43 protein-coding genes and 1 tRNA gene (1 of these 44 running past the window's edge) are annotated in these 57671 nt (G+C 69.5%); 25 read left to right on the top strand and 19 right to left on the bottom strand.

What is annotated here, in order from left to right:
- On the top strand, positions 1 to 344 hold the end of the coding sequence (locus tag ON31_RS25900; protein WP_039817361.1) for an ABC transporter permease. It extends 424 nt beyond the left edge of the window; 344 of the gene's 768 nt are visible here — the last part of the coding sequence; its start codon lies beyond the left edge, outside the window; it ends in the stop codon at positions 342 to 344.
- On the opposite strand, the gene ON31_RS25895 is transcribed toward ON31_RS25900, so the two are convergent.
- Positions 328 to 3489, bottom strand: coding sequence for an AfsR/SARP family transcriptional regulator (locus ON31_RS25895; RefSeq protein WP_039817360.1), 3162 nt, complete (start codon positions 3487 to 3489; stop codon positions 328 to 330). The genes ON31_RS25900 and ON31_RS25895 overlap by 17 nt on opposite strands.
- A gap of 224 nt (positions 3490 to 3713) precedes the next feature.
- Between ON31_RS25895 and ON31_RS25890 the strand changes: the two genes are divergently transcribed.
- A complete protein-coding gene (locus tag ON31_RS25890; RefSeq protein ID WP_039817359.1) occupies positions 3714 to 4355 on the top strand; it encodes a DUF4097 family beta strand repeat-containing protein in 642 nt (213 codons plus the stop codon).
- 88 nt (positions 4356 to 4443) lie between these two features.
- On the opposite strand, the gene ON31_RS25885 is transcribed toward ON31_RS25890, so the two are convergent.
- Positions 4444 to 5310: an Ig-like domain-containing protein gene (locus tag ON31_RS25885; RefSeq protein ID WP_051037755.1), complete on the bottom strand. Its 867-nt coding sequence runs from the start codon at positions 5308 to 5310 to the stop codon at positions 4444 to 4446.
- Positions 5311 to 5483: 173 nt separating this feature from the next.
- Between ON31_RS25885 and ON31_RS25880 the strand changes: the two genes are divergently transcribed.
- Complete coding sequence (locus tag ON31_RS25880; protein ID WP_039817358.1) at positions 5484 to 5933, top strand: hypothetical protein; 450 nt, start codon at positions 5484 to 5486, stop codon at positions 5931 to 5933.
- Between the two features lie 72 nt (positions 5934 to 6005).
- Here ON31_RS25880 and ON31_RS25875 read toward each other — a convergent pair whose 3' ends face one another.
- The 3 genes from ON31_RS25875 to ON31_RS25865 form a co-directional block, all read right to left on the bottom strand.
- Positions 6006 to 6431, bottom strand: a complete 426-nt coding sequence (locus ON31_RS25875; RefSeq protein ID WP_039817357.1) for a DUF4189 domain-containing protein — start codon at positions 6429 to 6431, stop codon at positions 6006 to 6008.
- A gap of 395 nt (positions 6432 to 6826) precedes the next feature.
- A complete protein-coding gene (locus tag ON31_RS25870; protein WP_039817356.1) occupies positions 6827 to 7699 on the bottom strand; it encodes an SDR family NAD(P)-dependent oxidoreductase in 873 nt (290 codons plus the stop codon).
- 176 nt (positions 7700 to 7875) lie between these two features.
- Positions 7876 to 8727: an alpha/beta fold hydrolase gene (locus ON31_RS25865; protein ID WP_039817355.1), complete on the bottom strand. Its 852-nt coding sequence runs from the start codon at positions 8725 to 8727 to the stop codon at positions 7876 to 7878.
- Between the two features lie 95 nt (positions 8728 to 8822).
- Here ON31_RS25865 and ON31_RS25860 point away from each other — a divergent pair, with 95 nt between their 5' ends.
- The 3 genes from ON31_RS25860 to ON31_RS25855 all read left to right on the top strand — a co-directional run bounded on the left by ON31_RS25860 (position 8823) and on the right by ON31_RS25855 (position 10439).
- The gene (locus tag ON31_RS25860) at positions 8823 to 9455 is read left to right on the top strand and encodes a TetR/AcrR family transcriptional regulator (protein WP_039817354.1); all 633 of its coding nucleotides are present in this window, start codon (positions 8823 to 8825) and stop codon (positions 9453 to 9455) included.
- A 292-nt stretch (positions 9456 to 9747) separates the two neighbouring features.
- Positions 9748 to 10002, top strand: a complete 255-nt coding sequence (locus ON31_RS35865; RefSeq protein ID WP_081592740.1) for a type II toxin-antitoxin system Phd/YefM family antitoxin — start codon at positions 9748 to 9750, stop codon at positions 10000 to 10002.
- Positions 9999 to 10439, top strand: coding sequence for a type II toxin-antitoxin system VapC family toxin (locus ON31_RS25855; protein WP_039817353.1), 441 nt, complete (start codon positions 9999 to 10001; stop codon positions 10437 to 10439). The genes ON31_RS35865 and ON31_RS25855 overlap by 4 nt, the downstream gene beginning before the upstream one ends.
- A 613-nt stretch (positions 10440 to 11052) precedes the next feature.
- Here the strand turns inward: ON31_RS25855 and ON31_RS25850 are convergent.
- From ON31_RS25850 to ON31_RS25840, 3 genes are read right to left on the bottom strand one after another with little or no spacing between them, the layout of a single operon-like run.
- The gene (locus ON31_RS25850; RefSeq protein WP_039817352.1) at positions 11053 to 11892 is read right to left on the bottom strand and encodes a helix-turn-helix domain-containing protein; all 840 of its coding nucleotides are present in this window, start codon (positions 11890 to 11892) and stop codon (positions 11053 to 11055) included.
- On the bottom strand, positions 11889 to 12404 hold the full coding sequence (locus ON31_RS25845) for a DUF6879 family protein (protein ID WP_039817351.1): 516 nt from the start codon (positions 12402 to 12404) through the stop codon (positions 11889 to 11891). Before ON31_RS25845 ends, ON31_RS25850 begins: the two co-directional genes overlap by 4 nt.
- The gene (locus ON31_RS25840; RefSeq protein ID WP_039817350.1) at positions 12382 to 12711 is read right to left on the bottom strand and encodes a hypothetical protein; all 330 of its coding nucleotides are present in this window, start codon (positions 12709 to 12711) and stop codon (positions 12382 to 12384) included. The genes ON31_RS25845 and ON31_RS25840 overlap by 23 nt, the downstream gene beginning before the upstream one ends.
- Positions 12712 to 12937: 226 nt before the next feature.
- On the opposite strand from ON31_RS25840, the gene ON31_RS25835 reads away from it, so the two are divergent.
- The 4 genes from ON31_RS25835 to ON31_RS36940 all read left to right on the top strand — a co-directional run bounded on the left by ON31_RS25835 (position 12938) and on the right by ON31_RS36940 (position 13967).
- Positions 12938 to 13126 carry a hypothetical protein gene (locus tag ON31_RS25835; RefSeq protein ID WP_039817349.1) on the top strand — a complete coding sequence of 63 codons (189 nt, stop codon included), beginning with the start codon at positions 12938 to 12940 and terminating at the stop codon, positions 13124 to 13126.
- A 183-nt stretch (positions 13127 to 13309) separates the two neighbouring features.
- Positions 13310 to 13480, top strand: coding sequence for a hypothetical protein (locus ON31_RS36945; protein WP_157533781.1), 171 nt, complete (start codon positions 13310 to 13312; stop codon positions 13478 to 13480).
- 23 nt (positions 13481 to 13503) lie between these two features.
- Positions 13504 to 13710 carry a hypothetical protein gene (locus ON31_RS25830; RefSeq protein ID WP_147287037.1) on the top strand — a complete coding sequence of 69 codons (207 nt, stop codon included), beginning with the start codon at positions 13504 to 13506 and terminating at the stop codon, positions 13708 to 13710.
- 110 nt (positions 13711 to 13820) lie between these two features.
- Positions 13821 to 13967: a hypothetical protein gene (locus ON31_RS36940; RefSeq protein WP_157533779.1), complete on the top strand. Its 147-nt coding sequence runs from the start codon at positions 13821 to 13823 to the stop codon at positions 13965 to 13967.
- Between the two features lie 74 nt (positions 13968 to 14041).
- On the opposite strand, the gene ON31_RS25825 is transcribed toward ON31_RS36940, so the two are convergent.
- The 4 genes from ON31_RS25825 to ON31_RS25810 all read right to left on the bottom strand — a co-directional run bounded on the left by ON31_RS25825 (position 14042) and on the right by ON31_RS25810 (position 17389).
- Positions 14042 to 14114 (bottom strand) — tRNA-Arg (locus tag ON31_RS25825).
- 114 nt (positions 14115 to 14228) lie between these two features.
- Positions 14229 to 15239 (bottom strand): HEAT repeat domain-containing protein, encoded by a 1011-nt coding sequence (locus tag ON31_RS25820; RefSeq protein WP_039817347.1) that lies wholly within the window; start codon positions 15237 to 15239, stop codon positions 14229 to 14231.
- A complete protein-coding gene (locus ON31_RS25815) occupies positions 15233 to 15892 on the bottom strand; it encodes a HEAT repeat domain-containing protein (protein WP_051037754.1) in 660 nt (219 codons plus the stop codon). The genes ON31_RS25820 and ON31_RS25815 overlap by 7 nt, the downstream gene beginning before the upstream one ends.
- A 33-nt stretch (positions 15893 to 15925) precedes the next feature.
- Complete coding sequence (locus tag ON31_RS25810; protein WP_039817395.1) at positions 15926 to 17389, bottom strand: flavin-containing monooxygenase; 1464 nt, start codon at positions 17387 to 17389, stop codon at positions 15926 to 15928.
- Positions 17390 to 17990: 601 nt separating this feature from the next.
- Here ON31_RS25810 and ON31_RS25805 point away from each other — a divergent pair.
- Both ON31_RS25805 and ON31_RS25800 read left to right on the top strand, forming a co-directional pair.
- On the top strand, positions 17991 to 19628 hold the full coding sequence (locus ON31_RS25805) for a long-chain fatty acid--CoA ligase (RefSeq protein WP_039817346.1): 1638 nt from the start codon (positions 17991 to 17993) through the stop codon (positions 19626 to 19628).
- A gap of 190 nt (positions 19629 to 19818) precedes the next feature.
- Positions 19819 to 21114 carry a PucR family transcriptional regulator gene (locus ON31_RS25800; RefSeq protein ID WP_081592739.1) on the top strand — a complete coding sequence of 432 codons (1296 nt, stop codon included), beginning with the start codon at positions 19819 to 19821 and terminating at the stop codon, positions 21112 to 21114.
- 317 nt (positions 21115 to 21431) lie between these two features.
- Here the strand turns inward: ON31_RS25800 and ON31_RS25795 are convergent, their stop codons facing one another.
- From ON31_RS25795 to ON31_RS25785, 3 genes are all read right to left on the bottom strand, one after another.
- Positions 21432 to 22802 (bottom strand): lipase family protein, encoded by a 1371-nt coding sequence (locus ON31_RS25795; protein WP_063821567.1) that lies wholly within the window; start codon positions 22800 to 22802, stop codon positions 21432 to 21434.
- Complete coding sequence (locus tag ON31_RS25790; RefSeq protein WP_039817345.1) at positions 22802 to 23956, bottom strand: esterase/lipase family protein; 1155 nt, start codon at positions 23954 to 23956, stop codon at positions 22802 to 22804. Before ON31_RS25790 ends, ON31_RS25795 begins: the two co-directional genes overlap by 1 nt.
- A 149-nt stretch (positions 23957 to 24105) precedes the next feature.
- Complete coding sequence (locus ON31_RS25785) at positions 24106 to 24753, bottom strand: TetR/AcrR family transcriptional regulator (RefSeq protein ID WP_039817343.1); 648 nt, start codon at positions 24751 to 24753, stop codon at positions 24106 to 24108.
- Positions 24754 to 24967: 214 nt separating this feature from the next.
- Between ON31_RS25785 and ON31_RS25780 the strand changes: the two genes are divergently transcribed.
- Entirely contained in the window at positions 24968 to 26614 is a 1647-nt protein-coding gene (locus tag ON31_RS25780; protein ID WP_051037758.1) for an acyl-CoA synthetase, read from the top strand.
- A 26-nt stretch (positions 26615 to 26640) separates the two neighbouring features.
- Here ON31_RS25780 and ON31_RS25775 read toward each other — a convergent pair whose 3' ends face one another.
- Positions 26641 to 27861: an acetyl-CoA C-acetyltransferase gene (locus ON31_RS25775; RefSeq protein ID WP_039817390.1), complete on the bottom strand. Its 1221-nt coding sequence runs from the start codon at positions 27859 to 27861 to the stop codon at positions 26641 to 26643.
- A gap of 178 nt (positions 27862 to 28039) precedes the next feature.
- Between ON31_RS25775 and ON31_RS25770 the strand changes: the two genes are divergently transcribed.
- A complete protein-coding gene (locus ON31_RS25770) occupies positions 28040 to 28939 on the top strand; it encodes a LysR family transcriptional regulator (protein WP_255222259.1) in 900 nt (299 codons plus the stop codon).
- 117 nt (positions 28940 to 29056) lie between these two features.
- Here the strand turns inward: ON31_RS25770 and ON31_RS25765 are convergent, their stop codons facing one another.
- Positions 29057 to 30343: a PucR family transcriptional regulator gene (locus ON31_RS25765; protein ID WP_051037752.1), complete on the bottom strand. Its 1287-nt coding sequence runs from the start codon at positions 30341 to 30343 to the stop codon at positions 29057 to 29059.
- A gap of 224 nt (positions 30344 to 30567) precedes the next feature.
- On the opposite strand from ON31_RS25765, the gene ON31_RS25760 reads away from it, so the two are divergent.
- The 7 genes from ON31_RS25760 (at position 30568) to ON31_RS25730 (ending at position 36992) form a co-directional block, all read left to right on the top strand.
- Positions 30568 to 31326 carry an ABC transporter ATP-binding protein gene (locus ON31_RS25760; RefSeq protein WP_039817341.1) on the top strand — a complete coding sequence of 253 codons (759 nt, stop codon included), beginning with the start codon at positions 30568 to 30570 and terminating at the stop codon, positions 31324 to 31326.
- Positions 31323 to 32048, top strand: a complete 726-nt coding sequence (locus ON31_RS25755; RefSeq protein WP_039817340.1) for an ABC transporter ATP-binding protein — start codon at positions 31323 to 31325, stop codon at positions 32046 to 32048. Before ON31_RS25760 ends, ON31_RS25755 begins: the two co-directional genes overlap by 4 nt.
- Entirely contained in the window at positions 32045 to 32932 is an 888-nt protein-coding gene (locus ON31_RS25750; protein WP_255222258.1) for a branched-chain amino acid ABC transporter permease, read from the top strand. Before ON31_RS25755 ends, ON31_RS25750 begins: the two co-directional genes overlap by 4 nt.
- An 83-nt stretch (positions 32933 to 33015) precedes the next feature.
- Positions 33016 to 33984: a branched-chain amino acid ABC transporter permease gene (locus tag ON31_RS25745; protein WP_255222257.1), complete on the top strand. Its 969-nt coding sequence runs from the start codon at positions 33016 to 33018 to the stop codon at positions 33982 to 33984.
- On the top strand, positions 33974 to 35224 hold the full coding sequence (locus ON31_RS25740) for an ABC transporter substrate-binding protein (RefSeq protein WP_039817339.1): 1251 nt from the start codon (positions 33974 to 33976) through the stop codon (positions 35222 to 35224). Before ON31_RS25745 ends, ON31_RS25740 begins: the two co-directional genes overlap by 11 nt.
- Positions 35225 to 35274: 50 nt before the next feature.
- A complete protein-coding gene (locus ON31_RS25735) occupies positions 35275 to 36036 on the top strand; it encodes a DUF8020 domain-containing protein (protein WP_039817338.1) in 762 nt (253 codons plus the stop codon).
- A 137-nt stretch (positions 36037 to 36173) separates the two neighbouring features.
- Positions 36174 to 36992 (top strand): helix-turn-helix domain-containing protein, encoded by an 819-nt coding sequence (locus tag ON31_RS25730; protein ID WP_039817337.1) that lies wholly within the window; start codon positions 36174 to 36176, stop codon positions 36990 to 36992.
- 179 nt (positions 36993 to 37171) lie between these two features.
- Here the strand turns inward: ON31_RS25730 and ON31_RS25725 are convergent, their stop codons facing one another.
- Together ON31_RS25725 and ON31_RS25720 are read right to left on the bottom strand one after the other, a co-directional pair.
- Entirely contained in the window at positions 37172 to 37564 is a 393-nt protein-coding gene (locus tag ON31_RS25725; RefSeq protein ID WP_039817336.1) for an SCO5389 family protein, read from the bottom strand.
- A gap of 61 nt (positions 37565 to 37625) precedes the next feature.
- Positions 37626 to 38663, bottom strand: coding sequence for an NAD(P)H-dependent flavin oxidoreductase (locus ON31_RS25720; protein ID WP_039817335.1), 1038 nt, complete (start codon positions 38661 to 38663; stop codon positions 37626 to 37628).
- Between the two features lie 325 nt (positions 38664 to 38988).
- On the opposite strand from ON31_RS25720, the gene ON31_RS25715 reads away from it, so the two are divergent.
- The 4 genes from ON31_RS25715 to ON31_RS25695 all read left to right on the top strand — a co-directional run.
- Positions 38989 to 39816 (top strand): M23 family metallopeptidase, encoded by an 828-nt coding sequence (locus tag ON31_RS25715; RefSeq protein WP_051037750.1) that lies wholly within the window; start codon positions 38989 to 38991, stop codon positions 39814 to 39816.
- 56 nt (positions 39817 to 39872) lie between these two features.
- The gene (locus ON31_RS25710) at positions 39873 to 40853 is read left to right on the top strand and encodes a helix-turn-helix domain-containing protein (protein ID WP_029931019.1); all 981 of its coding nucleotides are present in this window, start codon (positions 39873 to 39875) and stop codon (positions 40851 to 40853) included.
- Between the two features lie 234 nt (positions 40854 to 41087).
- Positions 41088 to 50492: a non-ribosomal peptide synthetase gene (locus ON31_RS34895; protein WP_051037749.1), complete on the top strand. Its 9405-nt coding sequence runs from the start codon at positions 41088 to 41090 to the stop codon at positions 50490 to 50492.
- Between the two features lie 294 nt (positions 50493 to 50786).
- On the top strand, positions 50787 to 57671 hold a 6885-nt coding region (locus ON31_RS25695; RefSeq protein WP_444543637.1), incomplete at its 3' end, for a non-ribosomal peptide synthetase.

The following is a 57671-nucleotide window of genomic DNA, read 5'->3' as shown; positions in this document are numbered from 1 at the left end:
GGCTCGGTGCGATCGGCGTCATGCTGGCGACCTCGTTCGCGGCGTCCTGGCTGACGGTCGCGCTGGGTATGGCCGCCAAAACCCCGGAGTCGGCGGGCATGAGCGTGGTGCCGCTGATCATGCTGCCCTTCCTGAGCACCGCCATCGTGCCCGCCGAGCAGATGGGTCAGGGGGTGCGGCAGTTCGCCGAGTACCAGCCCTTCACGCCGATCATCGAGGCGCTGCGCGGATTCCTCTCCGGCAACCCCTCCGGCGGTGACACCGCCGCGGCGCTGGCCTGGTGCGCCGGGTTCGCCATCGTCGGATTCCTGTGGTCGCGCGCCACTTTCACGAAGCGAGCGTAGCGGCGACCAGGTCCTGCCAGTCGGTCCGCTCACCCTCCCGCAGCGCCTCGGTGAACCTCGCGTCACCGAGGCGCTGCCGTGCGGTCGCCTCGATGCGGGCCGCGTCGGGCAGCGAGCGATCGGAGCGTCCGCGCACGGTCGTGCTCGCCGCGAGCAGCCGCACCGCCCGCTCGTCCGCACCCGACCGCAGAGCCAGATCCGCGATGCCGACGAGCACGCGAGCCAGCAGCGGGACGTGTCCGGACGCGGTGGCCGCCCGGTAGGCCGCGTCGTGGTGGGTGCGGGCCGTATCGAGATCCGTCGCCAGATAGCCGCGCAGCTCGTGGATGACCGCGCTGGTGTGCGGCTGTTCCGCTTCCACGCCCAGCATGGTCGTCGCGACGTCGATCTGCCGGTGCGCCCGCTCGGTGTCGCCGGTCCACCGCGCGAGTTCCGCTTCGGCCAAAGCCAATTCGGCGCGTGCGATGGGCCACGCGGCCTGTTCCGCCCGCCGCCGCGCCTCGGCCAGCGCGGCCCCGCTCGCGTCCGCATCGCCCAGCAGCCAGTACAGCTGCGCCTGCCGCGCCCGCATCCGTACCGTGTCCTCGTACGCGCCGACTTCGGCCACCACCGTGGCCGCCTGGTCGAAAAGCTCACCGGCGGCGGCGAATTCGCCGCCGGTGGCCAAATGGTCGGCCAGCTCGGTGAGCGCGAACGAGATACCCCACCGCTCTCCGATCTCCCGGAACTCGGTCAGCGCGGTCCGCAGATGGTCACCGGTCTCCGGACCGTCCTGACCGAGGACGACCCGCATCTTGCCCAGCTGTAGCCGAGCCAGCGCCCGCACCCACGGATCCTCGTCGGAGAGCAGCGATTCGAACGCGGGCAGATACTCCTGCGGTCCGTGCAGCAGCCGCTCCAGCACACCGGCGAACCGCAGCGTCGGATGGCCGTCGCGGCGGTCGTGAGCGTATTCGTGCGACTTGCGAATCCACTCCGCCAGCTGCTGTTCGCCACTGCGCCCCGAACTCAGGAAGTGGACGGCCAGCCCGTACACGGTGGCGCGGGTCTCGTCGTCCACCTCGCCGCGGGCGTCGGCGGCGGCTGTCACGAACTCGGTGCCCTCGGCCTTGTGCCCGCCGAGCCACCAGTACCAGCCCGCTGCGGCCGCGAGCCGCAGCGCCCCGGGGCCGTCGTCGACGGCCAGCGCGGCGCGCATGGCGGCGGCGATATTGTCGTGCTCGAGTGCGAGCACGGTGAGCCACTCCCGTTGTTCGGCACGGCGCAGATGTGGTTCCGCGGTCGCGGCCAGGTCGGTGCAGTACGCGAGGTGCGCCCGCCGCGCGGATTCGGCGTCGCCGGATTCGTCGAGCCGATCGCGGGCGTACCGCTTGATCGTGTCGAGCATCCGATAGCGCGGCCCGTTCGCGCGAGCGGCATCGTCGTCGGTGCTGCGCAGCAGCGACTTCTCGACCAGCGCGGTGAGCAGGTCCGGCACCTCCCACGCCTCGACCGCCGGGTTCGTCTCGTCGCTCGCGCACACCTGTTCGGCCGCTTCGGAACTCGCGCCGTCGGCGAAGACTGCGAGCCGATGCAGCACGACCCGTTCGCTGTCGGTGAGCAGCTCCCAACTCCAGTCCACCACCGCGCGCAGGGTCCGGTGCTGCGGAATGGCGGTGCGGCTGCCGCCGGTCAACAGTCGGAACCGGTCATCGAGGCGGTCGGCGAGCTGATCCAGGGACATGGTGCGCAGCCGGGCCGCCGCCAGCTCGATCGCCAGCGGGATGCCGTCCAGTGCGCGGCAGACGCGGGCCATGGTCGCCAGGGTCGGCGGATCCGCTGTCATGTCCTGGCGTACGGCGGCGGCGCGATCGCGCAGCAGCTTGACGGCGGGCGCGGATTCGATCTGTGCGGGGTCGGCGTCGGGGGCGGGGGAGAGCAGCGGTTCCACCCGCCGGATCGCCTCACCGGTGATGCCGAGCGGTTCCCGGCTGGTGGCAAGTATCCGCAGGCCCGGACATTCGCCGAGGATCCGGTGCGCGAATCGTGCCGCCGCCTCGATCACATGCTCACAGTTGTCCAGGATCAACAGTGTTTCCCGGTCGCGGAGGGCGGTGATCAGGCGTTCCATCGGTTCGGCGTGGGATGCGCCGCCGAGCAGCGTGTCCCGCAGCCCGAGTGCGGCCAACGCCGCCTGCGCCACATCGCCGGAGGGGCCGAGCGCCGCCAACTCCACCAGCCAGGCCCCGTCCGGCAGATCGTCGAGCATGGTGCGCGCGGTCTCCTGCGCGAGCCGGGTCTTGCCGGAGCCGCCGGGGCCGGTCAGGGTGGTGAGCCGATATCCCGCGAGAAGTTCACGGACCACGGCGATTTCGGTGTCCTTGCCGACGAAGCTGGTCAGTTCGACCCGCAGATTGGTCCGGCGTTCCTCGTCCTGCGCACCCACCTCGCCGCGCAACAGGGCGACGTGCAGCGCCGAGAGTTCCGGCGAGGGATCCGCGCCCAGCTCGTCGGCGAGCGCCTCGCGGGTCCGCTGGTACACGGTCAGCGCCTCCGCGCCGCGACCGGCGGCGGCCAGGGCCCGCATCAGCGCGGCGGCCAGCCGTTCCCGCAGCGGATGCCGGGCGACCACCTCGGTCAGCTCGGCGACCAGTTCCGCGCCGGTGCCCAGGCGGATCTCCGCCTCGTAGCGGTCCTCCAGGGCGGCGAGATGCAGTCCTTCGAAGCGGGTGACCACGGCGTCGGCCGCTCCGCTGTCGATGTCGACATCGCGCATGGGCGCACCGCGCCACAGCTCCAGCGCCTCGCGCAGCAGCGGGGCCCGCTGCGGATCCGTGCCGCCACGAGCCTGTTCGAGCAGCCGCTCGAACCGATGGGCGTCGACGGCGTGCGGCGGCACCGCCAGCCGGTACCCGCCAGCCTGCACGTCGAGCGCACCGTCCGGCAGCGCCCGGCGCAGCCGGGAGACCAGCGCCTGCAACGCGTTCGCCGCGTCCGCCGGCGGCTGCTCACCCCAGATCCAGTCGACCAGTTGTGCTTTCGGCACCGCGCGTCCGGGTTCCAGCGCGAGCGCGATCAACAACGCCCGCAACCGCGCCCCGGACACCTCGATCGCACCACCCTCATCCGTCCGGATCTCCAGCGGTCCCAGCACTCTGATCTGCACCCGGACATTCTGCCGCCATCGGTCGGTGTTTCGTCCGGCGACCTTTCGGCGGCCTCACGAACGCCGGTGACCAGGCATGACGCGGTGGCTTCGGCGGTATCAGCGGGCTGTCAGCTCCCTGTCAGCGGACCCGGCGACCGTAATCCCCGTGAACAGCACGGCGAGTGCGGCTCCGGCTCACGGAACGCCTCCCGGTGCACCGACCTACGCTCGAGGAGCCCGTCATGCCCACTTTCCAGACCCCGAACCCGATCACCGTCGCCGCCGAGGTGCTGTCTGCCTCGGTCACCGTGATCGCCTCCGACCGCACCGACACCGCGGTCGAGGTGCGCCCGGCCGACCCGGCCAAGAAGGGTGACGTGCGCGCCGCCGCGCACACCACCGTCGACCTCTCCGGCGACACCCTGACCGTGCGCGCCCCGAAGGACTGGCGCACCTACACCCCGTTCGGCGGCAACCCCACCATCGAGGTGACCATCGAGGTCCCCACCGGCTCCCGCCTGTCGGCCACCGCCGCCGTCGGCCACATCCTGACCACCGGCGAACTCGGCGACTGCGACCTCGACATCTCCGCCGGGGACATCGTCCTGGACCATATCCGCGGCTCCGTGACCGCCAAGGCCGCCCAGGGCGATATCCGCATCGGCGTGGCGAGCCACGGCGTGCTGCGGCTGGAAACCGCCATGGGCGAACTGGAGGTCGGCGTCCACCCGAGCAGCACCGTGCGCCTGGAAACCACCGCGCCGGTCGGCACGGTCCGCAACCTCATGGACCCGGTCGGCGACGCGCGAAGCGCTGAAGTCGTTCAGGTCTACGCGCGAAACACCTACGGCAACATCATCGTTCGCCACGCCACCGCCGCGTGAATTCGACGGCCTCCCGGTGACCGGATGGTGAGTGCGCGCATTGTCGCGCGCCGCGCTGATCGTTCGGTCCGCGCGGCCGGGATGCCGATCAGGATCCGAAGGAGCCCGTGCTCGGCTTGCCGGGACCCGGGTCGGGATCGGTCGGCTGGTCGGCCACGGTGACCACCTTGGTGGTCGACGATCCGGCGACGCCGCTGCGGCCGGAGAAGGTCGCGCCGATGGTGTAGTCGCCCGGCGCGCCCGGGGTCCACACGATCGAGGCTTTGCCGGTCGCGGCGACGGGGATGTCACCGAGAACCTGGTCGCCCGCCTTGAATTGGATGGTGCCGCCCGCGGCCGCGGGCGACACGCTCGCCTCCAGGGTCACGGCCTTGCCGACCTGCGCGCCGGTCACATCGGTGAGCACCGTGCTCGACACGGCATCGCCGGACACCGTGATGGCCGGACCCTTGCCCTGGTAGATGCCCTCGCCGAGGGAGCCGCCGTAGTGCATGGAGGTCGGCAGCGGGGTGTCGCGGGCGCAGTTGACGCCCACCGTGTACTGCACCTCGAAGGTCTGCGACTTCGGCTGGATATTCGGGTACACCGGGTATTTGGTGATCCCGAACTCGGCACGAACCCAATCCGAGGACGAGGTGTCGAGCTGGACCTGGTCACCGCCCATGCGTGCCGAGCCCGGCACCGGGGTCAGGCAGGCGGGGTGCAGATCCTTGATCGAGTAGATGTACTCCACCGGGATCCCGGTCCGCTCGAATTTCGTTGTGACGGTGACGATGTCACCGACGACCGGATTGGTGTCCGACACCGTCCGGGTGAACTTGCTGTTCCCGTCGGTCCAGGTGATCGTCCCCGGATCGGCCGCCGCCGTCCCCGGCATCGCCGCCACCGCGAAACCGGCCGCCACCGCGGCCGCGGCCACCGATCCGGCCACCCGCTGCATTCTGCTGTCCACCATCGTCACTCCCACGCCCCCGGGTGCCCCTCGACATCGTTATCGAGGCGCTGACGCACCCGAGTTGGCGAGCATTAGATCACGGGCGGGCCACTGGTGGAACAGGTTCTGAAATATGAGCAATTCAGATGTGGTGACAGTGCGGCGCAAGGCATTTCATGGAAAGGTAGGTTGATGTGATCAACAGACGACTCTCCCGTATCGGGTTCCTCGCCGCCACCGCGACCATGGCGCTGGCACCCGTCGCCGCCGCGCCCGCGCACGCCGACACCCCTTTCAATGCCCCCGAGGTGAGCTTCAACGGCGCGGGTGCCGGCGCGGTGTCGGCCACCCTGCGCAACCCCAACGATCGCGGCGCCTGCTGGGCGGAGGCGTCGATCGGCGATCAGCGCGTCTTCTTCGGCGACAGTGATCCCCTGGACGGATACGAGGAGCCCGCCCGCAACGACACCCTCGCCAAGGTCGGCCAGACGCTCACCGTGACGCTGTCGGGTCTCGAACCGGGATCCACGATCCAGGTGCGGGGCGGTTGTGTGAACAAGTGGGAGGAACAGTTCACCGACTTCGTCGCGATCACCGTCCCCACCACTGGAACACCGCCCGCCACCGGCAGTTTCGGCTTCTAGGACGGGTGACGGCCGACGGCAGGAGGTTCATGTCGTCGGCCGACGATCGGGCGAAGCGAATCGGTTGCCCGTTCAGCCCGAGTGGGCGGTGCATTCGGTGTGCAGCACCGTGGGGAACGGATCGCCGCCCGCACTCATCGAAACGAGGTCCGGAGGACCGAAGGCGGCCATGGCGGCACCCTCGGCGTCGCCCCTGGTGAAGCCCGCCCCGCCCAGCAGCACGCCATTGCGGATCGCGATGGACCCGCACCCATTGGCGAACCGCGCCCGCACGGTGCAGTTCTCCGAAACGCACTTCGACAGCACCTGGCCGTCGGAGTCCGCCCAACTCGGGTAGTTGAGTGCCCAGATGATGTGGACCTGGTCCCCGAGGATCTCCGAGGCCATCGATCCGTAGAAACGCCCGTCGGAACCGGGCTGTGCCGCCGCGATCCCCGGACAGGCCGTGGCGACGACGGCCAACGCGCACATACCGAATACCTTGTGCAACAGGCTCATCAGCGTCTTCTCCCGCGATGGGATCCGTCCCGCCACCGTGTGGTCCGTGCGATCCGGATCCGGGTCGACAGTGCCGATTCGTCGAACTCTCGCGATCGCCGCGCTCCTGAGTTGCCGCGACCGCCGCAACCAAGATCAGTTCACCGATCGCGAACTCTACGCCGTGCCCGATCCGCTGTCTCGAGATTCAGACCAAACGGTTTGGGTGAACCGCATGGGCGGGCCCGCGGACATGGGAAAGCCTGGCCGGCGCGTCCCATGTTTCGGTCGTGTACCGGCCGGAGCCGCGTCTCCCACGGTCGCCTCCTTCCTGCACCGTGAGTCGAACTCGCCGCGATAAGTCGGTATTCGACCGGTGCGACAGCCGTACTCCACTCGCTGGACCCTGCCGCCGGTTAAGCGGGCCAGGTGAATTCGGGGTCGGTGAGGTAATCCTGACGGCGGGCGTCGAGGGCCATGGTGACCATCTGATGGGCGGTGGGGCCGATGACCTTGCGCAGCGGCGGGTTTGGGTCGTCGACGAGTGCCAGCAGGGCGGTCGCGGCGACTTCGGGTGCGGCATCGGCCCATTCGTCCTCGGCGGCGGGTGTGGTGTCGGTCGCGGGCGGCTCGGCGGCGGGCGGTGCGGTGGTGGGGTCGGGGTAGTCGGGCATGCCGAGGATGGCTTCGCGGATCGCCGCATAGGCGGGAATGCCGGTGGCGAACTTCATGCTCGATGTGGCCCAGTCGGTGTCGAAGCCGCCCAGCTGGGCGAGCGTGACCTTGATGCCGAACGGGCGTAGCTCGTCGGCGAGCGAGGCACTGAACCCCTCGAGTGCCCATTTGCTGGCGTTGTACATGCTGAACAGCGGCAGCGAGCCGACCGCGCCGACGGTCGAGATCTGCACGATGTGGCCGGAGCCCTGGGCGCGCAGGTGCGGCAGCGCGGCCTGCGAGACCCAGAGTGCGCCGTAGAAGTTGGTGTCGATCTGGTCGCGGATCTGGGCTTCGGTGAGTTCCTCGAGCGCGCCGACGAGCCCATAGCCCGCGTTGTTGACGATGACGTCGACGCGGCCGGTGACGGAGAAGGCCTTGGCCACCGTGGTGCGGACGCGGTCGTGGTCGCGGACGTCGAGGGGCAGCACGGTGAGCCGCTCGGTGGCCAGGTCGGCCATGGCGTGCGGGTCGCGGGCGGTCGCGACGACGGTGTCACCGGCGGCGAGCGCGGCCACGGTGAACGCGCGGCCGAGACCGCGGTTGGCTCCGGTGATGAACCAGGTTCTGGACAACGCAAATCCCTTTCGTCTGGCACTCGCGCCTCGAAGGCGTAGTCGGCGGAGTTGGAACGAGACGTTGCGTCTCGCTGATGCGTGCAACTCTGCGCCATGTCGACCGACTTGTCAAGACGAGACGTATCGTCTTGTTTAGATCTCGGCGTAACGCCGGCGCTGCCCTCGGGGCTCGCTCAGTCGGAGAGCGCTCGAGCCCGACGCAGCACAGCGCGCAACGGTTCGACGAACTGTTGCGGCTGCTGGGCGAAGCCGGTGTGATCACCGGGGAACAGCGTCGGTTCCACACCAAGCGCCGCGGCCAGCGCGCGTGTGGTGCGGTCGCAGAGTTGCCCGGCCGAGTCCTCACCGATGCCGGCCACGATCGAGACGCCCGACCGGCGCAGCGCGTCGATATCGGGCCGGTATCGGGTGGTCGCCCGCAGTTCGTGGGCGAACCACCGGCGTTCGTCGGCGAGCGCGCGCGGATCGCGCTCACCGCCGAACATCATCTCCAGTACCCCGGCGGGGAGATGAATGTTGGCTTGCGCCATGAATTTCCCCCAGGCGCCGAGCACATCGCCGCGCAGGTAGGTGGCGATCATCTCCTCGGTGCCCGCGTGCAGATCCTCGGCATCCTCGAGAAGCTCCACCACCGGGGGCTCATGTGCGATCACCATGTGCACCTGATCGGGCCGCGACCGAGCGAGCTCGAGCGCGGTGACCGCACCGCCGCTGGACCCGAACACCGCGGCGGGTCCGGCATCGAGATGAGCCAGCAGTCCGGACAGGTCCGCGGCGCGCAGTTTCGGGGTGGTGTCCTGTTCGCGATCATCGAGCACACTGCGGTTGCTGCCGCGTGGATCGGCGGTGAGCACCGTGTAGTCCGCGGCGAGCAGATCCGCCAGCGGTGCGAAAGCGTCGGCGTCCATGGGTGCGCCGATGAGCGCTACCAGCGGACCCTGCCCGCGCACCTCGTAGTGGAGGGTCGCGTCGGCGACACGGAGGGTGCGAGCGGAAGCGGAGGAGGCTGTCGGATTCCGGGTCATCGGGGGTGCTCCTGACCATCGAACGATAAGTTAACTGAACGGTACAGTAAGGAAGAACTGTACTCAATAGTTAATTTGTGGTTTAGACTGGTCCCGTGGCCCGAGCGAGCAGCACCCCGGCACCGACCGGCAAACGCGCCGAACGCAGTCGGCAGGCGATCCTGGCCGCGGCCCGGGAACTGTTCATCCACTCCGGGTTCGACACCGGTATGGACACCATCGCCGCTGCGGCGGGCGTGTCGAAAGTGACTGTCTACAACCATTTCCCGAGCAAGGAAGAACTGTTCACCGAAGTCGTCGGCGAGGCCATGGCCCAGGCGCGGGCGAGCCTGGCGGAGGTACGCGCCGAACTCACCGTCACGATGGACCCGCGCGAGGCGCTCCTGCGCGCGGCCCGCAGCCTGATCGACTCCGCCACCGACCCCTCCCGATTGGCCCTGCGGAATCTGGTCACCGGCGAACTCCGCCGCTTCCCCGACCTCGGCCCGGCCTACCAGCAGCGCGGCCCCGCGCTGTCGGCCGCCGCGACCGCCGAACTGCTCGGCGACCTCCGCGACCGCGGGCTACTGGATATCCCCGATATGGAAATCGCGGTCACCCAGTTCTTCGCGCTCACCATCTACCCGCACCTGATCGTCGGGTCTCTCGGCTCCAGCATCCCGCCCGATGCGGCGGACAAGCTCCTGACCGAGGGCGTGGAAACCTTCCTCAGCCGCTTCCGAGGCTGAGGGACGCGCGGGATTCACGTCACCCGTGGCCAAACGGGCTACCGGAGCCCTCGGCACCAACCATGCCGATCGTGCTCGGCGCAGGCCGGTGGCTGGACGACAGGTGGCGCACACACACTGCGTGCCCACGCGGCGATGTCTGCCCGAACGAGGTCGCATACGCGCCACCGTGTTCGCCGATGCTCGATGCCCGTGCGCACAGCTGGACGCCAGTCCATTTGCCATTTGAGTGCCAGAGGGGGTGTACTTGTGGCTATAATTTGCCATCGATATGTGGCGATAGGAGTTGATCGTGGACGTCGGAATTCGAGAACTGCGCGACAGCCTCAGCCGTCACCTGGCCGAGGTTCGCTCCGGCCGTACCGTCACGATTACCGATCACGGGCGGCCGATTGCCCGCATCGTTCCCGTCGAGCAGCCGACCAGACTCGAACAGTTGCGCGCCGAAGGACGCATACGACCGGCACGCGAGAAGAAGCAGCCGGCTCCAACGCCTGTTCAGGGAAAGGGCGTCGTCAGCGACTTGATAGATGAGCAGCGCCGATGATCGGATACCTGGACACGTCGGCGTTCGTGCCGCTGTTGGTCGAGGAACCGAGCAGTCGAGCCTGTCGCCGATTCTGGGATGATGCCGACGCTGTTGTGTCGAGCAGGATGCTCTACGTCGAAACTGCAGCCGCACTCGCGCAAGCTCACCGCATGGCGCGTCTCGACGACGCCGGGTATGCGTCGTCTCGACGACTGCTCGATCAGCTCTGGCCGCAGATCGAGGTATCCGAGGTAGATGAGCCTTTGATCCTCCGCGCAGCGGAGCTGACAGACTCGCTGGCCTTGCGCGGCTACGACGCGGTCCATTGCGCATCAGCCGAACAGTTGGAGGACACGGATCTCGTCGCCGCGTCGGGCGACAAGCGACTCCTCGAAACGTGGAGAGCATTGGGAGTGGCGACCTTCGATACGAATGCGCCAGAATCCGCGGCCTGAGAGCAGCGTGGGTTTCCTTGGCCGCCGATCGAAGGTCAGCTGCTGAGGATACATCGTGATCCGTGGTCGGGACCGCACCCACTCGGTAGTACTACGTATCTGATGTATTACGTAGGAAGAGGAGGGGGACGAGGTCGAGGTGATCGAGGTTGGCAACACACTGCGAATCGTGCGTCGGGAGGGAGCGCGACGGCGGGGAAGCGTCTCACCGGGCATATGCGCGGGCGTGCAACCACGTCGATGAGTACGGACGGGCGTCTCGACGTCGCGGCGAGGAAAAGAGAAGCCCGCTACCGGGTTTCTACATCGGCGCACATGCCGCGGTAGCGGGTTATCGCCTGCTGATGCGTGACGCGGGGTTGCGGAACCCGATAGGGCAGCTGTCACGCGATCGGGCGGTTCGGGTATCCGCTCGAGTAGCCCGACGAACGGCACCAAGAAGGAAAAATCGACCCCTTCTGCCCGCCGGAATCGTCTCCCGCCGCGGTAGACCGTCATGCTGGGCACCGCACCCTATCGACCACGACGGACACCTCATGGGTGGTCACAGTCCCGATGTTTCGCAGTCGGAACTTGCGCTTGCCGACCAGTCGGCGACCGTACGCTCGCGTGCTCACGAGCCGCTTTCACGCCGCGTCAACTCGGCACCGATCAGCTCTCGGGCGGCGTCGCCGTGGATGGCTTGCTCCGCCAGTCCGTTGAACACCTTCTCGTAGAGGGCGATCTCTCGGGGCTGGGTGATGGCGGACTCGGCGGTGATGGTCTCCACCAGAACCTTGCGGCGGTCGTACAGCACGAAATCGGTGGTGCGTCGAAAGAAGGGGCTGGTGGCCGGGACGATGCCGAAAACCAATCGGGGGAGATCCATCAAGGCGAGTACATGTTGCAGCTGCTCGGCCATTACGTCATTGGTGCCGACCGTCGTCTTGAGTGCTTGCTCACCGATCAGGAAGTAGAAGCGATGCCGCCCTTCGTGGAGGACATGTTGCCGTTTCATGCGCGCGGCGACGGCGGCGTCCAGGTCGCGGCTGGTGTTCAGGAAGGCCATCCCGGCGGCCATAAGCGCACGCGCGTAGTCCGGGGTCTGCATCAGGCCATGGAAGACCTGGGGGTCGAAACCACGCAGGAGTTCGGCGCGGTCCTCCATGCCGCTGATCTGGCGTTGATGGCTGGAGTAGCCGTGGCCGACGATTCGCCGCCACTCCATCCATGCGGCGGAGATATTGCGCAGCGTTGCCAGCAGATCCGGGTATTCGTTCTCGGTTCCGGTGATGCGGCACCAGATTGCGAGGTCTTCCTCGGACGGCGATTGCGTGCCGTGCTCGATACGCGAGACCTTCGCCGGATGCCAGCCTGCCTGTTCTGCCAGCTGGTAACCGCGTAGACGCGCCGCCACCCGGATGCCCCGCAATCGGGCTCCCAGGTCGCGGCGCGCTTCACCCGCATTGGTCACCGGGCATACTCGGTGTGCCGAACTGCCTTGGCCCACAGCTCGTCTCGGCGTTGGGCATAGTGTGCTGTGACCACTGGGTCTGTTGTCGCGGCCCAGCCCGGCTCGGCGGTGCCGTCGTGGTTGAAGACGGTGTAGGCAGCCATGTCGTCGTCGAACAACCACCAATCGTCATCGGGAAGATCGGCTGGCGCGTTCTGGCGCGGTAGCCACCGGATATCTTCTCCCACTTCGATATTGGCGGCAGTGGTGCCCACCGAGAATCGCGTGTAGTCCCCATGGGGCTCGGTGATCACCCGGACCCGTTGCACCGCACAGCCCGCGCCGGTGACATCCCGTATGAGAGCGTGCCACCGCGCGCTCGCGGTCGGGTCTTGGGGCTGGCCTTCCAGGAACCGCCGCACGCGGTCCGCTTCCCCGGCCACTCCGCTGTAATCGTCGCGGACCTCGAGATGGAAGGCCCGGCGGTGGGTGCGGAAGGCGCGCGCCAGATCATCGAACGTTAGGTGCAGCATCACGCCTCCGCTCCGTGCCCATGGGCACCTCGACCGCTGTCTCGTGACCGGGCAGCTGAATCTGTTTCAGGGCTTCCGGATCGGTGACGGGCTCTCCCGTCAGCATGAAGGTGCCATGTCCGGTGTCTCGCAGCAGCGCGCCGAGGCAGGTCCCCGGTTTCAGGTGGCGGATCAGGCGGTGGGGTATCTCGATGGTGTCGGCCCGGTCGGTACGCCACCCCTGTGTGACGTACGAGCCTCGGTCGCTCAGGAACAGGGTGGGTGACTGCCCGTCGGTGCTGTCGCCGCCGAGTCTTTCGAGCTTCATGGTTCCTCCCGTGGTGTGGGCGTGCCGATGAGGGCACGTATCCATCATCAGGCGGCTGACCTGGGGGCACAGCGAAGTTCGCCGCAATATTGCGCAATTTTCTGTTGGGCGTGGAATACGCACGCATAGCGTGTGTTTCAGCCCCGCCGCCGGGTGGACGCCGTGCCCTCATCGATCCTCGGCGGTGGGCGCGTACCAACGACACCGGACCGAAGGTGACAGGGCCATGGACCAGGTGATAGGGACCGGACGATATCTCCAGCACAGCGACGGCACCTGGTCGATGGTCGGCTTGGACGGGTGGCTCGTCGATGTGGGAGACCTCCACGCCGAGGTCGTGGCCGCGATAGCCGCTGTGACCATGCCGGTGATCGACGTAGATCCGATCTCTGTGCAGGACAACGAGATGCGATGAACTGGGTCATTATCGGGTGGGTGGTGGTGATTGGCCTGCCGTTGAGTGTGCTAGCTGTGGCTGTGTTCTGGCCCGATCGGTGAAGGCTACGGGTGTACGCCGGGGGCGTGCTTCACCAGCGCGGCACCCGCACCTGCGAATTGCGCGGAGCCGCAGCCCACCGAAAACGCCTACCTCGAAACCGTGGTGAAGGATGCCGCCCTTCCGGCCGACGTGCTGGTCGTCGCGGGCCGAGTCACGCCGATGAAGGACATCAACCCCGACGCCAAAGGCGTCGCGTTCGACCTCTGCCCCCCGGAATCACCTCGGCCGATCAGCTCCGCCCCATCGCAAATCCGCTGGCAAAGACATTGAAGGGGGTCGGGATCGCCCGCAACGTGTACTTCGTGCGGGTAGAGAACTCCACCCTGGCAGACGGCAAGCCGGTGACACTCGGCAAGCTCAAAGACCCCGACGTCAACACGAACCCGCAGGACGGCAGCCCATCACCGGAAGCCGAATTGGCGCGGTGGCAGGTACTTGCCGGACAGACCCGAAAGCTGAATTCACCCCCGGATCACACGAATGATCCGGGGGTGAATTGAGTTTTGGGTCAGGCGATATTCGACCACGGCTAGTCGTCGTCAGGGTCTCCGGGCGGAAGAGCGGGGGGCTCGCCCTTCACGGCTCCACCAAGACGGGCAAGGATCGCCACGTGGCTGTCCTCAAGTTCGTCATGTCGATGGTGAAAGACCTCATCGGGGACAAAGGGCCGCACGACCTCGAATTCCCGGCCACCAACGGTGAGCCGATGCGGCTGCGGAACGTCCGCCGCGACTGGTGGAACCGCGCGGAGAAGTAGTCAGAATGAAGTCAGAACCCTCCGCGCGGCGCACTGAGCCCGGAGGAAAAACGCTGTGACCAGCACCGATGACGTGCCCTCGGCAGGATTCGAACCTGCGACACCCGCTTTAGGAGAGCGGTGCTCTATCCCCTGAGCTACGAGGGCCTGGGTCGCGGCGCGGGGCGCCGCCTACCTGGACGCCGGGGAGTCTACCGGGTCACCGGGGTGAGGACAGCATGCACGGGGGTGGGGGTGTTCGTACAGGGGTTTTCGGGGTGGTCAGGGGGTCTGGGCGGTGGGGCGATGGAGGAGGGCGGTGGCTATGCCGGAGACGGTGCGGTCGGGGTCTCGGGTGAGGTGGTGGAGGGTGGGGGTCGCCAGGGGGGTGGGGAGTTCGGCGAGGGATTGGGTGAGGCGGATTCGGGCGGCGGGATCTGTTGGGTGGGCGGTGAATTCGTTGGTGAGGGCGGTGAGGATGGGGGTGGACCAGGCGGGGTCGTGGGCGAGGGCGCCGAGGATTTCGGCGGCGTCGATGTCGTTGGGGCCGGTGGCCACGGTGTGGACGAGGATGGGGATGGACTGGGTGATGCCGCGGGCGCCCGCGGCCAGGGCGGCGTGGCGGCGGATGTCGGGGTCGGGGTCCGTGAGGGCCTCGGTGAGGGCGGCGGTCGACTCGTCGCCGGGCAGTTCGGCCAGTGCCAGCACCGCGCGCAGACGGATGGCGGCGTCTTCCGAGCGCAGGCCGCGAGCCAGCTGCGAGACGCCGTCACCGCCCGCGCGGGCGAGCGCCCAGCGCAGCGCGCCCGCGACATTGGGGTCGGATTCGGTCAGGATCGCGTCGGCCAGCAGGTCGGCGGGCATGGCGGCGTCCTCGGCGGGGGCGAGGACGGCCTGTTGGCGGCGGGCGGCATCGGGGGAGCGCAGGGCGTGCAGGAGTTCGACGATGCGCAGCACGTCCTGCCAGTCGTCGGGGTTGGCGGCGTCGACAGTGCGGAGGCGGTCCAGCAGTTCGCGTTCGCGGGCCAGCCGGTCCTCGGTTTTCCGGATGAGGTCGCCGACCAGGGTGGCAGGGCTGAACTCGGGGTCGTCGAGCGCGCGCCCGATCTCGCGCAGCGACAGTCCCAGCGAGCGCAGCCCTTCCACCAGGAAGAGGCGGCGGATGTCGGCGGCCGCGTACTCGCGGTAGCCGCCCAGGGTGCGGCCCGTCGGCCGGACCAGGCCGAGCGAGTCGTAGTGCCGGAGCATGCGGGCGCTCACGCCGAGCCGCCGTGCCACCTCACCGATCAGCACGCATTCGCCTCCTTCCGATCCGGTCCGAGCGCGACGATCCGGCGCGCCTCGTCGATGGCGAGTTCGAAGCCGGCGTCCGGGTCGTGCAGCAGCCGCTGCGTGGCGCGGGCGTGCGCCAGGACAGCCGCATTCCGGCTCGCGGCCGCCGTGTCCAGTACCGGTTCGATCACCTCGCCCAATGTGACCAGGGCACGGCTCAGGCTGAGCTGTAGTTCCCGATCACCGCGACCGAGCAACGCACCCAGTTCCGTCGCCAGGCTCGCCCGCTCGGCCTCGGGTACCAGAATGACAGCGGCCCGCCAGGCACTGCGCGCGACCTCGTCGTCGGGGTCGCGGAGCAACCGGGTGGTGATGTCGGGCCACACCGCGCGGTCCCCGATCTTGGACAGCGTGTGCAGCGCCTGACTGCGGGCCTGCGCGGCTTCCGCCCGCAACTCGGTGCGCAAGCGCGGGACGGTGAGCTCCGGCGGATAGCGGGTCAGCGCCCAGGTGAGCATGTCGCGCACGAAGAAGTCCGGCTCGATCGCGCACCGGGCGACGAGTGCGTCGACGGCGTCCGGCTCGCGCCGGGTGCCGATCGCCAGTGCCGCCGCGAGCCGGGTGGACGAGTTCTCGGCGGCCAGCCCGGCGAGTAGTCCCTCTCGTGTGTTCATGCCGCCACTGAACACCTTGTCACTGTGACAAGGTCAAGCGCGCGCGGCCACCTCGTAGTCGCCCGGCTCGAACGTGCGGGTCTTCCAGCGGAACAGCACGGTGGCGCCGGGCCAGTTGTTGGTGATGCGGCCCGAGGCATTGCGGTACCAGCTGGAGCAGAAGTTCCAGGGGGTGTCCTTCAGGCGGTGCTGGAGCCAATCGTCCCAGGACTGTTCGACATTCGGGCGGGCGGACACGAAGCTGCCCGGCCGCCGCGCCAGATAGCCGATGGCCTGGCGGATGTAGCGGGCCTGCGCCTCCAGCATGTAGATGATGGAGCCGGAACCCACATTGGTGTTCGGGCCGTACATCATGAACATGTTCGGGAAGTGCGGTACGGACATGCCCAGGTACGCGCGGGCACCCTCGGCCGCCCACTCGTCGGACAGTTTGCGGCCGCCCAGTCCGTAGATGTTCATCGGCGCGAGGAACTCGGTGCCCTTGAAACCGGTGCCGTAGACGATCACGTCGACCGCGTGCTCGACGCCGTCTGCGGTCCGGATGCCGGTCGGTGTCACCGCCTCGATGGCCGTGGTCTCCACGGTCACATTCGGCTGCGCCAGCGCCGGGAAGTACTCGTTGGAGAACAGGCCGCGCTTGCAGCCCGCCGCGTAGTCGGGGGTGAGCTTGGCACGCAGTTCCGGATCCGGGACCTGTTTCTCCCGGTGCCGGTCGGCGATGGCGATGACGGGCGACTTGATCGCGGGGATATCGGTGAGCGCCAGCGCCAGCACCTCGAAGAAGGACCAGATGGCGAACCGCTCGGCCAACCGCACCGGCGGCACGTACTTGAACAGCGCGTGGTGCAGCGCCGAATACTCGGTGTCGAACTTCGGCAGGATCCAGGCGGCCGAACGCTGGAAGAGGGTGAGGTGCTCGACATTCGGCTGAATGGCCGGAATGTATTGAATGGCACTGGCTCCGGTGCCGATGCAGGCCACCCGCTTGCCGGTGAGATCGACGCTGTGATCCCACTGCGCCGAATGGAAGGCCGCGCCGGTGAAGGACTCGATACCCGGCAGATTCGGCATGGCCGGGCGCGACAGCTGGCCCACGGCCGGAATGAGAATGTCGGCGGTGCGGGTCGCACCGTCGGCGGTGGTCACCCGCCAGACGCCCGCCCGCTCGTCGAATTCGGCGTCGGTGACCTCCACGCCGAACTCGATGTGCTCGGGAATGCGGTACTTGTCGGCGACCGCGCGCATGTATTCGTGGATGTCGCGCTGATGCGAGAAACGGCGCGGCCAATCGGATTTCGGTTCGAACGACCACGAATACAGCGGGGACGGCACATCGCAGGCCGCGTTCGGGTAGGTGTTCTCCCGCCAGACGCCGCCCAGCTCGGCGGCCTTCTCCAGCAGGGTGAAGTTGCCTATGCCGTGGCGGCGCAACTCCAGCGCCATGCCCAGGCCCGCGAAACCCGCGCCGATGATCAGAATGGACGGCTCACGACTCATACACCGACGGTAGAGGGCCGGGTGGCCGGTAGCGAAGACATCGCGGGACATGGAATCGGTATTTTCGGCCACCATGATCGGCGCAGCGGGGTACCCCGGGCGGCACTGTCTCAACCAGCGGGTCTGCGCTCGACTGGACAGCCCAGACAGTAGCGCATATATTTCACGGAAGAATTTACTTCAATTTGCTTGTCTCGGTTCGGGATTGGTGTTTTCTGCGGCGCCGCAGGGGGTGTCGTTGCCCATCGATGCCGTGCTGAGACCTCCGGGTCGGCTCGGCGCTGCGTGGGGCGGCGGCGTGTCGACATTCAGCTTGCGGGCGGCGAAGGTGGGGTTCGCCGCCCGCAAGCTCCCCCGCCTCTCCGCGTCTTCAGCGCACGGCCGAGTGCCGTCGCCGGTTGTGCACGCGTGCTTGCGGTCGACTGCCGAAACCATTATGGGCGTACCCGGCGAGTTACCCCGGACCTCACGAGATCAGTTGTCGCCTGGTGAAGAGGACATGTTTGGTACCCCCGATCACATGATGTCCGATTTCGGCTATCCTCGCCGGTTAGTGACCTGTCTCACGGTCACTCAGGGAAGCGCGAGGGAGCGGTTGGAAATGTTGAGCACCATGCAGGATGAGCAGCTGTCGCTGGCGACGCTGCTGACGTACGCATCCACCTTCCAGGGCGACAGCACCGTGTCCACCTGGACCGGGGAGGGCGTCCGCACGCAGACCTACCGGGAGATCGGGGCCGATGCGGCGCGGCTGGCCAATGCCCTGCGTGGACTCGGCGTCGGCGTCGGCGATCGGGTCGGCACCTTCATGTGGAACAACAACGAGCACATGGTCGCGTACGTGGCCGTGCCCGCCATGGGCGCGGTGCTGCACGCCCTGAACATCCGGCTGTTCCCCGAGCAGCTGATCTACGTGGCCAATCACGCCGAGGACCAGGTCGTGATCGTGGACGGCACGCTGCTGCCGATGTTCGCCCAGTACCTGCCCAGCCTGAAGACCGTGCGCCACGTCATCGTGGCCAACGGCGACGCCGCCGCGCTCACCGCTCCCGAGGGCGTGCAGGTGCACTCCTACGCGGAACTGCTTGCCGCGCAGCCGGATACCTTCGACTATCCGATCATCGACGAGCGTTCCGCCGCGGGCATGTGCTACACCTCCGGCACCACCGGCGACCCCAAGGGCGTCGTCTACTCGCACCGCTCCAACTGGCTGCACGCCGCCCAGGTGTGCGCGCCCAACGGCATGGGCTTCACCGCCGACGACACCGTGCTGGCCATCGTGCCGCTCTTCCACGCCAACGCCTGGGGCATTCCATACGCCGCGCTCATGTCCGGGTCGAATCTGCTCATGCCCGACCGCTTCCTGCAGCCCGCGCCGCTGCTGGAGATGATGGCCGCGGTCGAGCCCACCTTCGCGGCGGCCGTGCCGACCATCTGGGGCGGGGTGCTGGCCACGCTGGCCGCGCAGCCGCAGGACATCTCGCATCTGCGCACCTGCGTTGTGGGTGGTGCGGCGGTGCCGCCGTCGATGATGCACGCCTTCGAGGAGAAGTTCGGCGTGAAGCTGCTGCATGCCTGGGGCATGACCGAGACCTCGCCGCTGGGTTCGGTCTCGCACCCGCCGACCGGCACCGAGGGTGACGAGCGCTGGGCCTACCGCTACACCCAGGGCCGCTTCCCGGCCGGTGTGCAGGCGCGGCTGGTCGGCGACGACGGCAATGTCGTGCCCAACGACGGTGTTTCGCTGGGTGAACTGGAGGTCAAGGGGCCCTGGATCACCGGCTCCTACTATTCGCCCGACGGCGCGCAGGTCGACCCCGACAAGTTCCACGACGGCTGGCTGCGCACCGGCGATGTCGGCAAGATCAGCCCCAATGGCTACCTGACGCTGGTGGACCGCTCCAAGGACGTGATCAAGTCCGGCGGCGAGTGGATCTCGTCGGTGGATCTGGAGAACGCGATCGTTGGGCACCCGGCGGTGGCCGAGGCCGCGGTCATCGGCATTCCGGACGAGAAGTGGGACGAGCGACCGCTGGTCGCGGTGGTGCTGGCGGAGGGCGCGACGGCCAAACCTGAAGAGCTGCGCGAATTCCTGGTCGACAAGTTCGCCAAGTGGCAGCTGCCGGAGTACTGGACCTTCATCTCCGAGGTGCCGAAAACCAGTGTGGGCAAGTACGACAAGAAGCGGCTGCGCGGTCAGTACGCCGACGGCGAGCTGACGGTCACCACGCTGTCCTGATCCATTCCGATCGAATCCCGGTGGCGGGTGCGACTTCTCGGTCGCACCCGCCATCGGCGTCTGTGCTGGCACGAGTGCGCCGTCATGCGTGATTGCCGCCGCGCGTGACAGCCATTACAGTGGAGCCTCAATAGGAACGTCAGCGTTCCCAAAACGTCGACGTTTTTCAGCAGCTGTAGTGGAGTCGCGCATGATCGGTACAGGACATACCGCAACAACCACCGCGTCCAACGGGCTCGCGGCGGTGCAGACGATCTCGGCTCCACTGCACGACGCGCGGGCACTGTCGCAGCGGCTGGTCACGCATTTCACCGAGGTGGTGACCCCCATCGGCAATCTGCCCGGTGAGGTGCTGCGCGGCGAGGTCACCAACGTCACCCGGACCTGCGTGGAACTCGCCACCGGCGTCCTCGAGGGCCACGATGTCGAGGACAAGGTCGAACGCCTGCACCGGGCGGGCGCGGAATGGGCGCGCGAGGGCATTCCCATCGGGGCCATCCACCGTGCGGTGCGCGACGGCGTGGAACTCGCCTTCGGGCTGGTGCTGGAGGCCGCCGGACCCGACGACTACGCCCGGCTGATGCTCACCGCCCAGCGGTTCCTGGAGATCCTCGCGCTGATCAACGCTGCCTTCGCGGTCGCCTACGTGCGCGAACACCGGGCGGCGGCGGCCGAACACCACACGGCCGTGCAGACCGTCACCTCCGCACTGCTGGCCGGACGCTCCGCGGCCACCATGGCGCGCTCCGGGGGAGTGGAGATAGCCGACTCGTATTCGGTGCTTGCCCTGGGTATTCCGGCACCGCAGCCGCGCCCCGGACTCGATCTCACCGTCGCCGCCCGCCGCACGCTACGGCGCGTCCAGGCCGCGCTGGCCGCGCACACCGCCGGTCGCGGGCTGTCGCTGCTCGGCACCGAGGGCGGCACCGTGCTGGTGCCCACCCCGGAACCGCTGCCCGTGGCCGATCTGGTGAGCCGACTGTCCGCGGCCACCGGGGTCGCACTGACCGCCACCGTGGTGCACACCGCGACCGGCGGCATTCCGGAGGCGGCCGAGCGCGCGCACGAACTGCTCGACATGGTGCACCGGCTGCAGTGCGCGCCGGGCCTGTACCGGTTCGACGATCTGGCGGTCGAATACCAGCTCACCCGGCCCGGGCCGGGCCGCGAACACCTCGGTGCGCTGCTCGACCCGCTCGACGAGCATCCGGACCTCATGGAGACGCTGCGCACCTACGTCGGCAGCGACCACAGCCGACAGCGCACCGCGCGGGTGCTGGGTGTGCACACCAATACGGTGGACTACCGGCTCAAGCGCATCGCGCAGCTGACCGGTTTCGATCCGTCGCGGCCGTCCGGGCTGTGGCATCTGCGGTCTTCGCTGGTGGCGCGGACGTATCGGAATTCGGCGGCGGGGAGCGCCGCCGCCGATGGGCTGCCGTCGCGCGGTATCAACCTGTCGGGCAAGGAATTCCAGCGCATCTGAGCGGGCTGGGGCGCATCCGGAGGCGCAGCGAGTCCGGGGGCGCGGCGCGTCTGAGGGGCGCGGCGCATTCGAGGAATGCGGTGCCACCGAGAGAAACGGGGCGACGGTGGGCGTGGACAGTACCCGCTGGACACGAACGCGCCCCGATCCTCGCGCAAGTAGGACCGGGGCGCGGAGCACGGCTTCGCCCCGGCATGGAGCGAGGAATCGGCTCGACGTGCCGGGCGTGATCGACTCGACGCAGCGCTCGGCTTCGCCCGGCGCGGAGCACGTGACTGCCCGGCGTGGAGCATGGGACCGCCCGGCGCCGATCGTCGTCACGCCGGTGCGACTTCCGCATCGTTTCGATGTGGGTTCACCGGCCGGGAATCGGCGGCGATCTCGATCCGCTCCCGAATCGGGCTGCCGGTAACCATTCTCGCGCACAGCTCGGCGAACTCCCGGTGCTGGGCCAGGGCCCGGCGCGAGGTCGCGACCGACCACACCGTATCGATCCCGGCGGGCTGGAGCGGACGGCCCGCGAAACGGTCGGCCAGCCAATCCATCATGACCGGTGCGCCCAGGAACTGCAGGGGCAGATGGGCACTGAGCCGATCGCGCAGATAGTGCACGTGGCCGCCGCCGTACAGGTAGCGCCACACCTGGGCGTCGACATCGCCGACGGCGATCACCTCGTCGTTCACGCCCTGCACGACCAGCATGGGCATATCCGGAACCCGGTGGCCGGGCCGGATGTCGGCGAGGATGCGCCGCATCTCCGGATGGTCGAGGAAGGCGTCGACACCGCCGCGCACATGATTGTCGACACTGCGGAAGGCGAGCTTGGCCAGCAGCGGGATGGTGGCGCTGGTCTCCGCGCGCAGCAGCAGCCGCAGGTAGTCGGCCGAGACCCGGGTGCGCATAATGCGATCCAGCTGCGGATAGGCCCGGCGCAGCCCGGCGGTGAACACCATGGCGAAACCCGCGAAGGCGGAACCGTTCATGCGCACGAAGGCGGCCGCGGGATCACCCACCGGTGAGCCCGCGGCCGCGCCGACGATATCCAGTTCGGGGGCGTAGTCGGTGGCCAGTTCCGCCGCCCAGCTGGTGGCCAGACCGCCGCCGGAATAACCCCACAGGCCGATCGGCGTGCCGGCGTCCAGACCGAGCGGGTCGAAGCGCAGGGCGGCGCGGGCCGCGTCGAGCGCGCGGTAGCCGGGCTCCCGGGCCGCGCCGAACCGACCGCTGAGGCCCTCGTGATCGGGGACCGAGACCGCCCAGCCGCGCGCCAGGGCGGCGGCGATGAGCGGCAGCTCCAGTTGCGGAATGGCGCCGAGCGCCCGCGCGCCGTGCCGTAACGCGTAGGAGGGGAAGCACTTCGGGGCGACGGCGTCGATGGCGCACTGAAAGGACACCAGCGGCCGCGAGGCGTCCGGATCGGCCTCCCAGGGCAGCGCGACCGTGGTCACCGCCGCTTCCGGGACGCCGTCCAGATCACGGGTGCGGTACAGCAGCTGCCAGGCCGAGATCCGTTGCGGCACCACGCCGAACAGGCTCAGTTCGACCTGGCGGGAGCGCAGTATCTCGCCGGGCGCGAACCGCTCCAGCTCGGCGGGGGCCGCGTGGAACGGGTCCGCGTCGGGCAGCACCGGCCGAGTGTGGGCGGTGGGTTGTGGCCGGAGCGGCACGGCCGGTGCGGTCTGCGGCATTACAGCTTCCCTCCGCCGCCGATCATCCAGGGGTTGAAACTGCACACCAGCTCCGGATGAGCGATCGGATCGAGTGCGCGCAGCGCGATGGAGATAGCGCGGGGCGAGTACATGAGCGTCAGATGGTCGGAGAAGTCCTGCTCACAACCCTGTTGCAGGGTGATGTTCTCGACCGTCGCATCCGGCCCCGCCTGGAGGAAGGTCCACTCGTACGGATTGGAGATCTGATCGTGCCGGGTGCCGACCGAGGTGTAGGAGACGCCCGGCACGGTATCACCGTCGGCGTTCAGGACCGCGTAGAAGTGTGAACCGACCGCCTGCTGAATATTCGCGGCCCCGATAATGGGTTGATAGAAACCCAGAATATTGACGCCCAGATTCGTGATGATCCGGCCCAGTGTCGCCATTCCCAACAGCGAGGTGCCGTGATTGGTCGCGCCGAAAGTGATCAGCTTGCCTACTTTGTCGTGCCCGCCCTCGAATTTCATGTAGTGACTCGTGACCGGGCCGCCCTGGGAATGGCCGATCACATCGACCTTGTCGGCACCGGTCGTGGCCAGCACTCGATCGACCAGGACGCCCAACTGTTTCGCGGAATCCTCCATCGGTCCGACGCCGTAGCGACCGGGCAGAATCGGTCCGACACCACCGCCGTCGAGCACTCCGAGCCGTCCGAAATTCGTGGTGAACACACAGAATCCGGCGCGGACCAGCTGCGGCGCCATATACGCGTAGGTGTCGTAGGCATTGAGCCAGGTGCCGTGCACCAGCACCACCGGCCGCGGGTGTTCGGCGGACGGGCGGCAATTCCAGTCGTTCGTACCGGGCGGGGCCGCGTCGGGATTCGACAGTCCGTGTGCGAACGCGGCCAGGAACGACGACACCTCCGGACCGTTTCCGCGGGTATCGGTGGCGAAGCTGCGGGGGGTCGCCGATCCGGAACCACTGCCCGAACTACTGCCGGAATCCACGATGAACTCTGGCGTGCGCCCATCGGCGGCCGGATTCAACAGGGAGTTCATATAGTTGGCCAGCCCCTCGGGGGTGGCCGGAATTTCTGGCTCGGCGTCGGCCGCTCCGGCCGAGAAAGCCACGGTCGCGGCCGCGGCACCGGTGAGTACGGCACTCACCAGCATCCGAATACCTCGTTGCATCGGAAACCTTTCGTCATTGTCCCGAACCGGGACCGTCCCGAACCCGAATTCGACGGTAGGGCGGGCGAATCCCGCATGTCACTCACGCTGTGTCAACCGACAAAGCGGCCGGGCGGGAGCGGGTGACGGTTTGTGGCGGGTGACAGGGCTCACTCGGGCAGCGGGTTGGCCAGGGCGATGGCGGTGCGGGTGAACAGCGGAGCCAGCAGCGGCAGCGCGGTCGCGCCGCGCTCGTGCAGACAGTTGCGGACCCGGTCGTCGATACCGCCGAGCAGCATGTCGATGGCCTCGGGATCCGGGTCGGCGGGCAGATCGCCCTCGCGGACGCCGATGCGCGCCACCGCCATGATGTAGTCGGCGAACATCCGGTGCACGCGGGCGCGGTGGGCGACCAGCGCCGGTCCCGCCGCGAGGGTTTCCACGTAGAGCGCCCGCGCCGCGCCCGGCTGGCTCGCCAGGAAGGCCAGGTAGATCTCGAAGGAGATCCGCACCCGGTCGGCGAAGCGCACACCCTCCATGCCGGTGACCGTGTCACGCAGCCCGTCCAGCGCGGCCTGCACCGCCAGATCGTATGCGGCGGCGAAACATTCGTCCTTGCCGCCGAACATGGTGTAGAAGGTGCGGCGCGCCACCTTGGCGCGGCCGACGATATCGGCCACGGTGGTCGCCGCGTAGCCGACCTCGCCCACCGACTCCAGTACCGCGGTACACAGCCTGCGGTACTGCGAACTCGTCACCTCTTCGCGACTGAGCCGATGCCGTCCGCGCGGCAGCGGCCCCGCGGCCTCCTCACTCACACCGCACAGAATAGGTGCGAGTGCGCCTGGACCACCGACCGACTCTCAGGGAGTGGGCTGGTGAAAACTCCGCTGGGCAAGGTGCACCGCCGCTCACGCCCGAAATCGCCGATCGACCGGCTCAGCTCCGGCGCGCGGGTCCGGTATGGCGGATGTGGTCGTTCCGTTCCGCCGACGGCCGCCGTACGGTGGGGTTGCGGGCGGATGCCAGCACGTGGATGGGCGGGACGAGGAGGACCGGGTGACGGTCGGGTTGCTCAAAGCGGTGGGGAATCGTGCGTACACGGAGGTCGAATCGGCGCGGCTGGTGCTGCGTACCGGCGTGGTGAGCGTCGAATCGCCCGCGACCATGGTGGCGGCGGCCACCGCCATGCTGCGGTACGGCACCATAGCGGCGGGACTGACGCTGTCGGCGGCCCGGTACGGCAACCGGACGGCGGTCATCGACGAACTCGGGTCGCTGACCTTCGCCGAGCTGGAGGAGCGGTCCAATCGGTTGGCCAATGCCTGGCGGGCGCGGGGATTGCGCGGCGGTGAGGGCGTGGCCATCCTGGCGCGCAATCACCGCGGCCTGCTGGACGCGGTGTTCGCCGCGGCCAAGTGCGGTGCGCGAATCATCCTGCTGAACACCGACTTCGCGGGGCCGCAGATCCGGGACGTCGCGACCCGGGAGGGCACCGACCTGCTCGTCTACGACGAGGAGTACGGGGAGATGCTCGCCGATGTCGCACCGCGGCACGGCACCTGGCGCGCCTGGACCGAGAAGACCCGTCCGGATTGCCTGGAAGCGCTCATCGCCGAGGGCGACCCGTCGCCGCCGCCCGCCCCCGGGGCCATGCCCAAGCTGATCCTGCTGACCTCCGGCACCACCGGCACCCCCAAGGGTGCGCCGCGCGCGGAACCGAAATCCCTGGCCGCCCTCGGCGCGCTGCTGTCGAAGGTGCCCTTCCGCGCGGGCGAGGTCACCGAGTGCTGCGCCCCCATCTTCCACACCCTCGGATTCGCCTGCGCCATGCTGGGTCTCGGCTTCGGCTCCACCCTGGTGATCCGCCGCCGCTTCGACCCGCGGACCACCATCGAGAGCATGGAGCGACACCGGGTCACCACGGTGATCGCGGTGCCGGTCATGCTCGCCCGCATCGTCGACCTCGGCGGCCGCGCGCTGGTGGGCCGGGATCTCACCGCATTGCGCATCATCTTCGTGGGCGGCTCCCAACTCGGCGCGCAGCTGGCCCGCGACCTGACCGGCCTGTTCGGGCCGGTGGTCTACAACGTCTACGGTTCCACCGAGGTCGCCTACGCCACCATCGCCACCCCGGACGATCTGGCCGTCGAACCCGGCTGCGTGGGCAGCCCCGTGCTCGGCGCGCGGGTGGAGATCCTGGACGACCGGGGCCGTCGGGTACCCACCGGCACCACCGGCCGCATCTTCGTCGGCAATTCGGTGCAGTTCGAGGGCTATACCGGCGGCGGCGACAAGGAACGCGTGCGTGGCCTGCTGTCCTCCGGCGACGTCGGCCACTTCGACGCCGCCGGAAGGCTTTTCATCGACGGCCGCGACGACGACATGATCGTCTCCGGCGGCGAGAACGTCTTCCCGGCCGAAGTGGAGGAGCTGCTGCACACGCATCCGGAGATCCGGGAGGCCGCGGTCATCGGCGTCGACGACGAGCGGTTCGGCGCCCGCCTGCGCGCCTTCGTGGTCCGGCAGCCCGACGCCACCCTCACCGAGGAGGACACCAAAGCCTTCGTGAAGCGGAACCTGGCCCGCTACAAGGTCCCCCGCGACGTCGTCTTCCTCGACGAACTGCCCCGCAATCCGACCGGCAAGGTGCTGAAGAAGCGGCTGCGCGAACTCTGATCTCACCGCCGATGACAGCGTCTCGTTCATGCGGGGTCTGTCCATCGTTCGAAGACGGCGGCCAAGCCCTGTCCGCCGCCGATGCAGAGGGTGGCCAGACCGTAGCGGCCGCCACGGCGGTCCAGCTCGCGCAGCAGGGTGGCGACCATGCGGGCACCGGTCGCACCCACCGGATGTCCGAGCGAGATGCCGGAGCCGTTCGGGTTGAGCCGCTCGTCGTCGGCGCTCAGCCCCCACAGCCGCAGCACCGAGAGCACCTGTGCAGCAAAGGCTTCGTTGAGTTCGATGACGTCCATATCGGCGAGGGCGAGCCCGGCGCGCGCCAGCGCCCGATCGGTGGCGGGCACCGGACCCAGACCCATGGTGCGCGGATCCACCCCGGACGCGCCCCAGGACACCAGGCGGGCGATGGGGCGCAGGCCGAGCTGCGCGGCCCGCGCGGGCGTGGTGACCACACAGGCCGCCGCACCGTCGTTTTGACCGCTGGAATTCCCGGCGGTCACCGTGGCTTTCGGGTCGACGCCGAGCCGGATGGGGCGCAGTCGCGCCAACTTCTCGAGGCTGGTGTCGGCGCGCGGGTGTTCGTCACGATCGACCGTGACCGGTCCGGCACCGCGGTCGGGCACGGTGACCGGTACCAGTTCGGCCGCGAATCGTCCGGCCGCCTGCGCAGCCACCGCCAGCCGGTGCGAGCGCACCGCGAGCGCGTCCTGCTCCTCGCGGCCGATGCCGAATTCGGCACGCAAATTCTCGGCGGTCTCGATCATGCCGCCGGGTACCGGGAAATCCCTGCCGCCCGCCGTGATGCGCGCGCGGGCCAGGCGGTCCGCGAGGGTGACGCCCGATCCGGTGACGCCCCAGCGCATTCCGGTGGCGTAGAACTCGGCCGAACTCATCGACTCCACCCCGCCCGCCACCACCAGATCGCTGCCGCCGCTGCTCACCTGCATACACGCCTGGAGCACGGCCTGGAGACCCGAACCGCACCGGCGGTCCACCTGCACGCCCGGCACTTCGACGCCGAGCCCGGCGTCCAGGGCGGCCACCCGGCCGATGGCCGGAGCCTCACCGGTGGGCCCGGCCTGCCCGAGAATCACATCGTCCACGGCGCTCGGTTCGATGCCGGTGCGGCGCAACAGTTCTGCGATCACGGTGGCGGCGAGGGCCTGCGGTGCGACGTCGGTGAAGACGCCGCCGAATCGGCCGACCGGCGTGCGGAGTGGTTCGCAGATGACCGCGTAGGACAAGAATGCTCCCGGATGTCGACAGGTGAGCGGATCGAGGGCGAACGCGGCCACCGCCTCCTGACAAGCAGGGCGGCATGGGCGGCGGCGGCCGCGCGGCTCCAGCCTGACAGGCGACACCATGTAAGTTCCAATACCGAATCACTCAATCAGTAAGACGAAGATCTACCTAGTAGAGGCCGTGGTGGAGTTCCGTCATGTCGCGGGCTTCCTCGCGGTGGCGGAGGAACTGCATTTCGGTCGGGCGGCCGAACGACTGCATATGGCACAGCCGCCACTGAGCCAGCAGATCCGAGCCCTGGAACGCGAACTCGGCGTCCCGCTCTTCGAGCGCAACACCCGCTCGGTGCGGCTGACCGCGGCGGGCACGGCATTCCTGCCCTATGCCCGCCGCGTGCTCGACGAACTGGAGGCCGCCCGGTTCGCGGCCCGTGCCGGTGGACGCGGCGAGGTGGGCCGGGTGTCGATCGCCTTCACCGGACCCAGCAGCCGCGAGGAGATACCGGCGCTCACCCGTGCGGTGCGTGCCGCGCACCCGGGGATCGAGTTGCGTTTGGAGAGCGGCTATTACGCGGGCGCGACGGTGGCCGCCATCGCCGACCGCGAGATCGACCTGGGGTTCGTGCGCATGCCGGTGCGGAGAGCGGGCGTGCGTACCCGCGTCTACAAGTACGAACGACTGGTCGCGGTGCTGCCGATCGATCATCGGCTGGCCGACGCGCCCGATATCGAGGTGGCGGATCTGGCCGACGACCCGTTCGTCAGCCTGCCCGGTGCACGCGGTTCGACCGTGCGCGAACACATTGTCGCGGCGGCCTTCCAGGCCGGATTCGCACCGCGCATCGTGCAGGAGGCCGGCGACACCTACACCCTGCTGGACCTGGTGGCGGCGGGCGTGGGCGTCACCCTGACAGTGTCGTCGGTGCGGCACATCCGCAGTCCCGGCATGGTCTACAAGGAATTGCGCGGCGAGCGGCCGCCCATCGAGGCCGCGCTCGCCTGGCGCGAGGACAACGCGTCTCCGGCGCTGCGCGCGGTGCTGCGGATCGCCGACGAGGTCTTCCCGGGACCGAGCGACTGAGCGGCCCGCCGGGCGGGTGCACTGTGGGGACGCTGGGCGGGCGCGCTTCCGGACGTCGGGCGGGCCTCATCGCCTTGCGGCGTCACGACACGGGTATTCGTCCGGGGGAGAGTGCGACTAGCGCGGGACCTCGTCACGCCGCAGCGGGTCCTGGAGTTCGATCGCCACCAGCAGGTCGATCAGATCTCCGACACCGCGCGGGTTCCGCCCGGTCTGCTCCTGAATCCGCCCCAGCCGGTACTTCGCCGTATTCGGGTGGATGCAGAGTGCTTCCGCCGCCTCGCGCAGATTCATGTCCGCGGCGGCGAAGGCACGGATCGTCGCCGCCAGCACCCCGCCCCGCGAGCGGTCCTCGGCCAGCAGCGTCGCGATGCGCGGGTCCACCAGATGCCGGGCGGTGTCGTCGGCGCGCAGCACGAGGTAGCGGAACGGTGTCAGATGCGGTAGCGCCATGACGCCGCCGTCCTCCGGGAGCAGCTCCAGTGCCGAGCGCGACTCCTGGTGTGCCCGTGGCAGATCCGCGATCCGGGTGACCACCGGGCTCACACCGACGGCGAGCCGGATCCCGGCCGTCCGCAGCTTGTCGTGGGTCTCACGCAGCCGCGCGCACAGCTCGTCGGTGCTGCCGCGGCCCAGCGCCGGAATCGCCACCACCTCGTTGCGGTGGGGCGCCGACAGGGTGCGCAGGCCGTTGACTCCCACCCGAGCCAGTGACGACGCGGTGAGCTGTGTGGCGTCCGAATCGGTGTCGTGCGGATCCAGCATCGCGGCGGTGACCACCACCAGCGGCGCATCGGCGTCGACGCCGATGCCGAACCCGTGCGCCAGCGACAGCTGTGGACCCCGGTCCGGCAGTGCGCCGCTCAGTAGGGTCTCCAGCAGTTCCCGGCTCTCGTGGCCGTTCTCGGACTGGTAGCGCTGGAATTCCAGATAGGCGTTGGCCGCCTGGGTGCTGATCAGATCGCAGTACCGGTTCAGCGGCACCACCATCGACAGCGCGGCCTCGCGGTCGTCCTCGGAGTCGCCCGCGTAGTCCATGAGGGATTTCCACAGCGCCTGCTGACCCAGCCGGAAGGCGTTGATGTAATCGACCAGCGCGAGCCCGGACCGCGCCCGCCGCGCCGCCGCCCGTCGCGTGTAGGCGATATCGCCGGGCGTCACCTTCCGATTCTCCAGCAGCGCGCCCAGCCCGATCCGGCACAACTGGGCGAGTTGATCGTGCACATCGGCGTGAAAGGTCTCGTCGCGGGCGGCATAGGCGGGAATCCGGCCCATGATGGCGGCGACACCGATATCGGCCATGTCGTGCACGTGGTCGAAGAGCCGGGTCACGATGCGCGTGCGGGCGGCCAGCACGCTCTCGGAGTAATGCACGGCCCCGATCGATTGTGATCCAGCGGACATGGGACGGGATTAATCCACGTGTCGCCCCGGCGTGTCAACGCCGGGAATGTGACGCAGACCATGTCCACGGGGGACAAATGCCGTCCGCGAAGTTGGTCCTCCGCGTCCAGTGTGCCGCCTGACCTGCGAATTTACGCTGAGCGAGTTCTATCCCTGCGGTGGCGGGCGCGGTTCGCGCTCGATACCGACGACAGCCCGCCGCCGCGCGGTGGGCCGGAGGACGCATGCTCGAAATCTCCCAACTCACGCTCCGCTTCGGCGGGATCGCCGCACTGTCGGACGTCGGCTTCCGGGTCGCCGCCGGCGGCATGGTCGGTCTCATCGGGCCCAACGGCGCGGGCAAGACGACCCTGTTCAACTGCCTCACCCGGCGGTACACCCCGGATGCCGGATCGATCGTCTACGAGGGCGCGTCACTGCTGGAGCGGCCGCCCTACGCGCTCGCCGACCTCGGCATCGCCCGGACCTTCCAGAACCTCGGCCTCTTCACCCGCATGTCCGTCCGGGACAACGTGCTCGTCGGCGCGCATCACCGCGCCCGCGCCGGATTCCTGGCCGCGGGGCTGCGGCTGCCGCGGGTGCGCAGCGAGGAGGCACGGCTGCGCGCGGAGATCGACGAACTGCTGGAGCGGTTGGAACTGACCGAGGTGGCCGATCGGCCCGCCGCGGGCCTGCCCTTCGGCACGCTCAAGCGCATCGAACTGGCCCGAGCGTTGGCGGTGCGGCCCCGACTGCTGCTGCTCGACGAACCCGTCAACGGTCTCAGCCACGGCGAGGTCGACGAGTTCGCCGAACGGCTGCGCGCCCTGCAACGCGACCTCGGGCTGACCGTGATCGTGGTCGAACACCACATGGGCTTCGTCATGGGCACCTGCGAGCACGTCGTCTGCCTGGAATTCGGTCGCGTCATCGCCGACGGCGAACCCGAAGCCGTGCAGCGGAATCCGGCCGTGATCGCCGCCTACCTGGGCAGCGCCGCATGAGCGGGGGGCCGTTCCTCACCGTCGACGACCTGCACGCCGGATACGGCGGGGCACGCGTGCTGCACGGGGTCGACTTCGCGGTCCGCCGTGGCGAGGTGTGCGCGGTGCTCGGGCCCAACGGCGCGGGTAAGACCACCCTGCTGCGGGCACTGTGCGGAATGGTGAAGGTGAGTGGCGAGATTCGGCTCGACGGTACCGAGATCACCGGGCGCGCACCGGAATCCGTGGCGCGACTGGGTGTCGCTCACGTTCCCGAGGGTCGGGGCACCTTCACGGCGCTGACCGTCGAGGAGAACCTGCGGGTCGGGGCCTACACCCGACGCGACCGCACCCGGGTGGACGCCGACCTGGCCCGTGTCTTCGACTTCTTCCCGGTGCTGCGGGAGAAGCTGGCCGAATCCGCGGGCGGCCTGTCCGGCGGCCAGCAGCAGATGCTGGCCATCGGCCGCGCGCTCATGCTGCGGCCCCGGCTGCTGCTGCTCGACGAACCCTCTCTCGGACTCTCGCCCTTGGTCACCCAGGAGCTCTTCCAGATCGTGCACACCATCAATGCCGAGGAGCGCACCACCGTGATAGTCGTCGAACAGAACGCGCACCTGGCGCTGGAGATCGCTCAGCACGCGCATGTGATCGAGGCCGGGCGCATCGTGCTGTCCGGCACCGCCGCCGCCATCCGCGCCGACGACCAGGTCGCGCGGTCCTACCTGGGATACCGGGTGTGATCGTGTCCGGACTGCTGCAACAGATCATCGAAGGGCTCAGCGCCGGTGCGATCTACGCCGGTCTGGCGCTGGCCATGGTCCTCATCTACCGGTTCACCGGCATCGTCAACTTCGCCCAGGGCGAGCTAGCCATGTTCTCCGCCTTCCTGGCCTGGCAGTTCACCGAGATGGGAATGCCGTTCTGGCAGGCGCTCTTCGCCACGCTGGTCGTCTCGTTCCTGGGCGGCATGCTCATCGAGCGGGTGGTGATCCGGCCCGTCGAGGGCGCGCCCGAACTCACCCTCGTGATCGTCACCGTCGGCCTCTACTTCTTCGTCAACGCCGCGGCCGGGTGGATCTGGTCGTATCAGGTGAAGTCCTTCCCGAATCCCTTCCCGGACGGTGCGTTACGTGCCGGGGGAGTGACCGCGGGGTACGGCAGCCTCGGCGTGATCGTGGTGGTGGCGCTGGTCATGGCGCTCATCTACCTGCTCTTCCGCTACACCAAGATCGGTCTGGCCATGCGGGCGGTGGCGAGCAATCCCGCCTCGGCGCGGCTGTCCGGTATTCGGGTCGGCGTCGTCCTCGCCCTCGGCTGGGGGCTGTCCGCCCTGGTCGGCGCGGTCTCCGGGGTGCTGTCCGCGCCCGTGCTCTTTCTCGAACCCAACATGATGGGAGGGGTTCTCATCTACGCCTTCGCCGCCGCCACCCTGGGTGGCTTCGACAGTCCGGGCGGTGCGGTGGCCGGTGGCCTCATCGTCGGCGTCACCGAAACCCTCACCGGCGCTTACGTGGACGTCATCGGCACCGAACTCAAGATCGGCGTGCCGCTGGTGATCATCCTCGGCGTCCTGCTGCTGCGACCGCAGGGGCTGTTCGGGCGAGCGGTGGTGGAGCGGGTATGAGTGACGAGACCACGGTCCTAACGGAGAAAACAACGGCTGCAACGCCTTCCGGCACGCAGGGACGCTCCGTTCCCGCTTGGCCGGTGCGCCACCGGAACCGGGTGGCGGCGCTGGTACTGCTCGGCGTGGCCTGCTACGCGCCGTTCCAGCTCGCGCCCTTCCACACCTTCCAGCTGTCCATGGCGCTGGTGTACGCCATCGCCCTGCTCGGCCTGAACCTGCTGGTGGGGCAGACCGGGCAGATCTCGCTCGGCCACGGAGCGTTCCTGGCGATCGGCGCGTATACCACCGCCGTGCTGCTGGACCGCTGGGACGCACCGCATCTCGCGACCCTGCCGGTGGCCGCCGCGCTGACCTTCGTGCTCGGCTACGCGCTCGGCGTGCCCGCGCTGCGGCTGCGCGGGCTCTATCTGGCCCTGGTCACGCTGGCCATCGCCATCTTCCTGGTGCCGCTGCTCAAACGCTTCGAAACGCTGACCGGCGGTTCCATGGGACTCACCGTGGCGAAACCGGAAGCGCCCGCGTGGACCGGGCTGGCCGAGGACCAGTGGCTGTATCTGCTGTCCCTCGCGGTCGCGGCGGTGAGCTTCCTGTTCGTCGCCGGGGTGGTGCGCTCGCGAGTCGGGCGGGCGCTCAACGCCATTCGGGATCACGAGACCGCCGCGGAGGTGATGGGTGTGCGCCCCGCGCACTACAAGACCCTCGCCTTCGCCTGGAGCGCCATGTTCGCCGGGATCGCGGGCTGCGTCTACACCTGGGTGATCGCCTTCGTCTCACCCGACTCCTTCGCGACCGGGCTGTCCATCACGCTGCTCGCCGGACTGGTCGTCGGCGGACTGGGCTCGCTGTGGGGGCCGCTGCTGGGCGGACTGTTCGTCATGTACGTCCCCAGCCTCGCCCAGGACGTCAATCAGGCCGCGCCCGGCGTGGTCTTCGGACTGCTGCTCATCGCGGTCATGTACCTCGCGCCGACCGGATTGGCCGGCCTCGCCGGCCGCGCGGCGCAGTGGATAGGAAATGTCGTTCGGAAGGGGAAAACCAATGCGCACTAAGGCCATTCGCGTCATCGGAGCCGCGGCGGCCGTGCTGCTCGCGGCGACCGCCTGCGGTGGTCGCGGCGAGGGTGACGGCACCGTCGCCCAGGGCGACTGCAAGGGTCAACAGACGGTCGGCATCACCGACTCGAGTATCGAACTGGGCGGGGTCTACCCGCTCTCCGGTCCGGCATCGGCCTACGGGGAGATCCCCAAGGGGGTGCGGGCCTACTTCGACTACCTCAATGCCGAACACGGCGGAATCGACGGCCGCACCGTCGAATACCAGGTGCGCGACGACGGCTACCAGCCACCCAAGACCGTGGAGGAGGTGCGCCGCCTGGTCGAACAGGATCAGGTGTTCGCCATCTTCCAGACCCTCGGCACCCCCACCTCCTCGGCCGTCTGGGACTACCTGAACCAGCGCGAGGTACCGCAGATCTTCGTCGCGGGCGGTGCCACCAAATGGGGTGCGGACACCGAACATCCGTGGACCATCGGCTGGCAGCCCAGCTACCGGGCCGAGGGGCGCGCCTTCGCCGAGTTCGTGCGGCAGGAGAAGCCCGACGCCACTGTCGCCGTGCTGTATCAGAACGACGACTTCGGGAAAGACCTGCGCGACAACTTCGTCGAGGCCATCGACGGCAGCGGGGTGCGGGTGGTGGCCGAACAGAGCTACGAGGTCACCGATCCCACCGTCGATCCACAGCTCCGCAATCTGGCCAACTCGAAAGCCGATGTGCTGCTCAACTTCTCGACACCCAAGTTCGCCTCCCAAGCCCTGGCCGGGGACGCCCGCAACCCCGATTGGAACCCGCTGCACATCCTGTCCATGGTGGCCAACTCGCTCAGCGTGCTGAAGCCGGTCGGGCTGGAGAACGTGCAGGGCGTGGTGTCCGGTGCCTTCACCAAGGATCCGGCCGATCCGCGCTGGGCCGACGATCCGGCCATCACGCTCTACCGGGAGAAGCTGGCCACCTACGCCCCGGGCGCGGACCCGACCAACACCTACACCCTGATCGGCTGGGCCGCCGCCGACAGCTTCGCCAAGACCTTCGCCTCCGCGAAATGCGCTACCCGCGAAGGACTCAGCGCCGCGGCCAGGTCGCTGTCCGGCGTGCAGATCGACACCCTGCTGCCCGGCATCACCCTCACCACCGGACCCGACGACGCCTTCCCCATGGAGGGCGTGCAGATCCAGCGTTTCGAGAACGACCACTGGACCGCCGTCGGCTCCGTCATCGACACCAGTGAATAGCCCTGTCCCTACGACCCATTCAGTTTCCAACCGGATCAACGAGGATCACCATGAAGTTCCGTAAGACCGTCGTCACCGCCGCGCTCGCCACCGTTTCCCTCGGGATCGCCGCGGGCACCGGCAGTGCCGCACCCGCGCCCGCACCCACCCAGACCGAGGTGCACTACGAGGTCGGCCGCCAAGGCGATGCGGCCGTCCTCACCACCAGCGACGGTGCGCTGCGGACCGTCGGCGACCAACTGGTGCTGACCGCCGCCGATGGCACTCCGGTGGCGGCCGTACCGCTCACCTATCGCATGAACGACACCGCGTACCCGATCACGGCGCGCATCGACGGCGGCACCGCGGTGCTGACGCCGCAGCGTGCCGGCGGCACCCCGGTGGCCGATATCGCCGCCAGCGAGATCGTCACCGCCGACCAGGTCGCCGCGCCCGTCGCGGAATCGCTCACCCCCCGCGACCAGGCGGCGCTGGGCACCCTGGCGCAACGCCTCACCATCGGCAGCGCCATCAGCGCCATCATCGGCGCGGTGGTCGGCGGCGGCATCGGCTGCCTGGTCGGCGGCGCGGCCGGCGCGACCATCGCCAGCCCGGTCATCGCCCTGCTGCTGCCCTTCGTCGGCGCCGCCATCGCCGGCTGCGTCATGGGCGCCGCCACCGTCGGCGCCGTCGGCGGCATGGTCGGCCTGGTCACGGTGGGCGGCCCCCTCGCCCTCTTCTCCGCCTTCCAATACTTCAGCACCATCCTGTCCCCCTGCCCGCCCGAACTTCCCGCCTGCAAGAACCCGATGACCCCGGCCCCGCCCAAGTAGTTCCACCGGCCCGCGTGGGTGCGACGACGGTCGTCTCACCCACGCGGTTCTCATGGGCGGCCGGTTGGGGTCCGCAGCGCCGCTCAGCTTCCGTCCTCGTGCCGATGCGAGGATTCGGGCGGAGAAGAGGAGGAACAATGCGATCGATTTCGCCCGAATCCCCGTCCGGTGCCGCGACCCGTCCGACGATCGGCGCGTACATGCAGCGGCAGCGGATACTGCTGGGTTTGACGCAGCAACAGGTGGCTGATCGGCTGTACATGTCCAAATCCGCGTATCAGAAGCACGAGAACGGTGAGCGCAATCCGACGGTGCAGGCGATACGCGACTGGTGTGATGCGCTCGAACTGACCTACGAGAAGCGACGCAAGGTGATTTCGATCGTGATGGGCGAACTGGTGCCCGTCGCCATCGGGTCGCCGGAGAACATCACCGACGATGATCTCGACTTCATCAATTCACTGCCCTACCCGGCCTGGCTGCACCGCGTTCCGCAATACGACATCCTGGCGGGCAACCGGGTCGGCATCGAGATGTGCCCCTTCCTCGACCCCGCGCTGGCGACCGGCGATCGGCCGCTCAATGTGATGGTGCAGTTCGCCAGCGACCCACGGGCACAGCAGATCGTGACCAATACCGATACGGTCCTGCACCGCCTCATCTACTTCCACAAGGAGATGGCCGCCGGCATCGTCCCCGAGGACGAGCTCGCCGCCATCCGCGCGGCCACCATGGCGCACCCGAAGGCGGAGCACTTCTGGAACACCCCCATGGAGCCGGAACTCTTCGACGACGACCAGGTGGTCATGGTGGACCCGCAGGGCCGGGAGACCCACTGGCGCATGCGGTCGCTGCAATCGATCCACCCGTGGTGCGACTACGAGATCTTCTTGCTCACCCCGCGCACCATCGTCGGGGGCACGCGGCGGCCGCTGATGTCGTGGCCGAATCGATAGTGAGCAGGCGCACAGCACACGAAATGTGTGTCGGCTCGAACTTGACGCAGGTGGGGGCCGGACAGGAATCTCGATGGGCCGGTGGTGTCCGAAGGGGGGTCACCACCGAGTGCGTGTGTTCACCATGGGATTCGGCGTGCGGGACACTGCCGTCCCGCACGCCGAATGCGTGGTGAACATCAGCAGTTGCGTAGTTCCGGGCTCTGGTTGAGCAGCTGGGCGCGGGTGGAGACGAAGGTGCCGTAGGTGTCGCCGCCCACCGCTGAAAGCGGGAAGGCCGCTACCCGGTGGCAGTTCTGGAAGGCGAGCTTCACGCCGAAGTGGCGCTCGAGACCGCCGCGGATGGCATCGGAGGCCATGGCGCGCAGCAGTTGGCCGCGGGCGGTCTCGTCGGGCGGGGCAATGGTGTTGTCGGCGTATTCGGCCGTGCCGGAGCGCAGCTCCGCGGCCACCCGCTCGACGACCGCGTAGGCGTAGGGCAGCGAATCGCGCACGCATGCGACGAAGTCGGCGTCGCTGACCTCACCGCGCTCGGCGCGTTCCAGCAGTGCGGTGGGTACCTCGAGTGACATGGCGCTCTCCTTGGGATGGCGGAAGGTGCCAGCCGATTCTAAATGACAAAGATTGTCAATTTCATTCGAACCGTCGTGAAAGTGTGCTCCGCAGAGCGGTTTTCGCCTCCTCGGACAACTGTCGCACCAGGTCGCCCGCCGGTTGTGCGGTGGTCAGGGTGTGGCTCTGGCCGGCCCAGAGGTTGACCGCGTCGGGGTTCGCCTCGGCCCGTGCGGCAGCGCGCAGGGGGCCGGTGGCGTGGTGGATCTCGGGGTAGGCCGCGGGGGCGTCCGGGTGGTCGAGCAGGAAGCGGTTGCGCAGGCCGCGGGCTCGGCGGCCGGTGAAGGCGCGGGTGAGCATGGTGGGGGTGTCGAGGGGGAGGGCGTCGCGGAGCAGGGCCGGGGTGCCGGCCTCCGGGCAGCGCAGGAAGGCGGTGCCCAGTTGGGCGGCGGACGCACCCGCGGTGAGCGCGGCGGCGACGGCCGCGCCGGTCGCGATGCCGCCCGCCGCGATGATCGGCACCTCCACCGCCGCGGTGAGCAGTTGCAGCAGGGCGAGCAGGCCGAGCGGATCGGTGGCGTCGTCCTCCGGTCGGTCCGCGAACGAGCCGCGGTGACCGCCCGCCTCACTGCCCTGTGCGATGAGCGCGTCCGCGCCCGCCGCCACCGCCAGCCGGGCCTCGGCCACCGAGGTGACGGTCACCCACACCTCGGATCCGGCCGCCCGCAGCCGGGCGATCTCGGCGGGCGAGGGGCAGCCGAAGGTGCACGACACCACGGGCACCGGCGCGTCGGTCAGCAGGTCGAGTTTGGCCGCCCAGTCGTCGGTGTCGTAGCGCGGCTCGCCGACCGGGAAGTCACGGCGCAGTTCCTCGAGATATCGGGTGTAGTCGGTGGTGGGCGTGGGCGCGGCGGGGACGAAGAGATTCATGCCGAACGGTGCGGCGGTGAGCTCCCGGGTGCGCGCGATACGCGCGGCGGTGTCGGCGGCGGAGAGGTAGCCCGCGGCCAGGAATCCGAGTCCGCCCGCGTTCGACACCGCGGCGGCGAGTTCGGGTGTGGAGGGTCCGCCCGCCATGGGGGCCGACACGATGGGGGTGCGCAGCTCGTCCAGAAGCATGCGCCCAGTGTGCTCCGGGTGACGTCGAGGTCACGGCGCGGGCTGTATGTAACAGCGCCGGGTGTCCCCTCGATGCGTGTCGTCCGGTTTGTCGCATGTTCGGGGGCGGTGCGGAAACCGCAGGTAGAAGGCATTCGTCCAGTTGGTTTCCGCGGAGGGGATAGGTCTGAGTACCCAAATTTCGGCCAAGCAAGGTTGCGGAATGGTCACGACGGAGTACTGTTTCCGTCACAGCGATGCCGAATCGTTACCGGAAGCATCACCACCCGAACGCTAGGACAAAGCTTTGGCTCAGCACCGAGAGAACTCGAACTCCGTATCAGTTATGGATTTGCTGGGCGAGAACGCGGGCGGCGTTCGGGCCAACCGTCGGCATCGCGCCGAGCCCAGCACGGCCGACCGGGTGAAGGTCGCCGCCGGCGCCGCGGTCGCCGCGGGCGCCCTCATCGGCAGCGCCAGCCAGCTGGTGCCCGCGCTGGCCAACGCCGCGCCGCTGTCCGGCAACAATGCCGAGAAGCGTGCCGCCGAGGACACCGATCTGAGCCTCGCCACCCAGACCCTCGAACAGGCCACCGAGGCCGAGGCCCCCGCTCCGGCGGCCCCCGCGGTGCCCGACGCGCAGGCCGCCCCCATCGCGGGCCAGGCCGCCCCCTTCGGCCTGACCAACCTGCCGCCCGAGATCGCCGCCCCGCTGGCCCAGGCCGAGCAGACCCTCAAGAGCCTGCAGCAGCAGTTCGCCCCCGCCCCGGCCGTCGCGCCGGTGGCCGGTCAGATCAGCTCCGGTTTCGGCAGCCGATGGGGCGCCATGCACTACGGCGTCGACTTCGCCGACGCGTTGGGCGCACCGATCAAATCCGTCATGGGTGGAACCGTCGTCGAGGCTGGTCCGGCCTCGGGCTTCGGCCTGTGGGTGCGCATCCTGCAGGACGACGGCACCACCGCCGTCTACGGCCACGTCAACGACATGCTGGTGCACGAGGGCCAGCGTGTGAACGCGGGCGACGTCATCGCCACCGTCGGCAATCGCGGTCAGTCCACCGGCCCGCACCTGCACCTGGAGATCTGGGATGCCGCGGGTAACAAGATGGATCCGCTGCCGTGGTTGGCCAGCAAGGGCGTCGTCATGCAGCAGCAGTGGGGCCCGGGCCTGTAGATCGTCAGGCGCCCGTGCCGGGACGGTTTCCGGACCGACGCGTCCCGGTGGGTGCGGTGACGACCTTGGATGAACTATTCGACCCGACCACGCTGCCGGGCCGCGCGTACGCCGCGCTGGTCCAGCACCCGCGTTCCACACTGACCGAAGTCGCGGCACGACTGGGCGCCCCGCCCCGCGTGACCGAGGCAGCGCTGGAAGCCCTCTGCCACATTCAGGCGGCGGTACGCATCGTCGACCACGACGGCAGCGTTCGCTGGGACGCCCATGCGCCGGAAGCTCTTTCGGAGGCCGAATCGCGTCGCCGCCATCACGACACGCAACGTATGCAGGCCGCCGCCGCGCGGCTGGGCGAGACCTTCCGCTCGGTGCGCCGTGCCACCGACACCAACGGCGCGATCGTCGCGGTGTACGAAAGACGGCAGCTGCTGGCCGACTTCGAGGATCTGCAGCACACCGCGCACACCCAGGTGAAGACGATCGAGCGCGGCCCCTACCTCTCCGACGTGGAGACCGAGGAGCGGCTCTTCGAACTCAAGACCGCGCGGCTGGCCCAGGGCATCGGCTACCGAACCCTGTACCAGGACACCATCTATCAGGATCCGGAACGGCTGCGGCACGTGCTGGCCACCAATGCCGCCGGGGCGCAGGCGCGCACGCTGCCCGATCCGCCGATGAAGCTGATCGTCGCCGACGACCGGCGCGCCATCCTGGTGCTGCACACCGACGAGCGCCGCGGCGACCCGATGGGCCTGCGCATCAGCGTCTCCCCGACGCTGGACCTGCTGGTGAAGACCTTCGACGTGCTGTGGGCCATGTCCACGCCGATCTCGGTGAACCCGCAGGAGTCCCTGGACGAGCGTGATCGCGCCATCCTCACCCTCATGAGCCTGGGGGCCACCGACGACACCATCGCGCGGCGACTGGGCCTGTCCCGCCGCACCGTGGTGCGGCGGACCGCGAGCCTGCTGGAACGGCTCGGAGCCAGCACCCGCTTCCAGGCGGGCGTGCAGGCCACCCGGCGGGGCTGGCTCTGACCGCCACTCTCTGTGGTGTATGTCACTGCGTTGACGGAACCGTGCAACACCTGCGCCCCCTCGTACCGATGGGTATAGGGAGCTCGGGCGGTCTCGGCCGCATCGCTTCCCCCATATAGGATTGCTCGGACCGCAGGCCCAGGCGACGACACCGGATCGACGCCCGTGGGCGCGGGCCGGATTCGCTATTCGGTCGCGCGGACCTGATGAATTGCGAGAGGTGAACTAGCTCGAATGGATACTGTCCGCCGTTCCGCACGTGGTAGCCGTCGCCGCCGGTCGGGCAGCCCGCTGTTCGCCCAACTGCTGACGGCTGCGGTCGAGTCCGCCGCCGACGCGGTGGCCATCCGGTTCAATCCGACCGGAGCTCCGGCCGACACCCGTGAACTCACCTACCGTGAGCTGGACGAAGCCTCCTCCAAGCTGGCCCGCGAACTCATCGCGCGCGGTGTCGGGCCCGGCGACGTGGTGGCCATCGGCATCGCCCGGTCCATCGAGTCGGTGCTGTCGGTGTGGGCGGTCGCCAAGACCGGCGCGGCGTACGTGCCCGTCGATCCGAGCTACCCGCCCGAACGCATCGAATACCTGCTGACCGATTCCGGCGCGGTGCTGGGTTTGACCACCTCCGCGCATCGCGCGGCCCTGGGCACCACCGTGTACTGGGTGGAGCTGGACGATCCGGTGCGTGCGGAGCGCATCGACGCCCATCCGGCGCACCCCATCTCCTACGCCGACCGGGTGCGCCCGCTCACCGAGCAGCATCCGGCCTACGTCATCTACACCTCGGGTTCCACCGGCCGCCCCAAGGGCGTGGTGGTCACCCACACCGGTCTCGCGGGCCTGGTGGCCGCCGAGCGCGAACACTATGCGGTGACCGGGGATTCGCGCGTGCTGCACGTGTGCTCCCCGAACTTCGACGTGTCGGTGCTGGAGCTGCTGCTCACCTTCTCCTCCGGCGCGACGCTGGTGGTGTCCCCGCCCCGCGTCTTCGGCGGTGACGATCTCGCCGAACTGCTGCGCCGCGAACGTGTTTCGCACATGCTCATCACCCCGGCCGCGCTGGAGTCGGTCGACCCGACCGGACTCGACGAGTTGCGGGTCGTGGTGGTGGCCGGTGACAAGTTCGGTCCCGAGCTGGTCGCGCGCTGGGCGGTCGAGGGCCGCTCCTTCTACAACGGCTACGGCCCCACCGAGGCCACCATCCTGGCCACCAGCACCGCGGCCATGGTGCCCGGCGAGCCCATCACCATCGGCCCGGCCATCGCCGGGGTGGGCGCGTTCGTGCTGGACACTCGGCTGCGGCCGGTGCCCGCGGGCGTGACCGGCGAGCTGTACCTGTCGGGTCCGGCACTGGCGCAGGGCTATCTGGCCCGGCCGGGCCTGACCGCGGAACGCTTCGTGGCCAGTCCGTTCGGCGCGGACACCGGGAATCCGGGAGCGCGGTTGTACCGCACCGGCGATCTGGTGCGCCGCCGCGAGGACGGCGTCATCGAATACCTGGGCCGCTCCGACTTCCAGGTCAAGATCCGCGGTCTGCGTATCGAACTCGGCGAGATCGACAATGCGTTGACCACGCATCCCGACATCGACTTCGCGGTCACCATGGGCAAGACGCTGCCCTCGGGCGCGACCGCGCTGGTCGCCTACGTGCTGGCCAAGCCGGGCCGGGCCGCCGATCCGGCCGCGCTGAGTGAGCACGTCGGACGCGGCCTGCCCGCGCACATGGTGCCCTCGGCCATCGTGGTGCTCGACCACCTCCCGCTCACCCCGAACGGCAAGCTGGACCGGGACGCCTTGCCGGAGCCGGTATTCGAGACCACCACCACCCGTGCCCCGTCCGGCCCGGTGGAGGAGAAGATCGCGGAGCTGTTCGCGGAACTGCTGCGCGTGCACGAGATCGGCGCGGACGATTCGTTCTTCGCCATCGGCGGCGATTCCATCCTGTCCATCCAGCTGGTGTCGCGGGCCCGCGCGGCGGGCATCGTGTTCACCCCGCAGGATGTCTTCGAACAGCGCACCGTGGCCGCGCTGGCCAAGGTCGCCGTTGTCGGCGACGGCGGTGCGCCGGTCACCCTGGAGGAGTTGCCCGGCGGCGGCGTGGGCACCATCGCGTTGACCCCGGTGCTGGCCGACTACCTCGAAGACGGTGTGTACAACCGTTTCTCGCAGAGCATGGTGCTGTCGCTGCCGGAGGGCATCGACCGCGCGTCCCTGACCGAAACCCTCGACGACGTCCTGGCCCACCACGACATCCTGCGGGCGCGACTCGTCCAGGGAGACGGGCGATTCCAGCTCGAGGTGCCCGAAGCCGGTGCCGTATCGGCCGATTCGCTGCTCGCCGAGGGTGACGTCCCGGCCGGAGCCACCGGCGAGGAGCTGGCCCGGATCGGCAGTGCCGCCATGGACGCCACCCTGGACGCGCTGGACCCGGCGGCCGGTCGCATGCTGGCCTGCACCTGGCTGCACCGCCCGGACGCCGCGGACGTGCTGCTGATCGCCGCGCACCACTTCGTCATCGACGGCGTCTCGTGGCGCATCCTCATCTCCGATCTGGTCGCGGCCTGGATGCAGCGCGCCGCCGGGCAGCGGCCGACGCTCCCCGCCGTGGGCACCTCCTTCCGGCGCTGGGCGCACGGGCTGCGGGAGGTGGCCGGCTCGGAGGCACGCCGGGCCGAGCTGCCGTACTGGCGGCAGGTGCTCGCCACCCCGGACCCGCTGCTGGGCACGCGCGAACTCGATTCCGCCGTGGACACTTTCGCCACCGTGCGGCGGTTCTCCGTGCAGGTGCCCGTCGATATCACCGAAGCCCTGCTCACCGAGGTGCCGGCGCTGTACCGCGGCGGCGTGAACGACGGCCTGCTGGCCGCGCTCGCACTGGCCGTGCGCGGCTGGCGCGCCCGCCGCGGCATCGAATCCCCGGTCACCCGGGTGCGCCTGGAGGGCCACGGCCGCGAGGAGAGCGTGCTGCCGGGTGCGGACATCACGCGCACCGTCGGCTGGTTCACCACCGTCTACCCGGTCGCGCTCGACCTGTCGGGTATCGACACCGCCGCCGCGCTCGAGGGCGGCTCGGTCACCGCCGCCGCGCTGCGGGCGGTGAAGGAACAGCTGATCGCCGTGCCCGACAAGGGCATCGGCTTCGGCCTGCTGCGTTACCTCGACCCCGAATCCGCCGCGGAGCTGGACGGGCGGCTGGCGCAGATCGGCTTCAACTACCTGGGCCGCGTCTCCGCCAGCGAGGCGCCCGAGGGCATGGCCGACGCCGCGTGGCTGCCCACCGACGCGCTGGGCGAGCTGAGCGTCGACCAGGATCCGACCATGCCCGCGGGCATGGTGGTGGACCTCAACGCCATCGTCACCGATGGCGAGGACGGCCCGCGCATGTCGGTGTCGGTGCAGTACGCCGCCGAGATTCTGGACGAGGCGGCCGTGCGGGAACTGGCCGAGGACTGGGTGCGCGCGCTCACCGCCGTCGCCCGCCACGTACAGGACCCCGCCGCCGGTGGTCTGACGCCCTCGGATGTGCCGCTGGTGCGGGTCTCCCAGGTCGAACTCGACGGCTGGCGCTCGGCGTATCCGGGGCTCTCGGATGTGCTGCCGCTGTCGCCGCTGGGCGCGGGCCTGCTCTTCCACACCCAGCTCACCCAGGGCGCGGCCGACGACTACGTCACCCAGTTCGCCCTGGAACTGGCCGGTCAGGTCGATCTCGAACGGCTGCACCGGGCGTCGCAGGCCATCCTGGACCGCCACGCCGGACTGCGCGCGGCCTTCGTGACCGCCGCCGACGGCACCCCGGTGCAGGTCGTGGTGGACTCCCTCGAGGTGCCGTGGCGGTTGCTGGACGTAGCCGACGAGGACATTCCGGCGCTGCTCGAGGACGACCAGCGCACCCGTTTCGATCCGGCCGTCGCGCCGCTCATGCGCTTCACGGTGTACCGCACCGGCACCGGCCGCATCCACTTCGTGCTGACCACGCACCATCTGCTCTTCGACGGCTGGTCGCTGCCGCTGCTCATGAAGGATCTGCTGGTCCTCTATGCGACGCACGGCGATTCGTCGCCGCTGCCGCCGGTGCGGCCCTACCGCGACTACCTGGCGTGGCTGGCGAAGCAGGATCGCGCGGCGACCCTGGACAAGTGGCGCGACACCCTGGCCGGTGCGCAGCCCACCACCGTCTCCGCCGTGCTGGAACGCCCGGAACAGGCGGAGATCGGTTACGGCGAAATCGAATTCGAATTCACCGAGGCCGAGACCCAGGCCGTGACCGCCTTCGCCGCCGATGCCGAGGTGACCGTCAATACGGTCGTGCAGGCCGCCTGGGCGCTGCTGCTGGCCACGCTCACCGATCGCGAGGACGTCGTTTTCGGCGCGGTCGTCTCCGGCCGTCCGCCGCAGCTGGACGGCGTGGACGACATGATCGGCCTGTTCGTCAACACCATTCCGGTGCGGGTGCGCTTCGACGCCGAGCAGTCCGTGCGCGACCTGCTGACCGCGGTGCAGGCCGAGCAGGCGGGCCTGCTCGAACACCACTACCTGGGGCTGGCCGAGATCCAGAGCGCGGCCGGTACCGGTGCGGCGTTCGATTCGCTGGTGGCCTACGAGTCCTATCCCGTGGACGCCGAGGGCCTGCAGGCCGCCGGTGGCTCCATCGACGGCCTCGAGGTCGCGGGCGTGAAGTCGGTGACCTTCACCCACTACCCGGTGACCGTGGTGGTGGAATCCGGTGCGTGCCTGCGCTTCAAGATCTGGCACCGCCGCGACACCGTCGGCGATCCGGCGGCCCGGGCGCTGGCCGACCTGCTGCGCGTGCTCATCGGCCGCTTCGTCGGCGCACCGCAGGACGCGCTCGCGGCGCGGGCGGACTGGTGGCGCGCGGGCGCGGTGCCCGGCCAGCTGGAACTGCCCGCCGACCGGCCGCGTCCGGCGACGCCCACGCGCCGCGGCGGGGAGCTGCGCTTCGACATCTCGGCCGACGTCGCCGCCGCATTGGCGGAGCTGGCGCGGCAGACGGATTCGACCCTGTTCACGGTCGTGCACGCCGCCTTCGCGGTGCTGCTGGCGCGGCTGTCCGGCGGCACCCGGGAGATCGCGGTCGGCGCGGTGTCCCCGGAACTCGGTGCGGTGCACCCGGGTTCGGCCGCGGTCGTGCTGCGTACCGAGATCGACCCGGGCATCGCCTTCGCCGACCTGCTCGAGGCGGTGACCCGCGCCGACGCCGAGGTGTTCGGCCGTGCGGGCGGCGGCTCCGAGCGGCTGGCCGATGTGCTCGACGTGATCCGTTCCGCCGCCGGGCATCCGCCGTTCCAGGTGCTGCTCACCGCCGGGCAGACCGGGCGCGGCGAGCGCACCGCACTGGTCGACCTCCAGTTGGATGTCACCGAGCGGACCGACACCCAGGGCATGGCGCTGACCTACACCTATGCCGTCGATCTGTTCGACCCGGCGACCGTACTGGACTTCGCCGACCGGCTCGGCCGCATTCTCGCGGCCGTGGCCGCCGACGCCCGCGCCGTGGTCGGTGATATCGCCGTCTACGCGCCGGGGGAGCGCGAACTCGTCCTGCACGAATGGAATACGCCCGGCGTGCCGGTGCCGGACGTGACCCTGGTGGACCTCATCACCGCGCAGGCCGCCGGTCGCCCCGACGCCCCGGCCGTCCGCTCCGGCGACACCACGTTGACCTTCGACGAGCTGTTGCGCCGCGCCAATGTGGTGGCGCGGGCCCTCATCGCCTACGGTGCCGGGCCGGAAACGCTGGTGGCGGTCGCCGTTCCGCGCACCGAGGAGCTGCCCGTCGCGCTGCTGGCGGTGCTCATCTCCGGTGCGGGCTACCTGCCCGTCGACACCGCCTACCCGGCGCAGCGGCTGGAATTCATGCTGGCCGATTCCCAGCCCGCCTGTGTGCTGACCACGACCGGTGAGCGGGAGTCGGTGCCCGCCGGGGACTTCCCGGTGGTGCTGCTCGACGAGGTGGCGAGCTTCTCCGACGCGCCCGTCAGCGACGCCGAACGGCGCGCCCCGCTGCGCGCCGATCACCTGGCGTACGTGATCTACACCTCCGGATCCACCGGCGTGCCCAAGGGGGTGGGCGTGGCGCACCGCAATGTGGTGGAGCTGTTCGCGAACACCCAGGCGCACTTCGAATTCGACGAGAACGACGTGTGGACGCTGTTCCACTCCTTCGCCTTCGACTTCTCGGTGTGGGAGCTGTGGTGCGCGCTGGCCAACGGCGGCGCGGTGGTGGTGGTCGATCACCTGACCTCGCGATCGCCGGAACAGTTCCGCGAGTTGCTGATTCGTGAGCGGGTGACGGTGCTGAACCAGACGCCGTCGGCGTTCTACCAGCTGGCCGAGGCCGACCGCGCCGCCGCGGCGCAGACCGGCGACTACGCGCTGCGCTATGTCGTATTCGGCGGCGAGGCACTGGATCTGCGGCAGCTGCGGCGCTGGTACGACCGGCACGCGCCGGACGCGCCGACGCTGGTGAACATGTACGGCATCACCGAGACCACGGTGCACGTGTCGTTCCTGGCCCTGGACGAGGAATTGGCGCAGCAGCCGAGCAGCATCATCGGCCGGGCGCTGCCCGGCCTGGGCGCGCGCGTGCTCGACCAGCGCCTGCACCCGGCTCCGGTCGGCGTCGCGGGCGAGATCTACGTGGACGGCGCGCAGCTCTCCCGCGGCTACCTGGGGCGTCCGGGCCTGACCGCGGCACGGTTCGTGGCCAACCCCTACGGCCCGCCCGGCTCGCGCATGTACCGCGCCGGTGACGTCGGCCGCTGGGCCGGATTCGGCGGCGAGGCCAACCTCGAGTACGCGGGCCGCAGCGACCAGCAGGTGCAGCTGCGCGGTTTCCGCATCGAACTCGGTGAGATCGAATCGGCGCTGCTGCGGGTTCCGGGCATCAGCCAGACCGTGGTGCTGGTGCGCGACGACAACGGCGTCGACCAACTCGTCGGCTATGTGGTGCCCGAAGGCGATACCTCGCTCGACCCGGCCGAGATCAAGGCCGCGCTGGGCGAATTCCTCACCGCCTACATGGTTCCCGACGCCATCGTGGCCCTGGACGTACTGCCGCTCACCCCGAACGGCAAGCTGGACCGCAAGGCGCTGCCCGCACCGGAATTCGGCGGCTCCGTCGAGTACCGGGCCCCGCGCACCGAGGTGGAACGCGTGGTGGCGGCCGAGTTCGCCGCCCTGCTGGGCGCTACCGAGGTCGGCGTGGACGACGACTTCTTCGCCCTCGGCGGCAATTCGCTGCTCGCCACCCGCGCGGTGGCGCGCATCAACGAGGCGTTGGGCGCGAATCTCGCCGTGCGGGAGCTGTTCGAGGCGTCCAGCGTCGCCGCGCTGGCAGCCCGGGTGGTGACCGGCACCGCCGAGAACCGCCCGCCGCTGGTGCGCGCCGAGCGTCCCGCGCGGGTGCCGCTGTCGCTGGCGCAGCAGCGCATGTGGGTGATCAACCAGCTCGATCCGGACTCGCCCGCCTACAACATCCCACTGGCGCTGCGGCTTTCGGGCACGCTCGACATCGAGGCACTGCGCCTGGCGGTGCTGGACGTGCTGGAGCGGCACGAATCGCTGCGCACCCGCTATCCCGTGGACGCCGACGGCATCGCCTACCAGGACATCGTGTCCGTCGCGGAGGCGCTGCCGGGCGGACTGGCCGTGGAGCCGCTGGGCAATGCGCTGCACCGCATGACCGAGGTGCTGTCCGCCGGATTCGACGTCACCGCACAGGTTCCCATCCGGGCGCTGCTGTGCACCGACGGCGACACCGGAACCGAGCACTACTTCGTGGTCGTGGTGCACCACATCACCGCGGACGGCGCGTCGCTGCCGCCGTTGGCCCGCGATCTCGTGACCGCGTATGTGTCGCGCTGCCAGGGCAATCCGCCCGCCTGGTCGCCACTTCCGGTGCAGTACGCGGACTTCGCGCTCTGGCAGCACCAGGTCATCGGCACCGACGACGACGAGAACTCGGTCGCCGCAGGGCAGTTGGCCTTCTGGCGGGATCGGCTCGACGGCGCGGTCGGCACCCTCGACCTGCCGCTGGACCGGCCGCGACCCGCGGTGCGCACCCTGCAGGGCGGGGCCACCACCTTCACGGTGCCCGCCGAGGTGCACGAGGGGTTGGCGCGGATCGCCCGCGAGCACAACGCCTCGCTGTTCATGGTGGTGCACGCCGCACTGGCGGTGCTGCTGTCGCGGCTGTCCGGCAGCGGCGACGTCACCATCGGCACGCCCATCGCGGGTCGCGGTGAGCGGGTGCTCGATGATGTGGTCGGCATGTTCGTCAACACCCTGGCGCTGCGCACCCCTGTGGACTCGGCGGCCAGCTTCGACGATCTGGTCGACAAGGCGCGGGAGACCGACCTCGCCGCCTATGGCAATGCCGACATCCCCTTCGAGCGCGTGGTCGAGGTGGTCGCGCCCGACCGGGCCAATGCCCAGGACCCGCTGTTCCAGGTGGTGCTGTCGTTCCAGAACACCGACCGCCCCGACCTCGAACTGCCGGGCCTGTCCATCAGCGCCCTCGACACCGGCGCGGTGTCGGCCAAGTTCGATCTCCAGGTCACCATCGACCCACGCCAGTGGGAGGACGGCGCGGTCGGCGAACTCGCCGGCGCGCTCACCTACGCCTCGGACATCTTCGACGAGTCCACCATCCACACCTTCGGTGAGCGCCTGCAGCGCGTGCTGGCGGCCGTGGCCGCCGACCCGCGCCAACGCGTGGGAGCCATCGAATTCGGTGGCGTACAGCAGCGTTCGCACAGCGCGGCTGCCGGGCTCTCCGACGCCGCGCCCGCGGTCACCCGCGGCACCCAGCTGCCGTTGCTGCTGACCGCCGCCGTGGAGGACGACCCGGACGGTCCGGCCCTGGTCTGGGGCGAGGACGCCCTGTCCTACGCCGAACTCGACGCCCGCTCCTCGCGGCTGGCGCGGGTGCTCATCGGCCGCGGCTGCGGTCCGGGCACCGGTGTCGCGCTGCGCCTGGACCGCGGTGTCGACGCCGTGGTCGCCACCTGGGCGGTCCTCAAGTCCGGTGCGGCCGTGGTCCCGGTCGCCGCCGCCGATGCCGAGCTGCCCACCGACCTGGTGGTCAAGGTCGGCCTCACCGCGAGCGCCGAGAACTCCGGCAACGGCGTGGATTGGCTGCTCCTGGTCGACCCCACCCTGGTCGCGGAGATCGCGGCGGCCTCACCCCGCCCGGTCACCTACGCCAACCGCACCCGCGCCCTGCAGGGCGGCGATCTCGCCTTCGTGCACGCCGACCGGGGACTGAGCTACGACGAGCTCGCGGAACTGGTGAACCGGGTCAGCGGCCGCACCGAGCTGACCTTCGAGTCGCGAACCTTCCGGTTCGGTCGCCCCGATGCGCTGGCCGCGGTGGTCGAGGTGCTCGCCGCCGGCGCCAGCGGCGCGTCCGTGGTCGTCACCGCGGTGCCGCCGCACGGCGCGCTGGCCGAGGTGCTGGCCGACGAATGGGTATCGCATCTGTTCACCGATGGCGCGGGGCTCGCCGAACTCGGTGGTGAACCGCTGGAGGACCTGGGCGCCGTCGTCGTCGACGACGGGGCGGACCTGGACGCGGCGCGGCGCATTCCCTGGCTGCCCGCGGTCGTGCCGCTGGACTGAGTGCATTCCGTCCGTCATTCCGGCATGCTGTGGAGCCGGAATCCCCATACTCCGGCGGCCGTCCACCGCCGGGGTAACGGTCGATGCGCAGAGATTCGATGAAGCAGGATGTGCGCCCGCGCGGCGCGCAGACGTAGACGGCAAGAATGAGGCGGAGTTGATGGGTCGGGAAGACGGAAAGCAGCGCACGCTGACGGGGGAAGGGCCGCGGGCATGACCCGGCCGGTTCGTCAGCGGCCCACCCGCACCCGTCGACCCCGGGTCACCACGCTGCCGCAGCTCATGGCGTCGGCGGTGGAGGCCAATCCGAGCGGGGAGGCCATCGTCTACGCCGATGCCGCGGCCACGCTGGGGACGCTCCGCTACGCCGAGCTGGACGCGCGCTCCACCCGGCTGGCGCGGCTGCTGATCGAGCGGGGGATCGGACCCGAGGATCTGGTGGCGGTCGGGATTCCGCGGTCGCTGGACTCCGTCGTCGCGGTGTGGGCGGTCGCCAAGACCGGCGCCGGATACGTTCCGGTCGATCCCAACTATCCGGCCGACCGGGTGACCCACATGGTCACCGACTCGCGGGCGGTGCTGGGACTGACCGTCGCCGCGGTGCGCGACGATCTGGCCGACGACGTCGAATGGCTGACCATCGACAGCGCCGAATTCGAGCGGCAGGTGGCGTCGTATTCGGAGGAGGCCATCACCTCGGCGGACCGGGTGCGGCAGCTGCGCGCCGAACATCCGGCCTACGTCATCTACACCTCCGGTTCCACCGGCAAGCCCAAGGGCGTGGTGGTCACGCAGGCCGGTCTGTCCGGCTTCTGCGATGAGCAGCGTGAGCGCTACCGCACCGGAACCGAATCGCGCGCACTGCATTTCGCCTCCCCGTCCTTCGACGCCTCGGTGCTGGAGCTGCTGCTCGCCCTCGGCGGGGCGGGGACGCTGGTGGTCGCCTCGCCCGAGGTGCTCGGTGGTGACGAACTGGCCGCGCTGCTGCGGCGCGAACGGGTGACGCACGCGTTCATCACCCCGGCCGCGCTGGCATCGGTGGATCCGACCGGGCTCGACGATCTGCGCGTGGTGGTCGCCGGTGGCGAAGCCTGCCCGCCGGATCTGGTGCGGCGCTGGGTACTTCCCATCGCCGGCGGCGGCACCCGGGAGTTCTACAACGGGTACGGGCCCACCGAGACCACCATCATGACCAATATCAGCGCGCCGCTGGTGCCGGGGGAACTGGTCACCATCGGCGGTCCGGTGCGCGGCATCACCGAATACGTGCTCGACGAGCGGCTGGTGCCGGTGGTCGACGGCGTGGTGGGGGAGCTGTACATCACCGGTGCGCAGGTGGCGCGCGGCTACCACGAGCGGCCGAGCCTGACGGCGGCACGTTTCGTGGCCAATCCGCTCGATCCGGGCGGATCCCGCCTCTACCGTACCGGCGACCTGGTGCGGCGCACTCCCTCCGGCGATGTGGAGTACCTGGGGCGCAACGACTTCCAGGTGAAGGTGCGCGGCTTCCGCATCGAACTGGGCGAGATCGACGCGGTGCTGGGCTCGCACGACAGCGTGGACTTCGCCGTCACCGTCGGTCACCAGCTCGATTCCGGGGCGACCATTCTCGCCGCCTACGTCCACGCCGCCCCGGGCGCGTCGGTGGATGTGGACGAGCTGACCGCCTACGCCGAGCAGAGCCTGCCCGCGCATATGGTGCCCACCACCATCATGGTGCTGGATACGATTCCACTGACCCCGGTCGGCAAGCTGGACCGCCGCGCCCTGCCCGCACCGCAGTTGCGCACCAAGGAATTCCGCGCCCCGGCCGGTCGCCTGGAGGAACTGGTCGCGGGCGTCTTCGCCGACCTGCTCGACCCGGGCGATCCCATCGGCGCGGACGACGACTTCTTCGAACTCGGCGGCAATTCGCTCATCGCCACCCGGGTCGCCGCCCGGCTGGGCGCGGAGATCTCCGCGCGCGTCCCGGCCCGCATGATCTTCACCGCGTCGACGGTCGCCGGACTGGCCGCCCAGTTGGAACCGCTCGTCGGCGCGGGCGGACGACCCGCGCTCACGCCGCAGCCGCGCCCCGACCGCATTCCGCTGTCGCTGGCCCAGCAGCGCATGTGGTTCCTCAACCAGTTCGACACCGCCTCGGCGGCCAACAACATCCCGTTCGCCATCCGGCTCACCGGTGCGCTCGATATCGCGGCGCTGCGCGCGGCCATCGGTGACCTGGTGCGGCGGCACGAGACGCTGCGGACGGTGTACCCGGCCGTGGACGGCACCGGCTATCAGGTGGTGCTGCCCGCTGAGCAGGCGATTCCGGAGCTGGAGCCGCAGGTGGTGGAGCCGGAGCGAGTCGCGGACTGGCTCACCGGGCTGGCGCTGCGCGGCTTCGACGTGGCCGCCGAGGTGCCGCTGCGCATCGAACTCGCCGAAATCGGGCGCGACGATTATGTGATCGCGGTGGTGGTGCACCACATCGCCGCCGACGGCGCGTCGGTGGGCCCGTTCATGCGAGATCTGCTGGCGGCCTTCTTCGCTCGTCGCGGTGGCGAGGCTCCCGCCTGGGAGCCGCTGGCGGTGCAGTATGCCGACTACACCCTGTGGCAGCGGGCGCTGCTGGGCGACGAACACGAGCCCGGCTCGCTGGCCGCCAACCAGATCGCCTACTGGCGCGAGACCCTGGCGGGCATCCCGGACCGTCTCGACCTGCCGGCCGACCGGCCGCGGCCGTCCATCGCGTCCGGGCGGGGCGCGGTGTACACCTTCGAGATCGACGCCGCGCTGCACGCACGTCTCACCGAACTCGCCCACGACAGCGGCGCATCGCCGTTCATGGTCGTGCACGGCGCGCTCGCGGCGCTGCTGGCGCGGCTCTCGGGCACCGACGACATCGTGATCGGCACGCCGGTCGCGGGCCGCGGCGAGCGTGAACTCGACGATCTCATCGGTATGTTCGTCAATACGCTGGTGCTGCGCACCCGCGTGGACGCTGGCGTGTCGTTCGCGGACCTGCTGGAGAACGCGAAAGAAACGGATCTGGCGGCGTTCTCGCATGCCGAGTTGCCGTTCGAGCGGCTGGTGGAGATCCTGGACCCGGTGCGGTCGCAGGCACACCACCCGCTGTTCCAGGTGGCGCTGTTCTTCCACAATATCGAGACCCCGCGCATGGAGTTGCCCGGCCTCACCGCCGAGGCCGTCGAATTCGACGGTGCGGTAGCGAAATTCGACCTCCAGCTGTCGGTGATCCCGCGCGAGCGCGACGGTGCGGCCGACGGTATGACCGCCGTGTTCACCTACGCCACCGACCTGTTCGACGAGGTCACGGTGGCGGAGTTCGCGCAACGGCTGGTGCGCGTGCTCACCGCCGTCACCGACGATCCGAGCACCGCCCTCGGTGAGATCGACCTGCTCGACGCCGCCGAGCGGGAACGAATCCTGCACCACTGGAACGACACCGCGCATCCCATCGCCCCCGAACTGCTGCTGGACGAGTATCGCCGCGCGGTGCGGCGGCATCCGGACGCCGTCGCGGTGGTGTACGAGGGCGCGGAACTCACCTACCGCGAATTCGACGAGCGGGTCAATCGGCTCGCCCGGCTGCTCATCGCCGAGGGCGTGGGGGCGGAATCGCTGGTGGGCCTTGCCATTCGGCGGTCGCTGGATCTCGTGGTGGGCATGTACGCCATCATCACCGCCGGTGGCGCGTACGTGCCGCTGGATCCGGACCATCCGGCCGAGCGCATCGCCCACATTCTCGACACCGCGCAGCCGGTGGCGGTGCTGACGACCAGCGCCGATGAGGTGCCGGTGCCCGAGGGCACGCCGGTCATCCGGCTCGACACCGCGCCGCTGGACGAATTCGCCGCCGCGCCCGTGACTTCGGGTGAGCTGCTGCGGCCGGTGCGGCCCGAGCATCCGGCGTACGTCATCTTCACCTCCGGCTCGACCGGTCGGCCCAAGGGCGTCGCGGTCTCGCATGCCGCCATCCACAACCAGACCACCTGGATGCTGGCCGCCTACCCGCTGACGCCGGACGACGTCTACTTCCAGAAGACCGCCACCACCTTCGACGTGTCGCTGTGGGGCTACTTCATGCCGCTGCGCACCGGGTCGAAGTTGGTGGTCGGCACCCACGACGGCCACCGGGATCCGCTGTACGTGGCGGAAACCATTGCCCGCGAGGGCGTCACGATCACCGACTTCGTGCCGTCCATGCTCACCGTCTTCGCCGCGCACACCGCGCCCGGCAGTATTCCGAGCCTGCAGGACGTCTTCGTCATCGGTGAGGCGCTGCCGCCGGAGACGGTCGCGGCCTTCGCGGCCGTCTCCGGGGCCCGGGTGCACAACCTGTACGGCCCCACCGAGGCCGCGGTCTCCATCACCTACTGGCAGGCGCGCGGGGACGAGCGGTCCTCGGTGCCGATCGGTCTGCCGCAGTGGAACAGTCGGGTGTACGTGCTCGATTCGCGGTTGCGGCCGGTTCCGGCCGGTGTCGCCGGTGAGCTGTATCTGGCCGGTGATCAGCTGGCGCGCGGTTATGTGCGGCGACCGGACCTGACGTCGGATCGGTTCGTGGCCAACCCGTTCGGTCGTGGTGAGCGCATGTACCGCACCGGTGACCTGGTGGTGTGGCGCGAATCCGACGGGGTGCGGCCGGAGCGCCTGGATTACATCGGGCGCACCGATTTCCAGGTGAAGTTCCGTGGTCAGCGGATCGAGCTCGGCGAGATCGAGACGGCACTGCTGGCCCAGCCCGCGGTGAGCGCGGCGGTGGCGCTGGTGGTGCCGTCCGAGCTGGGCGACCAATTGGTGGCCTATGCCGTGCCCACACCCGGCCACACCATCGAGCAGACCGAACTGCTGGCGGCGCTGGCGGATTCGCTACCGCAGTACATGATTCCGGCGACCGTCGTGACGCTGGCGGAATTCCCGCTGAACGCGAGCGGCAAGCTGGACCGCAAGGCGCTGCCCGAACCGACCTTCGCCGGACGGGAGTTCCGTGCTCCCGCGACGCCGGTGGAGGAGATCGTCGCCGGCGTGTTCGCCGAGGTGCTCGGGATCGAGCGGGTCGGCGCGGACGACGACTTCTTCGCCCTGGGCGGCAATTCGCTGGTCGCCACCCAGGTGGTGGCGCGGCTGGGAGCCGCCATCGGTGCACGCGTGCCGGTGCGCACCCTGTTCGAGACGCCGACGGTGACCGCGCTGGCGGCGGCGGTGGAATCGCAGACCCGCCAGGGCCGCACCCACGAGTTGGGCGGTATCGAGCGTCCGGAGCGCTTGCCGCTGTCGCTGGCGCAGCAGCGCATGTGGTTCCTCAACCGGTTCGAGGATCTGGGCGACGGCACCGTGTCGGCGGGTTCGGCTGCCTACAACCTGCCGTTCGCACTGCGACTGTCGGGCAGTCTCGATACCGAGGCGCTGGCGTACGCGCTCGACGACGTGGTGACCCGGCACGAGGTGCTGCGCACGGTCTATCCCGAAACCGCCGACGGCCCGGTGCAATTGGTGCTGCCCGCCGGATCGCCGGAGGCGGCCGTGCGGCTCGCGCCGGTGCGCGTCACCTCGGAGGAAGCCTTCGCGGCGGTCGCCGAACTCGCCGCCACCCCCTTCGACGTCACCCGCGAGGTGCCGATCCGGGTGCGGCTGTTGGAGATCAGCGATCTCGCACCCGGCTCGCGGCGCGAATACGTGCTGGCCGTGGTCGCCCACCACATCGCCGCCGACGCCTCCTCCATGGGGCCGCTGGTGCGCGACATCATGACCGCCTACGCCGCCCGCACCGGCGGCTACGAACCCGGCTGGCAGCCGCTGGCCGTGCAGTACGCCGACTACGCGCTGTGGCAGCGTGCCGTACTGGGCGACGAACACGACCCGGAATCCATTGCCGCCCAGCAGATCGACTACTGGCGCACGGCGCTGGCCGATCTGCCCGACCTGCTGGAGCTGCCCACCGACCGGCCGCGGCCCGCGGTGGCGTCGCTGGCGGGTGCGCGCGTCGACGTCACCATCGACGCCGACACCCACGCCGGGCTGGTGCGGCTGGCCCGCGAGCACAACGCCACCATGTTCATGGTGGTGCACACCGCGTTCGCGGTGCTGCTGGCCCGGCTGTCCGGCTCCGGCGACATCGCCATCGGCACCCCGGTCGCCGGACGCGGCGAACGCGAACTCGACGACCTCATCGGCATGTTCGTGAACACGGTCGTCTTCCGCACCCGCCTGGACGGCGGCGACACCTTCGCCGAGGTGCTGGCCCGGCAGCGCGATATCGACCTGCAGGCGTTCTCGCACGCCGATATCCCGTTCGAGCGCCTGGTGGAGGTACTCAGCCCGCCGCGCACCACCGCGCACCATCCACTGTTCCAGGTCGGCCTGTCCTTCCAGAACATGGCCCGCGCCGCGCTCGAACTGCCCGGCCTCACCATCGCCGGGGTGGACGCCGACCTCGACGTCTCCCAGTTCGACCTGCACCTCATCGTCTCCGACGGCTACGACGAACACGGCGCACCCGCGGGTATCGGTGGCTTCATCACCTACGCCACCGACCTGTTCGACGAACGCACCGTGGTCGGCTTCGTGGAGCGACTGAACCGCCTGCTCGCGGCCGTGGTCGCCGACAGCGCCGCTCGGGTCGGCGATATCGACCTGCTCGCCCCCACCGAACGCACCGAACTGCTCCAGGCCCGCAACGACACGGCGCACCGCGTCGAGGCCACCACCCTGGCCGCGCTGCTCGACCGCAGCATCAACACCGTGCCCGGAGCCATCGCGCTCATCGGCCCCGACGGCGACACGGTGAGCTACGCCGAGCTGAGCAAACGCGTGAATAGCCTGGCGCGGCACCTGATCTCGCTGGGTGTCGGCCCGGAGGCGCGGGTGGCGCTGGCGCTGCGGCGTTCGGTGGATCTGGTGGTGGCCATGTACGCGGTCTCGGTCGCGGGCGGCGCGTATGTGCCGGTCGACCCCGACCAGGCCGCCGACCGTACCAACTACATCCTCGACACCGCGGCCCCCGTCTGCGTCCTGACCAACGCCGCCGCCGACTTCCACATCGACCGCGCCCCCCTGGTGCGGATGGACGAACTCGACCTCGGCACAGTCGATTTCATGGCGCTCACCGACGCCGACCGCATCGCCCCCCTACGCCCCGAACACACCGCCTACGTCATCTTCACCTCCGGCTCC

Source organism: Nocardia otitidiscaviarum NBRC 14405, assembly GCF_000308635.1.
GTDB classification, from domain to species: Bacteria; Actinomycetota; Actinomycetes; order Mycobacteriales; family Mycobacteriaceae; genus Nocardia; species Nocardia otitidiscaviarum.
Note: the sequence above shows the minus strand (reverse complement) of the source record. Positions and strands in the feature narration are given on the sequence as shown.

Bases quoted from the DNA above. Each gene is read 5' to 3' on its own strand.
- ON31_RS25890 (WP_039817359.1), top strand. From the start codon at position 3,714: ATGCCCACTTTCCAGACCCCGAACCCGATCACCGTCGCCGCCGAGGTG.
- ON31_RS25885 (WP_051037755.1), bottom strand. From the start codon at position 5,310: ATGGTGGACAGCAGAATGCAGCGGGTGGCCGGATCGGTGGCCGCGGCC.
- ON31_RS25875 (WP_039817357.1), bottom strand. From the start codon at position 6,431: ATGAGCCTGTTGCACAAGGTATTCGGTATGTGCGCGTTGGCCGTCGTC.
- ON31_RS25865 (WP_039817355.1), bottom strand. From the start codon at position 8,727: ATGACCCGGAATCCGACAGCCTCCTCCGCTTCCGCTCGCACCCTCCGT.
- ON31_RS25855 (WP_039817353.1), top strand. From the start codon at position 9,999: ATGATCGGATACCTGGACACGTCGGCGTTCGTGCCGCTGTTGGTCGAG.
- ON31_RS25845 (WP_039817351.1), bottom strand. From the start codon at position 12,404: ATGCTGCACCTAACGTTCGATGATCTGGCGCGCGCCTTCCGCACCCAC.
- ON31_RS25840 (WP_039817350.1), bottom strand. From the start codon at position 12,711: ATGAAGCTCGAAAGACTCGGCGGCGACAGCACCGACGGGCAGTCACCC.
- ON31_RS25835 (WP_039817349.1), top strand. From the start codon at position 12,938: ATGGACCAGGTGATAGGGACCGGACGATATCTCCAGCACAGCGACGGC.
- ON31_RS25815 (WP_051037754.1), bottom strand. From the start codon at position 15,892: ATGAACACACGAGAGGGACTACTCGCCGGGCTGGCCGCCGAGAACTCG.
- ON31_RS25810 (WP_039817395.1), bottom strand. From the start codon at position 17,389: ATGAGTCGTGAGCCGTCCATTCTGATCATCGGCGCGGGTTTCGCGGGC.
- ON31_RS25805 (WP_039817346.1), top strand. From the start codon at position 17,991: ATGTTGAGCACCATGCAGGATGAGCAGCTGTCGCTGGCGACGCTGCTG.
- ON31_RS25800 (WP_081592739.1), top strand. From the start codon at position 19,819: ATGATCGGTACAGGACATACCGCAACAACCACCGCGTCCAACGGGCTC.
- ON31_RS25795 (WP_063821567.1), bottom strand. From the start codon at position 22,802: ATGCCGCAGACCGCACCGGCCGTGCCGCTCCGGCCACAACCCACCGCC.
- ON31_RS25790 (WP_039817345.1), bottom strand. From the start codon at position 23,956: ATGCAACGAGGTATTCGGATGCTGGTGAGTGCCGTACTCACCGGTGCC.
- ON31_RS25765 (WP_051037752.1), bottom strand. From the start codon at position 30,343: ATGTCCGCTGGATCACAATCGATCGGGGCCGTGCATTACTCCGAGAGC.
- ON31_RS25760 (WP_039817341.1), top strand. From the start codon at position 30,568: ATGCTCGAAATCTCCCAACTCACGCTCCGCTTCGGCGGGATCGCCGCA.
- ON31_RS25755 (WP_039817340.1), top strand. From the start codon at position 31,323: ATGAGCGGGGGGCCGTTCCTCACCGTCGACGACCTGCACGCCGGATAC.
- ON31_RS25740 (WP_039817339.1), top strand. From the start codon at position 33,974: ATGCGCACTAAGGCCATTCGCGTCATCGGAGCCGCGGCGGCCGTGCTG.
- ON31_RS25735 (WP_039817338.1), top strand. From the start codon at position 35,275: ATGAAGTTCCGTAAGACCGTCGTCACCGCCGCGCTCGCCACCGTTTCC.
- ON31_RS25730 (WP_039817337.1), top strand. From the start codon at position 36,174: ATGCGATCGATTTCGCCCGAATCCCCGTCCGGTGCCGCGACCCGTCCG.
- ON31_RS25725 (WP_039817336.1), bottom strand. From the start codon at position 37,564: ATGTCACTCGAGGTACCCACCGCACTGCTGGAACGCGCCGAGCGCGGT.
- ON31_RS25720 (WP_039817335.1), bottom strand. From the start codon at position 38,663: ATGCTTCTGGACGAGCTGCGCACCCCCATCGTGTCGGCCCCCATGGCG.
- ON31_RS25715 (WP_051037750.1), top strand. From the start codon at position 38,989: ATGGATTTGCTGGGCGAGAACGCGGGCGGCGTTCGGGCCAACCGTCGG.
- ON31_RS34895 (WP_051037749.1), top strand. From the start codon at position 41,088: ATGGATACTGTCCGCCGTTCCGCACGTGGTAGCCGTCGCCGCCGGTCG.